55 protein-coding genes and 1 pseudogene (2 of these 56 cut by a window edge) are annotated in these 56,197 nt (G+C 64.7%); 22 read left to right on the top strand and 34 right to left on the bottom strand.

Annotated elements, in window-relative coordinates; translation table 11 throughout:
* Positions 1 to 71, top strand: the final stretch of a protein-coding gene (locus OKA11_RS10785; protein WP_142633936.1) for an Hsp20 family protein. The gene continues 397 nt to the left of window position 1, outside the view; 71 of the gene's 468 nt are visible here — the last part of the coding sequence; its start codon lies beyond the left edge, outside the window; it ends in the stop codon at positions 69 to 71.
* 157 nt (positions 72 to 228) lie between these two features.
* Complete coding sequence (locus tag OKA11_RS10780) at positions 229 to 1,164, top strand: AEC family transporter (protein ID WP_267220178.1); 936 nt, start codon at positions 229 to 231, stop codon at positions 1,162 to 1,164.
* Positions 1,165 to 1,244: 80 nt separating this feature from the next.
* On the opposite strand, the gene OKA11_RS10775 is transcribed toward OKA11_RS10780, so the two are convergent.
* From OKA11_RS10775 to tpiA, 3 genes are all read right to left on the bottom strand, one after another.
* Entirely contained in the window at positions 1,245 to 2,873 is a 1,629-nt protein-coding gene (locus tag OKA11_RS10775; RefSeq protein WP_267220177.1) for a CTP synthase, read from the bottom strand.
* Between the two features lie 142 nt (positions 2,874 to 3,015).
* Positions 3,016 to 3,423, bottom strand: a complete 408-nt coding sequence (secG, locus tag OKA11_RS10770; protein WP_267220257.1) for a preprotein translocase subunit SecG — start codon at positions 3,421 to 3,423, stop codon at positions 3,016 to 3,018.
* A gap of 152 nt (positions 3,424 to 3,575) precedes the next feature.
* Positions 3,576 to 4,334 carry a triose-phosphate isomerase gene (gene tpiA / locus OKA11_RS10765; protein WP_142633943.1) on the bottom strand — a complete coding sequence of 253 codons (759 nt, stop codon included), beginning with the start codon at positions 4,332 to 4,334 and terminating at the stop codon, positions 3,576 to 3,578.
* A 383-nt stretch (positions 4,335 to 4,717) separates the two neighbouring features.
* Between tpiA and OKA11_RS10760 the strand changes: the two genes are divergently transcribed.
* From OKA11_RS10760 to trpC, 6 genes are read left to right on the top strand one after another with little or no spacing between them, the layout of a single operon-like run.
* A complete protein-coding gene (locus OKA11_RS10760; RefSeq protein WP_267220176.1) occupies positions 4,718 to 6,691 on the top strand; it encodes a peptidylprolyl isomerase in 1,974 nt (657 codons plus the stop codon).
* A gap of 37 nt (positions 6,692 to 6,728) precedes the next feature.
* Positions 6,729 to 8,240, top strand: a complete 1,512-nt coding sequence (locus OKA11_RS10755) for an anthranilate synthase component I family protein (protein ID WP_267220175.1) — start codon at positions 6,729 to 6,731, stop codon at positions 8,238 to 8,240.
* Between the two features lie 13 nt (positions 8,241 to 8,253).
* Positions 8,254 to 9,054 carry a phosphodiester glycosidase family protein gene (locus OKA11_RS10750; RefSeq protein WP_267220174.1) on the top strand — a complete coding sequence of 267 codons (801 nt, stop codon included), beginning with the start codon at positions 8,254 to 8,256 and terminating at the stop codon, positions 9,052 to 9,054.
* Complete coding sequence (locus OKA11_RS10745; RefSeq protein ID WP_267220173.1) at positions 9,051 to 9,662, top strand: anthranilate synthase component II; 612 nt, start codon at positions 9,051 to 9,053, stop codon at positions 9,660 to 9,662. The genes OKA11_RS10750 and OKA11_RS10745 overlap by 4 nt, the downstream gene beginning before the upstream one ends.
* Positions 9,663 to 9,667: 5 nt before the next feature.
* Positions 9,668 to 10,660 carry an anthranilate phosphoribosyltransferase gene (gene trpD / locus OKA11_RS10740; protein ID WP_379489284.1) on the top strand — a complete coding sequence of 331 codons (993 nt, stop codon included), beginning with the start codon at positions 9,668 to 9,670 and terminating at the stop codon, positions 10,658 to 10,660.
* A gap of 19 nt (positions 10,661 to 10,679) precedes the next feature.
* Positions 10,680 to 11,471 (top strand): indole-3-glycerol phosphate synthase TrpC, encoded by a 792-nt coding sequence (gene trpC, locus OKA11_RS10735; RefSeq protein ID WP_267220171.1) that lies wholly within the window; start codon positions 10,680 to 10,682, stop codon positions 11,469 to 11,471.
* A 3-nt stretch (positions 11,472 to 11,474) separates the two neighbouring features.
* Here the strand turns inward: trpC and OKA11_RS10730 are convergent, their stop codons facing one another.
* Positions 11,475 to 11,795 carry a GyrI-like domain-containing protein gene (locus tag OKA11_RS10730; protein ID WP_267220170.1) on the bottom strand — a complete coding sequence of 107 codons (321 nt, stop codon included), beginning with the start codon at positions 11,793 to 11,795 and terminating at the stop codon, positions 11,475 to 11,477.
* Between the two features lie 600 nt (positions 11,796 to 12,395).
* Between OKA11_RS10730 and moaC the strand changes: the two genes are divergently transcribed.
* The 3 genes from moaC (at position 12,396) to lexA (ending at position 14,896) form a co-directional block, all read left to right on the top strand.
* The gene (moaC, locus tag OKA11_RS10725; protein ID WP_267220169.1) at positions 12,396 to 12,878 is read left to right on the top strand and encodes a cyclic pyranopterin monophosphate synthase MoaC; all 483 of its coding nucleotides are present in this window, start codon (positions 12,396 to 12,398) and stop codon (positions 12,876 to 12,878) included.
* Positions 12,878 to 14,098, top strand: coding sequence for a molybdopterin molybdotransferase MoeA (locus OKA11_RS10720; protein ID WP_267220168.1), 1,221 nt, complete (start codon positions 12,878 to 12,880; stop codon positions 14,096 to 14,098). The genes moaC and OKA11_RS10720 overlap by 1 nt, the downstream gene beginning before the upstream one ends.
* Before the next feature lie 114 nt (positions 14,099 to 14,212).
* On the top strand, positions 14,213 to 14,896 hold the full coding sequence (gene lexA, locus OKA11_RS10715; protein ID WP_267220167.1) for a transcriptional repressor LexA: 684 nt from the start codon (positions 14,213 to 14,215) through the stop codon (positions 14,894 to 14,896).
* A 169-nt stretch (positions 14,897 to 15,065) separates the two neighbouring features.
* Here lexA and OKA11_RS10710 read toward each other — a convergent pair whose 3' ends face one another.
* The gene (locus tag OKA11_RS10710) at positions 15,066 to 17,273 is read right to left on the bottom strand and encodes a ComEC/Rec2 family competence protein (RefSeq protein WP_267220166.1); all 2,208 of its coding nucleotides are present in this window, start codon (positions 17,271 to 17,273) and stop codon (positions 15,066 to 15,068) included.
* A gap of 29 nt (positions 17,274 to 17,302) precedes the next feature.
* Between OKA11_RS10710 and gltX the strand changes: the two genes are divergently transcribed.
* The 3 genes from gltX (at position 17,303) to OKA11_RS10695 (ending at position 20,430) form a co-directional block, all read left to right on the top strand.
* Complete coding sequence (gene gltX / locus OKA11_RS10705) at positions 17,303 to 18,757, top strand: glutamate--tRNA ligase (RefSeq protein ID WP_267220165.1); 1,455 nt, start codon at positions 17,303 to 17,305, stop codon at positions 18,755 to 18,757.
* A gap of 13 nt (positions 18,758 to 18,770) precedes the next feature.
* Positions 18,771 to 20,054: a citrate synthase gene (locus OKA11_RS10700; protein ID WP_267220164.1), complete on the top strand. Its 1,284-nt coding sequence runs from the start codon at positions 18,771 to 18,773 to the stop codon at positions 20,052 to 20,054.
* Positions 20,055 to 20,208: 154 nt separating this feature from the next.
* Complete coding sequence (locus OKA11_RS10695) at positions 20,209 to 20,430, top strand: hypothetical protein (protein ID WP_267220163.1); 222 nt, start codon at positions 20,209 to 20,211, stop codon at positions 20,428 to 20,430.
* Positions 20,431 to 20,530: 100 nt separating this feature from the next.
* Here OKA11_RS10695 and OKA11_RS10690 read toward each other — a convergent pair whose 3' ends face one another.
* The 3 genes from OKA11_RS10690 to OKA11_RS10680 form a co-directional block, all read right to left on the bottom strand.
* On the bottom strand, positions 20,531 to 21,907 hold the full coding sequence (locus OKA11_RS10690) for a sensor histidine kinase (RefSeq protein ID WP_267220162.1): 1,377 nt from the start codon (positions 21,905 to 21,907) through the stop codon (positions 20,531 to 20,533).
* A complete protein-coding gene (locus OKA11_RS10685; RefSeq protein ID WP_267220161.1) occupies positions 21,907 to 22,809 on the bottom strand; it encodes a hypothetical protein in 903 nt (300 codons plus the stop codon). The genes OKA11_RS10690 and OKA11_RS10685 overlap by 1 nt, the downstream gene beginning before the upstream one ends.
* A gap of 86 nt (positions 22,810 to 22,895) precedes the next feature.
* Positions 22,896 to 23,849, bottom strand: coding sequence for a hypothetical protein (locus OKA11_RS10680; protein ID WP_267220160.1), 954 nt, complete (start codon positions 23,847 to 23,849; stop codon positions 22,896 to 22,898).
* A 63-nt stretch (positions 23,850 to 23,912) separates the two neighbouring features.
* On the opposite strand from OKA11_RS10680, the gene OKA11_RS10675 reads away from it, so the two are divergent.
* Complete coding sequence (locus OKA11_RS10675) at positions 23,913 to 24,146, top strand: hypothetical protein (protein ID WP_267220159.1); 234 nt, start codon at positions 23,913 to 23,915, stop codon at positions 24,144 to 24,146.
* Between the two features lie 34 nt (positions 24,147 to 24,180).
* On the opposite strand, the gene OKA11_RS10670 is transcribed toward OKA11_RS10675, so the two are convergent.
* On the bottom strand, positions 24,181 to 24,483 hold the full coding sequence (locus OKA11_RS10670) for an Hpt domain-containing protein (protein ID WP_267220158.1): 303 nt from the start codon (positions 24,481 to 24,483) through the stop codon (positions 24,181 to 24,183).
* Between the two features lie 126 nt (positions 24,484 to 24,609).
* On the opposite strand from OKA11_RS10670, the gene OKA11_RS10665 reads away from it, so the two are divergent.
* Complete coding sequence (locus OKA11_RS10665) at positions 24,610 to 27,201, top strand: ATPase (protein ID WP_267220157.1); 2,592 nt, start codon at positions 24,610 to 24,612, stop codon at positions 27,199 to 27,201.
* 47 nt (positions 27,202 to 27,248) lie between these two features.
* On the opposite strand, the gene OKA11_RS10660 is transcribed toward OKA11_RS10665, so the two are convergent.
* The 20 genes and pseudogenes from OKA11_RS10660 to OKA11_RS10565 form a co-directional block, all read right to left on the bottom strand.
* Positions 27,249 to 27,539 carry a DUF1467 family protein gene (locus OKA11_RS10660; RefSeq protein WP_207078436.1) on the bottom strand — a complete coding sequence of 97 codons (291 nt, stop codon included), beginning with the start codon at positions 27,537 to 27,539 and terminating at the stop codon, positions 27,249 to 27,251.
* Positions 27,540 to 27,548: 9 nt separating this feature from the next.
* A complete protein-coding gene (locus OKA11_RS10655; protein ID WP_267220156.1) occupies positions 27,549 to 29,174 on the bottom strand; it encodes a ribonuclease J in 1,626 nt (541 codons plus the stop codon).
* Entirely contained in the window at positions 29,171 to 29,950 is a 780-nt protein-coding gene (locus OKA11_RS10650) for a type III pantothenate kinase (protein WP_267220155.1), read from the bottom strand. Before OKA11_RS10650 ends, OKA11_RS10655 begins: the two co-directional genes overlap by 4 nt.
* A gap of 10 nt (positions 29,951 to 29,960) precedes the next feature.
* Positions 29,961 to 30,674: a biotin--[acetyl-CoA-carboxylase] ligase gene (locus OKA11_RS10645; RefSeq protein ID WP_267220154.1), complete on the bottom strand. Its 714-nt coding sequence runs from the start codon at positions 30,672 to 30,674 to the stop codon at positions 29,961 to 29,963.
* A complete protein-coding gene (gene nuoN / locus OKA11_RS10640) occupies positions 30,671 to 32,134 on the bottom strand; it encodes an NADH-quinone oxidoreductase subunit NuoN (protein WP_267220153.1) in 1,464 nt (487 codons plus the stop codon). Before nuoN ends, OKA11_RS10645 begins: the two co-directional genes overlap by 4 nt.
* On the bottom strand, positions 32,134 to 33,669 hold the full coding sequence (locus OKA11_RS10635; protein WP_267220152.1) for an NADH-quinone oxidoreductase subunit M: 1,536 nt from the start codon (positions 33,667 to 33,669) through the stop codon (positions 32,134 to 32,136). The genes nuoN and OKA11_RS10635 overlap by 1 nt, the downstream gene beginning before the upstream one ends.
* Positions 33,670 to 33,673: 4 nt before the next feature.
* Complete coding sequence (gene nuoL / locus OKA11_RS10630) at positions 33,674 to 35,770, bottom strand: NADH-quinone oxidoreductase subunit L (RefSeq protein WP_267220151.1); 2,097 nt, start codon at positions 35,768 to 35,770, stop codon at positions 33,674 to 33,676.
* A gap of 4 nt (positions 35,771 to 35,774) precedes the next feature.
* A complete protein-coding gene (gene nuoK / locus OKA11_RS10625) occupies positions 35,775 to 36,080 on the bottom strand; it encodes an NADH-quinone oxidoreductase subunit NuoK (protein WP_142633990.1) in 306 nt (101 codons plus the stop codon).
* Entirely contained in the window at positions 36,077 to 36,694 is a 618-nt protein-coding gene (locus tag OKA11_RS10620) for an NADH-quinone oxidoreductase subunit J (RefSeq protein ID WP_267220150.1), read from the bottom strand. The genes nuoK and OKA11_RS10620 overlap by 4 nt, the downstream gene beginning before the upstream one ends.
* A 12-nt stretch (positions 36,695 to 36,706) precedes the next feature.
* Positions 36,707 to 37,192 (bottom strand): NADH-quinone oxidoreductase subunit NuoI, encoded by a 486-nt coding sequence (gene nuoI, locus OKA11_RS10615; RefSeq protein WP_142633994.1) that lies wholly within the window; start codon positions 37,190 to 37,192, stop codon positions 36,707 to 36,709.
* Positions 37,189 to 38,235, bottom strand: a complete 1,047-nt coding sequence (gene nuoH / locus OKA11_RS10610) for an NADH-quinone oxidoreductase subunit NuoH (RefSeq protein ID WP_142633996.1) — start codon at positions 38,233 to 38,235, stop codon at positions 37,189 to 37,191. Before nuoH ends, nuoI begins: the two co-directional genes overlap by 4 nt.
* Positions 38,232 to 40,250 carry an NADH-quinone oxidoreductase subunit NuoG gene (gene nuoG / locus OKA11_RS10605; RefSeq protein WP_267220149.1) on the bottom strand — a complete coding sequence of 673 codons (2,019 nt, stop codon included), beginning with the start codon at positions 40,248 to 40,250 and terminating at the stop codon, positions 38,232 to 38,234. The genes nuoH and nuoG overlap by 4 nt, the downstream gene beginning before the upstream one ends.
* Positions 40,250 to 41,551, bottom strand: coding sequence for an NADH-quinone oxidoreductase subunit NuoF (nuoF, locus tag OKA11_RS10600; RefSeq protein ID WP_142634000.1), 1,302 nt, complete (start codon positions 41,549 to 41,551; stop codon positions 40,250 to 40,252). Before nuoF ends, nuoG begins: the two co-directional genes overlap by 1 nt.
* Positions 41,551 to 42,219, bottom strand: coding sequence for a complex I 24 kDa subunit family protein (locus OKA11_RS10595; protein ID WP_142634002.1), 669 nt, complete (start codon positions 42,217 to 42,219; stop codon positions 41,551 to 41,553). Before OKA11_RS10595 ends, nuoF begins: the two co-directional genes overlap by 1 nt.
* Positions 42,212 to 42,412 carry a hypothetical protein gene (locus OKA11_RS10590; RefSeq protein WP_142634004.1) on the bottom strand — a complete coding sequence of 67 codons (201 nt, stop codon included), beginning with the start codon at positions 42,410 to 42,412 and terminating at the stop codon, positions 42,212 to 42,214. The genes OKA11_RS10595 and OKA11_RS10590 overlap by 8 nt, the downstream gene beginning before the upstream one ends.
* Entirely contained in the window at positions 42,409 to 42,714 is a 306-nt protein-coding gene (locus tag OKA11_RS10585; RefSeq protein ID WP_267220256.1) for a nuclear transport factor 2 family protein, read from the bottom strand. The genes OKA11_RS10590 and OKA11_RS10585 overlap by 4 nt, the downstream gene beginning before the upstream one ends.
* A gap of 23 nt (positions 42,715 to 42,737) precedes the next feature.
* On the bottom strand, positions 42,738 to 43,943 hold the full coding sequence (locus OKA11_RS10580) for an NADH-quinone oxidoreductase subunit D (RefSeq protein WP_267220255.1): 1,206 nt from the start codon (positions 43,941 to 43,943) through the stop codon (positions 42,738 to 42,740).
* Positions 43,944 to 43,963: 20 nt separating this feature from the next.
* Positions 43,964 to 44,575: pseudogene (locus OKA11_RS10575) on the bottom strand (NADH-quinone oxidoreductase subunit C); the annotation flags it as partial.
* Between the two features lie 8 nt (positions 44,576 to 44,583).
* Positions 44,584 to 45,153, bottom strand: coding sequence for a NuoB/complex I 20 kDa subunit family protein (locus tag OKA11_RS10570; RefSeq protein WP_267220147.1), 570 nt, complete (start codon positions 45,151 to 45,153; stop codon positions 44,584 to 44,586).
* Entirely contained in the window at positions 45,150 to 45,524 is a 375-nt protein-coding gene (locus tag OKA11_RS10565) for an NADH-quinone oxidoreductase subunit A (RefSeq protein ID WP_142634012.1), read from the bottom strand. The genes OKA11_RS10570 and OKA11_RS10565 overlap by 4 nt, the downstream gene beginning before the upstream one ends.
* Before the next feature lie 435 nt (positions 45,525 to 45,959).
* Between OKA11_RS10565 and OKA11_RS10560 the strand changes: the two genes are divergently transcribed.
* Positions 45,960 to 47,153 carry a thiolase family protein gene (locus OKA11_RS10560; protein ID WP_267220146.1) on the top strand — a complete coding sequence of 398 codons (1,194 nt, stop codon included), beginning with the start codon at positions 45,960 to 45,962 and terminating at the stop codon, positions 47,151 to 47,153.
* A gap of 85 nt (positions 47,154 to 47,238) precedes the next feature.
* Here the strand turns inward: OKA11_RS10560 and OKA11_RS10555 are convergent, their stop codons facing one another.
* Positions 47,239 to 47,748 (bottom strand): SH3 domain-containing protein, encoded by a 510-nt coding sequence (locus OKA11_RS10555; RefSeq protein ID WP_267220145.1) that lies wholly within the window; start codon positions 47,746 to 47,748, stop codon positions 47,239 to 47,241.
* A gap of 81 nt (positions 47,749 to 47,829) precedes the next feature.
* On the opposite strand from OKA11_RS10555, the gene OKA11_RS10550 reads away from it, so the two are divergent.
* From OKA11_RS10550 to OKA11_RS10540, 3 genes are all read left to right on the top strand, one after another.
* Positions 47,830 to 48,849 carry a 2-hydroxyacid dehydrogenase gene (locus OKA11_RS10550; protein WP_267220144.1) on the top strand — a complete coding sequence of 340 codons (1,020 nt, stop codon included), beginning with the start codon at positions 47,830 to 47,832 and terminating at the stop codon, positions 48,847 to 48,849.
* Between the two features lie 184 nt (positions 48,850 to 49,033).
* Positions 49,034 to 50,341, top strand: coding sequence for an ammonium transporter (locus OKA11_RS10545; RefSeq protein ID WP_267220143.1), 1,308 nt, complete (start codon positions 49,034 to 49,036; stop codon positions 50,339 to 50,341).
* On the top strand, positions 50,338 to 50,871 hold the full coding sequence (locus OKA11_RS10540; protein ID WP_267220142.1) for a DUF805 domain-containing protein: 534 nt from the start codon (positions 50,338 to 50,340) through the stop codon (positions 50,869 to 50,871). The genes OKA11_RS10545 and OKA11_RS10540 overlap by 4 nt, the downstream gene beginning before the upstream one ends.
* A 6-nt stretch (positions 50,872 to 50,877) precedes the next feature.
* On the opposite strand, the gene OKA11_RS10535 is transcribed toward OKA11_RS10540, so the two are convergent.
* Positions 50,878 to 52,053 (bottom strand): FAS1-like dehydratase domain-containing protein, encoded by a 1,176-nt coding sequence (locus tag OKA11_RS10535; RefSeq protein ID WP_267220141.1) that lies wholly within the window; start codon positions 52,051 to 52,053, stop codon positions 50,878 to 50,880.
* Between the two features lie 224 nt (positions 52,054 to 52,277).
* Between OKA11_RS10535 and OKA11_RS10530 the strand changes: the two genes are divergently transcribed.
* The gene (locus OKA11_RS10530; protein ID WP_267220140.1) at positions 52,278 to 53,228 is read left to right on the top strand and encodes an NAD(P)H-dependent flavin oxidoreductase; all 951 of its coding nucleotides are present in this window, start codon (positions 52,278 to 52,280) and stop codon (positions 53,226 to 53,228) included.
* Here the strand turns inward: OKA11_RS10530 and OKA11_RS10525 are convergent.
* From OKA11_RS10525 to OKA11_RS10515, 3 genes are all read right to left on the bottom strand, one after another.
* The gene (locus OKA11_RS10525; RefSeq protein ID WP_267220139.1) at positions 53,183 to 53,860 is read right to left on the bottom strand and encodes an AHH domain-containing protein; all 678 of its coding nucleotides are present in this window, start codon (positions 53,858 to 53,860) and stop codon (positions 53,183 to 53,185) included. The two genes, OKA11_RS10530 and OKA11_RS10525, sit on opposite strands and share 46 nt — an antisense overlap.
* Complete coding sequence (locus OKA11_RS10520; protein WP_267220138.1) at positions 53,808 to 54,572, bottom strand: hypothetical protein; 765 nt, start codon at positions 54,570 to 54,572, stop codon at positions 53,808 to 53,810. The genes OKA11_RS10525 and OKA11_RS10520 overlap by 53 nt, the downstream gene beginning before the upstream one ends.
* Positions 54,573 to 54,707: 135 nt before the next feature.
* Positions 54,708 to 55,181, bottom strand: a complete 474-nt coding sequence (locus OKA11_RS10515) for a flavodoxin family protein (protein WP_267220137.1) — start codon at positions 55,179 to 55,181, stop codon at positions 54,708 to 54,710.
* Positions 55,182 to 55,352: 171 nt separating this feature from the next.
* On the opposite strand from OKA11_RS10515, the gene recJ reads away from it, so the two are divergent.
* Positions 55,353 to 56,197: the 5' portion of a single-stranded-DNA-specific exonuclease RecJ gene (gene recJ, locus OKA11_RS10510; protein WP_267220136.1), read on the top strand. It continues 955 nt past the right edge of the window; the window shows 845 of its 1,800 coding nt (coding positions 1-845); it begins with the start codon at positions 55,353 to 55,355; its stop codon lies beyond the right edge, outside the window.

The following is a 56,197-nucleotide window of genomic DNA, read 5'->3' as shown; positions in this document are numbered from 1 at the left end:
AGAAGATTGCGATCGGCGGCAATACGCTGACCGTCGTCGAAGGCGGTCCGGGCGAAACCGCCGCAGCCTGACGGCCCGCAAACGCGTGAAATTGACGGGGCGGTCCGGATTCCGGGCCGCCCTTTTTGCATTCGGACTTGCAGGGCCAGCAACCGCGACATGCTGGAAATGGGGGCTTTCTCCCGATAAGCCCTGGACTTTGAGGCAAGTCCGGGCCGCCATTCCGCAATGCTTTCCATTCTCTCGATTGTCCTGCCGATCTTCGCTCTGACCCTCGTGGGATGGCTTGCCCGGCGGGTGGGGATCTTCAGCCCGCAGTCGACGACCGAACTCAATCGCTTCGTCGTCTACCTTGCCCTGCCCGCGCTGCTGTTCGACATCGTCGCCAAGGCAAACCTCGCGCAGCTCTGGCAGCCCGGCTTTGTCGCCGTCTTCGCGGTCAGCACGTTCCTGTTCTTTGTGCTGACGGTAGCGGTCAGCCGGATCATGGGGCGGCCGATCGGCAATGCCGCGATCCTCGGGCTCAATGCCAGCTATTCGAACACTGCATTCCTTGGCTTTCCGCTGCTACTCGCCGCCCTCGGGCCGGCCTCGCAGCCCCTGACCCTGATCGCCACGATCAACACCGTTTGCGTGCTCTTCGCGCTGGCCATCGTCCTGATCGAGTTCGGCAACCAAAAGGGCGGCAACCCTGCCGTGATCGCGCTGCGGGTGGGGCAGGCGCTGTTTCGCAATCCGCTGGTGCTGGCGCCGCTGGCAGGCGCGGCGGTCATGGCCAGCGGCATCGGTGTGGCGGCCCCGCTCGACGCCTTCCTCAAGCTGCTGGGCTCGGCCGCCAGCCCCTGCGCGCTGGTGTGCCTGGGCATGTTCCTCGCCGAACCTCGCGACAAGGGCGAAGCCTCGACGGGCGAGACCGTGATGCTCGTCGTCCTCAAGCTCTTTGTCTATCCCGCGCTTACCCTGGCGCTGGCGCTCTGGGTCATCCCCCTGCCCGCAGCCCTGCGCCACGGCGCCGTGCTGCTGGCGGCATTGCCCACCGGCACCGGGCCGTTCATGCTCGCCGAGTTCCACCGCCGCGAGGGCGCCCTCACCGCCAAAGTCATTCTTGCCTCCACCGTGTTGTCGGTGGGCACGGTCACGGTGCTGCTCTCCCTGCTGGGCTGAAACGGAAAAGGGCCGGTTTCCTCCGTGGAAACCGGCCCTTTTCGATTTTCGTATCGCCTGATGGATCAGGCGCCGCCGGATCAGACGAGACGCGCCTGACGCAGTGCCGCCGAGACGAATCCCTTGAACAGCGGGTGCGGTTCGAACGGACGCGACTTGAGTTCGGGGTGGAACTGCACGCCGACAAAGAACGGATGATCCGGACGCTCGACGATCTCGGGCAGCAGGCCGTCGGGCGACATCCCGGAGAAGATCAGGCCATTGGATTCCAGCGCGTCGCGGTACTTGGCGTTGACCTCGTAGCGGTGACGGTGGCGTTCCGAGATTTCGGTCGCGTCATAGATCGCCGAGACATGGCTGTTGGGCGAGAGCTTGGCGGTATAGGCACCAAGACGCATCGTGCCGCCCAGGTCGCCGCCTTCGGCGCGGGTCTGCAGGCCGTCCTCGGTCATCCACTCCGTGATGATGCCGACCACCGGCTCATCGGTCGGGCCGAATTCGGTGGAACTGGCCTTTTCGATGCCGGCCGCGCGGGCGCCCTCGATGCAGGCCATCTGCATGCCGAGGCAGATGCCGAAGAACGGCACGCTGCGCTCGCGCGCAAAGCGCACGGCCGCGATCTTGCCTTCCGAACCGCGCTCACCAAAGCCGCCGGGCACCAGGATGCCGTGCATGGGCTCGAGTGCGGCGGCGATCTCGGAATCTTCCTTCTCGAAGATCTCGGCATCGATCCACTGCACGTTGACCTTCACACGGCTGGCCATGCCGCCGTGGACCAGCGCCTCGTTCAGCGACTTGTAGGCATCGGGCAGGCCGACATACTTGCCGACGACGCCGATCGTCACTTCGCCTTCGGGGTGTTCGAACCGGTCGGTGATGTCATCCCAGCGGGTAAGGTCGGGCGCGTCCGAGCTCATGCCGAAGTGGTGCAGCACTTCCGCGTCGAGGCCTTCGGCGTGGTACTGCTGGGGCACCGCGTAGATGTTCGGCGCGTCGAGCGCGGGGATGACCGCCTGCGGACGCACGTTGCAGAACAGCGCGATCTTGCGGCGTTCGCTCTCGGGCAGCTCGCGGTCGCAGCGGCACAGCAGGATGTCGGGCTGAATGCCGAGGCCGGTCAGTTCGCGCACCGAGTGCTGCGTCGGCTTGGTCTTCAACTCGCCGGCTGCGGCGATGTAGGGAACCAGCGTGACGTGGACGAAGCAGGTCTGCTCACGGCCGAGTTCGTTGCGCATCTGGCGCAGCGCTTCGACGAAGGGCAGGCCCTCGATGTCGCCGACGGTGCCGCCGATCTCGCACAGCACGAAGTCGAGATCCTCGGTCTCCGCCATGGCGAAGTCCTTGATCGCGTCGGTCACGTGCGGGATCACCTGCACGGTCGCGCCGAGGTAGTCGCCGCGGCGTTCCTTGGCGATGATGTCCTGATAGATCCGGCCCGACGTGATGTTGTCGCCCTGGTGCGCCGAGACGCCGGTGAAGCGCTCGTAGTGACCAAGGTCGAGGTCGGTCTCGGCGCCGTCATCGGTGACGAAGACCTCGCCGTGCTGATACGGGCTCATCGTGCCCGGATCGACGTTCAGATAAGGGTCGAACTTGCGAATGCGGACGCGGTAACCGCGTGCCTGAAGCAGAGCCGCGAGGCTCGCCGCCATGAGACCTTTGCCGAGCGAGGAGACCACGCCGCCGGTGATAAAAATATGCCGCGCCATGGGAGTCGGCCCTTAAATTGCATGGGGGCACAAGGGCAAGAGCCCTGTGCCTCAATCCACAGAACAAAACAGATCAAATGCCGCCTGACAACGCCAGACGGCATTCGCGCTACAGTGATACGCCGGAAGTTACCGGGTCAGATCAATGACCGGCAGCACCCGAAAGCGGATCGTTTGCCGGAGTCGACTGACCCGCGGCCGGGCTCGCAGGAGCCCCAGCGGCCGGATTGGCCGCACCGGCGAGCGGATCGTTCTGCGCGGGCGCCTGCTGCGCCGGCGCAGCGGGAACCGCAGCGCGCTGAAGGGAAGTGTCGACGTCGTCGCCGGTCTTGCCGACGGCCAGCGCCGCGAGAACGATCGAGAGGATCACGAAGACGGCTGCAAGGCCGCCGGTGGCGCGGGTCAGGAAATTCGCCGCGCCGCGTGCCGAAAGCATGCCCGAGGGGCTGCCGCCTACGCCAAGGCCGCCGCCTTCCGACTTCTGCACCAGAATCACGACCACCAGAAGGAGGGCGACGATCGCCTGGACTACGGTCAGGAAAGTGAACAGCATCGTGTAAATCTCGATCTTTCGAAGGGGACGGTGACCCGTCCGCGATTCAAGCCGCGCAGATAGGCGCTCGAACGCCCCGGCGCAAGCCGTCTGCCGGAGATGGCGGGCAAGACGCCCACCCGCCTCCGGAAAGCCTCAGGAATTCAGCGTCAATCGGCGTCCAGCAGGGCTGCAGCGCCGATGATCGCGGTGAAGCTCTCGGCGCTCAGGCTGGCGCCACCGACCAGCGCCCCGCCCACGTCGGGCACGGAGAGCAGCTCGGCTGCATTCTCGGCCTTGACCGAACCGCCGTAGAGGATGCGCACGTCCGCCCCGCCTTCGCCGTAAAGCGCAACCAGCTTGGCGCGGATCGCCGCGTGCATTTCCGCCACGTCCTCGATCGAAGGCACGCGGCCGGTACCGATCGCCCAGACCGGCTCATAGGCGATCGACAGCTTTTCCGGCGCCCCGTCAACCCGCGGGCACGAACCGTCAAGCTGACCGGTGACGACAGCAAGCGCCTCGCCGGCATCGCGCTGGGCTTCGGTCTCGCCGACACAGAGAATCACTGCCAGTCCCGCACCAAGCGCGGCCTGCGCCTTGGCGTTGACCTGGGCGTCGCTCTCGCCGTGGAGCGTACGACGCTCCGAGTGGCCGAGAATGGTGAAATCGGCGCCGGCATCCTTCAGCATGGGCGCGGAAATGTCGCCGGTGTAGGCGCCGCTCTCTTCGGCGCGGCAATCCTGCCCGCCGACACCGATCAGTTCGACAGCATCGCGCATCCGGAAGATCAGCGTGGCTGGCGGCGCCAGGCCGACCTGCACCTTGGGAAAGCGTGCGGCTGCCCGATCGACCGCGCGCGCCTCGCTGAGCATCGCGCGCGTGCCGTTCATTTTCCAGTTACCGACGATGTAAGGCAGACCAGCCATTTACCAAAAACCCTGAATCATTGTCTGCGTCCGGCCACCCATCAACCGCTTCTTAATGAGGTCAGAGCGGGAATCGTCCGGATGCTTGCCGGGCCGCTGCTAGGCACGGCAGGTCCAATTGTCAAAATTCGTGCGGTCCCGGATCTGGCAAAACCGCCCGCGCGTGGCGCAACTGCGTCACTTTGACACAGGCAAGGCCGCCTCCGACAACGTGAACCCAAATTGCTCCACGCCGGTTGCCGGACAAGGCACCTGCCGGCAATGCCCGGCAAGACCATGTCAGCCATTGCAGGATCGCACCGCGCCCCCTAAAGCCTGCGCCCGCATCGGCTTTGCCTTTGCGCTGCTTCGCATATTCGTCTCCACGCTGAACGGCACGGTCCATGCTCTCATTCTTCCGTAACTTCCTGAAGTCCAAGATCGGGGCCGGCATCGCCCTGGCAGTGCTCGTGCTGATCACGCTTGCCTTTGCGGGCGGCGATATCAACGGCATGCGCGAGACGGCAGGCCTGTCCAGCACGACCTCCGTCGCCACCGTCGGCGGCAAGAGCGTGGAGGCCAACGACCTCGCCACCGCCGCCAATTCGCAGCTGGAACAGATCAAGCAGCAAAACCCGACCGCGACGATGAAGATGCTGGTCGCCGAGGGCGGGCTCACCCGCATCCTCGACGAGATGATTTCGCGCACCGCGATCGGCGTGTTCGGCCAGGACAACGGCGTTGTCGCCAGCAAGCGTCTGGTCGACAGCGAGATCGCCCGCATCCCGGCTTTCCAGGGTGTCGACGGCAAGTTCAGCCAGGACGCGTTCCGCCAGGCGCTGGCCCAGAAGGGCATTCCCGAGGCCGCGCTGCGCGACGACTTCACCCAGGGCCTGATCGCCCAGCAGCTGATGATCCCGGCACAGTTCGCAGCCACCATGCCGAGCTCGCTGGCCGCGCGCTATGCCGCGCTGCTGGAAGAGAACCGCAAGGGCCAGGTCGCCACGCTGCCCGCGCTCGCCTTCGCGCCGACGCAGCCCGCCACCCCGGCCGAGCTCGAGAGCTTCTACAAGACCCATATCAACCAGTTCGTCCGCCCCGAGCGCCGCACGATCCGCTACGCCACCTTCGGCGAGGAAGCGCTGAAGAACGTCGCCGCGCCGACCGACGCCGACGTCGCCAAGCGCTACGAGGCCGACAAGGCCGCGCTCTATGCCGCACGCGACGATCGCAAGCTCACCCAGCTGATCGTGCCGACCGAAGCCGCCGCCAAGGCCGTTGCCGCCGAAGTGGCCGCCGGCAAGTCGCTCGAACTGGCCGCGACCGAACGGCGCCTCTCGGCCGCCAAGCTCGAATCGTTCACGCGAGAACAGCTGGCATCGCAGTTCTCGCCCGCCATCGCCGACGCCGTCTTCGCGGCCCCGATCGGCAAGCTGGCGGTGCCGCAGAAGAGCGCGCTGGGCTGGCACGTGATCCGCGTGGATTCCGAGCAGAAGACGCCCGAAAAGCCCCTCGCCGCCGTGCGCGCCGAGATCGTCACCAAGCTGGCCGAAGAAAAGCGCCGCGCCGCCTTCACCGACCTGCTCGCCCGTATCGACGACCAGTTCCAGAGCGGCGCCAGCCTCGTGGAAGTGGCCAAGGCCGTCGGCGCCACCGTCGCGACGACGCAGCCGATCATCGCCAATGGCTCGGTCTACGGCAAGGCGGGCGAGACCGCCCCGGCCCAGCTGCAGCCGATCCTGTCGACCGCGTTCGGCATGGATCAGGAAAAGCCGCAGCTTGCCCAGCTCACCCCGGGCACCGCGACGGCCCCCGGCCAGAGCTATGTCATCTATGACGTGACCCAGATCACCGCCTCGGCGCCTGCCCCCTTCAAGGAAATCGGCGCCGACCTCGCCGAAGCCTGGAAGCAGGACAAGGGCGCTGCCGCAGCCAAGGCCGCCGCGCTGAAGATCCAGGCTGCGGTCAAGGCCGGCAAGTCGCTGAACGAGGCGATCGCCGCGCTCGGCAAGAGCCTGCCGCCGGTCCAGGATGTCGCCATGTCGCGCCAGATGCTGACCGCCGCGATGCGCCAGGGCCGCCAGGTGCCGCCGCCGGTCTCGCTGCTGTTCCACATGGCCAAGAACACCGTGAAGGTGCAGGCGGTCGGCGGCAACCGTGGCTGGTTCATCGTCGCGCTCAAGGACGTGGTGCCCGGCAAGACCGACAACCCGCTGGTCGTCCAGGGCACCCAGCGCGAACTGTCGAGCCAGCTCGGCAGCGCCTATACCGAGGCTCTCGCCCATGCGATCCGCAAGCAGGTCGGCGCCACCACGCACCCCGCCGCGATCAAGACGGTCAGCGACCGTCTTGGCGGCACCGGCGCCGCTGCCAACTGACCCTCGATTACCCTGAAATAGAAGGACACCCACCGATATGAAGCGCGAATCGGATCGCGAAGAGGCACTGGCACGGCTGCGCGAGGGTAAGCCCGCGCTGCTGTGGCGCAGCCTCGTCGCCGATACCGAAACGCCCGTTGCCGCCGCTCTCAAGCTCTTCACCGAAGGGCGCGGCGACTTCCTGCTGGAATCGGTGGAAGGCGGCGCCGTGCGCGGCCGCTACAGCCTGCTGGGACTCGACCCGGACCTCGTGTTCCGAGCCGAGGGGCATGCCTGCGCGATCAACCGCAAGTGGCAGCACGACCGAGAGGCCTTCGTGCCGCTGCCGGGCGATGCCCTGGTCAAACTGCGCAGTCTGGTCGAGGCATGCCGCTTCGATGTGCCGGCGGAACTCCCCAAGGCCCTCGCCTGCCTCGTCGGCTATTTCGGCTACGAGACGATCGGCCTTGTCGAGAAGCTGCCGCGCGCACCGCAAAGCGCGCTCGAACTGCCCGACATGCTGTTCGTCCGCCCCTCGCTGATCCTCGTGTTCGACCGGCTAAGCGACGAACTGTTCTGCGTTGCCCCGCTCTGGCCGGAAAACGGCACGCCCGAGAGCCTGGTCGAAGCCGCCGCCGAGCGGATCGACGAAGCCCTGCGCAAGCTCGCCGCACCGGTCCCCGCCTCGCCCGCCATCGCCGACCTGCCGGAGCCGGTGCGTACGCCGGTCATGGCCGCGGACGACTACAAGGCGATGGTCACCCGCGCGAAGGACTACATCGAGGCGGGCGACATCTTCCAGATCGTGCTGGCCCAGCGCTTCACCTGCGAATTCCCGCTGCCGCCGGTCGCGCTCTATCGCTCACTACGCCGCGTGAACCCCTCGCCGTTCCTGTATTTCCTGGACCTGCCCGGCTTCGCGCTGATCGGTTCGAGCCCGGAAATCCTGGTCCGCGTGCGCGAGGGTGAAGTTACCATCCGCCCGATCGCGGGCACGCGCCCGCGCGGCAAGACGGTGGCGGAGGACAAGGCCAATGAGATCAGCCTGCTGGCCGATCCCAAGGAGCGCGCCGAACACCTCATGCTGCTCGACCTCGGCCGCAACGACGTCGGCCGCGTCTCGGCCGCCGGCAGCGTGGAAGTGACCGACAGCTACACGATCGAGCGTTACAGCCACGTCATGCACATCGTCTCGAACGTGATCGGCCGGCTCGACACGAACAAGCACGACGCCATCGACGCGGTCTTCGCGGGCTTCCCGGCGGGCACCGTCTCGGGAGCCCCCAAGGTCCGCGCCTGCGAGATCATCGCCAGCCTCGAACCCGAAACCCGCGGTGCCTATGCGGGCGGCGTCGGCTATTTCGGCCCCGACGGTTCGGTCGATTCGTGCATCGTCCTGCGTACCGGCGTGCTCAAGGACGGCGTGCTCCACGTCCAGGCCGGTGCCGGGATCGTTGCCGACAGCGACCCCGACTACGAGCACCGCGAATGCGAAGCCAAGTCCGGCGCCCTGTTCGCCGCCGCGCGCGAAGCGATTCGCGTTGCCGGAGAACCGGGCTTCGGCCAGTGACGGGCCAGGGCCAGTGAAGCGCGCAGCCCTGGCGGCTGCGTTCACTCTCGCCGCCTGTTCGTCGGGCGCCCAGCAGGATCAGCGGAAAGCGGAAGCCCCGCCGCCGCCGCCGTGCCAGGGCGCTGCGTTCGAAGGCGCGAGTTTCACGCACTGCACCGCCACGCCCGGTCGCCACACGATCCACCTCGTGCTGGGTCCGAAGAACGGCGCTCCCTATCGCAGCCTCTCGCAGCTTGCGGTGAACCGTCCCTCAGGCAGCCACGCCGTTGCCTTCGCAATGAACGGCGGGATGTTCGACGCGGACGGCAAGCCCATCGGTTATGCCGTGATCGAGGGCCAGCGCGTGCATGCGATCAACACCAACGAGGGCTGGGGGAACTTCCACCTCCTGCCCAACGGAGTATTCTTCGGCGATGCAGCGGGCCACTGGCAGATCCGCACGAGCGAGGACTTTGCCGCCCATGTCGACAACCGGCCCGACTTCGGCACCCAGTCGGGCCCGATGCTGGTGATCGATGGCAAACTGCACCCGAAGATCGACGCGGACGGCCAGTCGCTCAAGCTGCGCAACGGCGTCGGCGTCGACCGCCAGGGCCGCGCCCATTTCATCATTTCGGACGAGCCGGTCTCGTTCGGCAAGCTGGCGCGGCTCTTCCGCGACAAGCTCGATTGCCCCAACGCGCTGTTTCTCGACGGCAGCGTGTCATCGCTATGGGACCCCGAACATGGGCGCGTGGACGGCGGACCGCCGCTCGGCCCCTTGATCGTCGTCGAGAAAAGCGCGAAGGGCTCAAACGGAAAGGACAGGCCATGATCCTCGTCATCGACAATTATGACAGCTTCACCTGGAACCTGGTCCATTACGTGATGGAACTGGGCACGGAAGTCGAAGTGGTGCGCAACGATGCGCTCTCGGCCGGACAGGCGATTTCCAGCGGCGCACAGGGTTTCCTGATCTCGCCCGGCCCCTGCACCCCCAACGAGGCGGGCATCAGCCTCGACCTCGTGGGCGCGGCGGCCGATGCCGGAAAACCGCTGCTCGGCGTGTGCCTCGGCCATCAGTCGATCGGCCAGTATTTCGGCGGCAAGGTGGTGCGCGGCGGCCTGATGCACGGCAAGACCAGCCCCGTCACCCATGACGGCAGCGGCCTCTTCGCGGGCCTGCCTTCCCCCTTCACGGCCACGCGCTATCACTCGCTGATCGTCGAGGACATTCCCGAGACGCTGGTGGTCAATGCCCGCTCGGATGACGGCCATGTCATGGGCTTCCGCCATGCCAGCCTGCCGATCCACGGCGTGCAGTTCCACCCGGAAAGCATCGCCACCCAGCACGGGCATGCGATGCTGGCGAACTTCCTGCGGATCTGCGGCGTCGAACCGAAGCTCCCGGCACGCCTCGACACCGGCCTAACGGCGGCATGACCACGATGATCCTGCCCGATCCCCTCCACCCCATCGAGGAAGCCGAGGCCGAGCAGGCTTTCGGCGCCATCCTCGACGGCCGCGTGGGCGACGATGCCATCGTGCACTTCCTGCTGGCCCTCACCGAACGCGGTGAGACTGCCAGCGAGATCACCGGCGCCGCACGGGCAATGCGGGCTCGCATGGTCCCGATCCAGGCTCCCGCCAACGCCATCGACGTCTGCGGAACCGGCGGCGACGGCCATCACACGCTCAACGTTTCCACCGCCGTATCGCTGGTGGTCGCGGCCTGCGGCGTGCCGGTCGCCAAGCACGGCAACCGCGCCGCCAGTTCCAAGGCCGGCGCAGCCGATACGCTGGAGGCCCTCGGCCTCAATCTCGACCGTGCGGCCGAGACGGCGGAAGAGACACTGGCCGACCTTGGCATCTGCTTCCTGTTTGCCGCGCGCCATCACCCCTCGATGGGCCGCATCATGCCGATCCGCAAAGCGATCGGCCGCCGCACCATCTTCAACCTGATGGGACCGCTGGCGAACCCCGCCAACGTGCGGCGCCAGCTCGTCGGCATCGCCCGTCCGGCTTATGTGCCGATCTACGCCGAAGCGCTGATGCACCTCGGCAGCGAGCACTCACTGGTCATCTCCGGCGACGAGGGGCTCGATGAACTGAGCCTTGCCGGCGGCAACGAAGTGGCCGAAATCCGGCACGGCGAACTGTCCATGCGCCGGGTCTCGCCCGGCGATGTCGGCCTCCCGATCTCGCCGGTCGGCGCGATCCGTGGCGGCGATGCCGCCTACAACGCGGACGCCCTGCGGCGCCTGCTACTGGGCGAGCACGGTCCTTACCGCGACGCCGTGCTGCTCAACGCCGCCGGCGCGCTGATCGTGGCAGGCGAGGTCGAGACCTGGCGCGACGGCGTCGAGGAAGCGGCCGAAGCCATCGACAAGGGCCTCGCCAACGCCCTGCTCAACTGCTGGATTTCCGCGCTCAAGGCCTGAGCCGCGCGAGAGGGATACGATGTCCGACAAGCTTACCGAGATCTGCGACACCAAGCGCGAGGAAGTTACCGCGCGCAAGGCCGTGGCCACCATGGCCGACCTCGACGCGCATGCCGCCTACCAGACCGCGCCGCGCGGGTTCGAGGCAGCCTTGCGGGCCAAGGCCGAAACCGGCTTTGCACTGATCGCCGAAATCAAGAAAGCCTCGCCGTCCAAAGGACTGATCCGGCCTGATTTCCGTCCGGCCGAACATGCCCTGGCCTATGAGCGCGGCGGCGCCGCCTGCCTTTCGGTGCTAACCGACGCGCCGTATTTCCAGGGTCATGAGGACTTCCTGATGGACGCCCGCGCCGCTTGTTCGCTGCCGGTCATCCGCAAGGACTTCATGGTCGATCCCTGGCAGGTGGCCGAGGCCCGTTCGATCGGTGCCGACGCGATCCTGATCATCGTCGCCGCGCTCGACGACGTGCTGATGGCCGAGATCGAGGCCGCAGCCCACGAACGCGGCATGGACTGCCTGGTCGAAGTTCACAACGAATCTGAAATGGAGCGCGCAAGCCGCCTGAAATCAAGGTTGATCGGCGTGAACAATCGCGATCTCAAGCGCTTCGTCACCGACATCGGCACCACCGAGCGGCTTGCCCCGCTGGCCCCCGAAGGCACGCTGCTGGTCGCCGAAAGCGGCATTAACAGCCACGCTGACCTCGAAAGACTCTCAGGTTGCGGCGCGCGGACCTTCCTCGTCGGCGAAAGCCTGATGCGGGAAACCGATGTCGAAGCGGCAACCCGCATCTTGCTGACCGGCGCCTGATCCTCAGGCGAGCGACACGATCAATTCGGTGAGCGCCTCTGCCGCGGACACTTGCGGATAGAGGCGCACCCGTTCGCACAAGAGCGGGAAATCGCGAAGGGTTTCGCCGCTGGCCGGCAACCAGTCCCGGTCGAGCAGCGTCGCCGGTTCCTCCAGATCCATCGCCGCGCCGGTAACGGCCAGGACCGCGCACCGACCGCCGGGGATCTCCTCCCCCCAAACCCGGTCGTCACCCACAAACCATGACGGCTCGGAGGCACAGAGCCATCCGCGGAGACCGCCTTCGACTTCGGTGTGAGGATCCGTCCTCAATACATTGAACATACGTATTTTATCCGGCAAAAACCTACATGTCCTGCGCCAGTCGATAGACCGGCGGATGCTCCATCACCGCCACGCAAACGGCGGCAAACTCACGGATCTCGACTCTTGGCGTCATGACGTCATTCATGGCCTTGCTCCTTGCTGCCAGAAGTGACGCACTCACCGCCTCCCACGCCGACCAAGTCCCACGCCGATCAAAATGCCAATGGCGTCTGCCCAAGCCGAGCGCGGAAGCCCCGCCCAAGCTGAGATCGTTTCGAGGTCGGCCGCGGCGCCCGGCTCGGCCTCCGTCCGCCCCACCCCGCGCGCAATCCGCTCGAGGTAGCGGCGTCTGTAATGCTCCGATCTCTTCGAGGTTGGCGTGATGGTCACCACATTGCCTGCAATAGACCCGACCATCCTGACCGATCTTACGAAAATTGCCCCGGAGCACCTGTCCTACCACGCCGAATTCTGCCATCGCGGTGTCATGACCGATCGCCCGTTCTTCGTTGAAAACGCGCAAATCCGCCCGTTCGGCAGCAGGCGCGCTTTGACTTCAGAACCGTGTCAACTGTGTCAACCGACCTGTCACCCTGTAGCCCGGACGAGCCGCCCGAAATGACCAAGAACCTCACCCACATCGATTCGGACGGAACCGCCCGCATGGTGGACGTCGGCGCCAAGGCCGAAACCCAGCGCCTCGCGGTCGCCTCGGGCCGCATCACCATGACAACCTCAGCGCTGGAGGCGATCCGCGCCGGCGATGCCCCAAAGGGTGACGTACTGGGCACCGCCCGCATCGCCGGGATCATGGCAGGCAAGAAGACGTCCGACCTGATCCCGATGTGTCAACCGCTGATGCTCGATGCCGTCAATGTCGATTTCACCTTCGAGGACAACGCCATCCGGGCCACCGCGACCGCTTCGCTCACCGGCAAAACCGGAGTAGAAATGGAAGCAATTACAGCTACATCCGTCGCCCTCCTGACAATCTATGACATGGCCAAGGCACTCGACAAGGGTATGGTCATCGGCGAGATTCGCCTGATCGAGAAGCGCGGCGGAAAGTCCGGCCACTGGATCGCGGAGGACCTTGCCTGATGACCGGAGGTCGAATGCTGACGCTCGAGCAGGCACAGGAAAGGCTGCTGAAGCTGGTCACCCCGCTGTCGATCGAGCGGGTCGACATGGAAGGCGCCCTCGGGCGCTATCTCGCCGAGCCGCTCTTCGCGCGGCGCACCCAACCTGCCGCCGATGTCTCGGCCATGGACGGTTATGCCGTAGCCTCCAGCGATCTGGCTGGCCCGTGGCACGTCATCGGCGAAAGCGCAGCCGGCCATCCTTATGCCGAGACGGTCGTCCCGGGGCAGGCCGTGCGTATTTCCACCGGCGCACTCCTTCCTGCAGGCGCCGATGCCGTGATCGTGCAGGAAGACCTTGCCCGCGTGGATCATCATGTCACGCTGACCGGCGACGCCCCCTCTCCTGCCGGCAAGCACATCCGCTGCCGGGGCATGGACTTTCCGGAGGGCCGCGAAATCCTTCCGGCAGGCATCCGGATTGGCCCCGCGCAAGCGGCCCTGGCAATTGCCGCCGGTCACAAGCACCTCCCCGTATGCCGCATGCCGCGCATCGCGGTGATCGACAGCGGCGACGAGCTCGCGCCCGATCCGGAAACCTGCGAAGCACATCAGGTGCCCGCCAGCAACGGCGTGATGCTCGCAGCTCTCGCACGGACCCTTCCGGTGGAAATCACGCGAATCGGACCGGTCGCCGACCATCTCGACGCCTTGCTTGCCGCCTTCGAAACCGCCAAAGACGTCGACCTTGTCATCACCAGCGGCGGAGCATCCGTCGGCGATCATGACCTGATCCGTCCCGCCCTCGAAGCGTGGGGCGCCCGGATCGACTTCTGGCGTGTGGCCATCAAGCCGGGCAAGCCGCTGCTGGTTGCCGTCAAGACCGCAGGTGCGCGGCAACAGATCGTGCTCGGCCTGCCCGGCAATCCCGTGTCCAGTCTGGTCACCGCCTATCATTTCCTGCTGCCGGTATTACGCGCGATGCTGGGTGCGCGCAGTCCGCTCCCGCTGTCATTCGATGCATGCCTTGCCGCTCCGCTTCCCGCCAGTTCAGATCGCCGGGAATTCCTGCGGGGTCTCTGGGACGGCGCGACGGTGACCTCTCATGTGCTCCAGGATAGTGGCGCACTGGCCGCGCTGGCGGCCAGCAATGTGCTCATCGACCGACCGGCGGGCATGCCTGCAGCAAAAGCCGGAGATCCGGTACGGGTCTACTTGCTCCAGAATGGCGGTATCGCTTGACGATGCACATTTCGTTGCTTAGTTGTTCTCGCATTGTTCGCGAACAGAACTCGAAGTGTTCTACGCGAGAGGAACAAGGCCGCGTCGCGCGGCCCATCAGGCGAGGCAGGCCACATGTTGACGCGCAAGCAGCACGAATTGCTCCGGTTCATCCAGCTCAGGCTTGAGGACAGCGGCGTCTCGCCCAGCTTCGAAGAAATGAAGGACGCGCTGGACCTCAAGTCCAAGTCTGGGGTGCACCGCCTGATTTCCGCGCTCGAGGAACGCGGCTTCATCCGGCGCCTGCCGAACCGCGCGCGCGCGCTGGAAGTGCTTCGCCAGCCCGAAGACATCACCAGCAAGCCGATTGCCCCGGCAAAGGCACCCGAAGCGCCGCAATCCGCGCCTGCCGCGGCAAGCCACGCTCCGGCAAACGACGTGATCGAGATTCCGCTCCACGGGCGCATCGCCGCAGGCGTTCCGATCGAGGCACTGGAAGGCCAGTCCACATTGCCCGTGCCGGCCGCCCTGCTTGGGGCAGGAGAACACTACGCTCTTGAAGTATCCGGCGATTCGATGATTGAAGCGGGCATTCTCGATGGCGATCTCGCCTTGGTGAAGCGAACCGACATCGCCCGCGACGGCGAGATCGTGGTGGCGCTCGTGCGCGGCGAGGAAGCGACGCTCAAGTACTTGCGCCGCGAGGGCGGCAAGGTTCGCCTCGATCCGGCGAATGCCGCGTACGAACCACAGATCTACGGTGCCGATGAAGTTCAGGTGCAAGGCAAGCTGACCGGCATTCTTCGCCAGTATCATTGACGGCACGCGGCCGCCTGCCCGAAACCCGGGATTCGGCCGCCCCAGCCATTGCGCTTGCTGCGCGAAGAGGCATTATTCTTCCCTTCGCCAACCACGCACAGAACAGGCGCAAATCGCCAGACATAGGCAGCACAAAAGCGGTATCGCAGCGACACGACCCCGCTTTTCTTCAGCCTCCTTGCGCCGAACGCCACCAACCGTGCCGCCCCTGTTCCTGAGCAACGCTCTGAAAAGTCGCATTCCCAAGTTCAACCGTTACACCGCCGGTCCGCGCGAGCGCCTGTCGATCGAATTTCAGCCATCTCGGGCTGCACGCTGGTGGCAGGTAACGATCAGCGATGACGATGTCGCTGGCAGCACAGGCCCGAGCGAGTGAAGCCAGAGGCACATGCGCACGGTTGCGCGACAGCAGGATCCGCCAGATCCGACCGGTTTTCTCGACCGTCACCATGCAAAAATCAGCATTGCAGCGCGCGCCCGACCAATCCTGCAAGGCCATCGTTCCCGACTGGAGCCCCGCAGTCTCGACGAGACTGTCTCTTGCATAGTCCCCCACACCGTCGCGCAGCACGGCCAACTTCGTGCCATTGTCGACCACCAGAGCGACATGGCGCCCATCGCCGGAAACCAGGAGGTCCGGCGGCTGCACCATCAGCAGCCCGCCGATTCCCAGGACAGCGGGAACAACACCCCAGAAACGGACCCGGTGGCTCCACAGCGCGAACCACAGCCCGCCGATGACAAAAAGGAGGAAATGGCCGCCGCCCATCCTGGGCATGGCGCTGACTGCGCCCGGAAAATGCGCAACGTTCCTGGCAAGCGCAAGGAGCATCGAAATTGCCTCCCCGGACAGCCACCAGACCGGCTCACCGACACCCGCAAGGTCGAGCAGCAGACTGAATGCAACCAGCGGCATGATGACAAATGTCGTAAGCGGTATGGCCACCAGATTGGCGAGTGCGCCGTACACCCCGGCACGGTGGAAGTGGTAGAGCCCGATCGGCATCAGCACACATTCGATCGCCGCACCTGTCACCAGCATCAGCGTCAGTGCGCGCACCAGCTTCATCGGCCAACCATCGTCGCGCGGGCTCAGCCAACGCTTGATCGGTCCCGCATTACCAACAACGATCAGGACAAGAACTGCCGCAAAACTCATCTGGAAGCTCGGCCCGACAATGCTTTCGGGCCAGAACAGCATCACCGCGAACGCTGTTGCCGCAAGCAGACGGACTGACATGGCCTCTCGCCCCAACGCCAACGCGATCAATACCAGCAAGGCTCCTGCACAGGAACGGACCGTCGGCACCTGAGATCCCGTAAGCGCCGTGTACCCGATTCCGGCGAGCGCCCCGACGGCCGCGGCCGTTACAGGCAACCGCACCCGCAGTGCAACGGCGGGGAAAAGCGCCAGGAGCCGCAGGATGACGACATATACCGCGCCGATCACGGCGCTGACATGCAATCCACTGATCGAAAGCAGATGGGCCAGCCCGGAATCGCGCATCGCCTGGGCGTCGCTTTCGCCGATGCTGCCCATATCGCCAGTCACAAGGGCAACCGCGATTCCTGCTTCTGTGGGGGCAAGCCGTGACCGAACATGGCCGGCAAGTTCGGAACGCCACCGTGCCAACCGATTTTCACTCTCACTCGTGCCTGGTGCAAGCACCACGATCGGCGCCGTGACACTTCCCGTCGCGGACAGGCCGGAGAACCACGCCGCCCGGGCGAAATCGTAGCCTCCCGGAAACATCGGCGGTGCAGGCGCGACCAGCCTCCCATGGAATCGGATCAATGCGCCCGGCGCAATCAAGAGCCCTTGTGAGTTGCGTACGAAGCGTGTCGAAACGTTGACCCTGACCTTGATCGCACGCCCGGTGCCCGGTTCCCGCATTGCCAGCAACAGCCTGTCACGCGAGAATGCCGGTTGCTCCTCCACCGACAGCACCCGCCCCACCAGACTGCCCGAAATCGGACGTGAAATCGCGGCTGTGCCGATCAGCGCGGACTTCCCCCAGATCACCAGAAAACCCGCCAAAATCAGCGCCGTCAGCGACCAGGCCGCCCGGCGCAGCAACGGATAGCGGAACCGTCCCTCCCGCCATGCCAGGCACCCTGCTCCAATGGCGACACAAATGGCGCCAAATGCGATCCAGTACGCCGGTGCCGGCAAGACAAACCAGCACAGGATTCCGGTTCCGAAAGCTGCAACTAACCATGGCCCTCTATCGAAACCGCAGTTCGAAAGAAAACACTCGACTTCGTCCAATCTGCTCGACATGTGGCTCTGGCTGATCCATGGGCGATGCTGCAATGCAGCGCCTCCGGCATAGGCCGGAAGCTCGGGATCATCGGTCGGGGCGGCTTGGCTGGCCATGACCGACATTAGGACGGAAGGTAATAACAATGGCAAGCGGCAGTGCATCGAGCGGACAGACGGAAAAGAAAGCCGTCGTCACTCGTTTTGCCCCCTCGCCCACGGGTTTCCTGCATATCGGCGGCGCCCGTACCGCGCTTTTCAACTGGCTTTACGCCCGCCACCACGGTGGCAAGTATCTGCTCCGCATCGAGGACACCGACCGCGCCCGTTCGACGGAGCCGGCAATCGAGGCCATTTTCGACGGACTGACCTGGCTTGGTCTCGAAGGCGATGAGCCCGCCGTGTTCCAGTTCGCCCGCTCGGACCGTCATGCCGAAGTCGCGGCCGAACTCATGGCGCGCGGCCACGCCTATCGTTGCTACCTGACGCCCGAAGAGCTGGCTGAGCGTCGCCAGAAGGCGCAGGAAGAACGCCGCCCGTTCCGAATCGACAGCGAATGGCGCGATGCCGATCCGTCGACCTGGCCGGCCGACAAGTCCTACGTCGTACGCATCAAGGCACCGCGCGAAGGCGAGACGACGATCGCCGATCTCGTACAGGGCGAAGTCACCGTCAAGAACGAGGAAATCGACGACTTCGTCATCCTGCGCTCTGACGGCACGCCCACCTACATGCTCGCGGTCGTGGTCGACGATAACGACATGGGTGTCACGCACGTGCTGCGCGGCGACGATCATCTCAACAATGCCTTCCGCCAGCTCGTCATCATTCACGGAATGGGCTGGGACGTGCCGGTCTATGGTCACGTGCCACTGATCCATGGTTCGGACGGCGCCAAGCTTTCCAAGCGCCACGGCGCGCTGGGCGTCGATGCCTACCGCGACGAGATGGGCGTGCTGCCCGAAGCGCTGTTCAATTACCTGCTGCGCCTCGGCTGGGGTCACGGCGATGAGGAATTCATCAGCCGCGAACAGGCCGTGGAATGGTTCGACATGGCGGACGTGGGCAAATCGCCCTCGCGCTTCGACTTTGCCAAGCTGCAGAATCTCAACGGCCACTATCTGCGCGAAGCGGACGACACCCGCCTTGCCGATCTGGTCGCACCGCGCCTCGCCAAGGCCGGTTACGAAAATCCCGACATGGCGCTGCTCGCGCAGGCCATGCCTGTCCTGAAGGTCCGGGCAAAGGACCTCAATGAACTTGCAGAAGGCGCGGCCTTCCTGTTCGCCGTGCGCCCCCTCTCATTCAGCGAGAAGGCGCAGGCGCTCCTGACCGACGAGGCGCGCTCGCGCCTTGCCGGCATCCACGAGCGTCTTTCCGGGGTTTCCGACTGGAACCTCGAGGCATTGGAAGCCTGCCTGAAGGCAATGGCCGAGGAGCTGGGATTAGGCCTCGGCAAACTCGCGCAGCCGCTGCGCGCTGCCCTGACGGGTCAGACGACCTCTCCGGGCATTTTCGACGTACTGGTACTGCTCGGCCGGGACGAAAGCCTTGCTCGCATTGGCGAGCAGGCAGACGCCACGACCGGGTCGCACATATAAGGAGTAATAACTGGTGGGTGATCAGGTCAAACTGAATGCTGGTGGCACGGAATTCGATTATCCCGTGCTCAAGGGCAGTGTCGGTCCGGACGTAATCGATATCCGGAAGCTCTACGCCCAGACGGGCAAGTTCACGTACGACCCCGGCTTCACGTCGACGGCCAGCTGCGAGAGCGCGCTCACCTATATCGACGGTGACGAGGGCGTCCTTCTGCACCGCGGCTATCCGATCGGCCAGCTGGCCGAGAATTCGTCGTTCATGGAAACCAGCTACCTGCTGCTCAACGGCGAACTGCCGAACGCAGACGAACTGGCGACTTTCGAAAACACCATCACCCGCCACACCATGCTCCACGAGCAGCTGGCGAACTTCTACCGCGGTTTCCGCCGTGACGCCCACCCGATGGCGATCATGTGCGGCGTGGTCGGCGCCCTTTCGGCGTTCTACCACGACTCCACCGACATCTCGGATCCCGAGCACCGCAAGATCAGCTCGCACCGTCTCATCGCCAAAATGCCGACGATCGCCGCTGCCGCTTACAAGTACTCGGTCGGCCAGCCCTTCGTCTATCCCGACAACAAGCTGAGCTACACCGGCAACTTCCTGCGCATGACCTTCGGTGTGCCGGCGGAAGAATATGAAGTGATCCCCGCCGTCGAAAAGGCGATGGACCGCATCTTCATCCTCCACGCCGACCACGAGCAGAACGCCTCGACCTCGACCGTGCGCCTCGCCGGTTCGTCGGGCGCCAATCCCTTCGCGTGCATCGCGGCCGGCATTGCCTGCCTCTGGGGCCCTGCCCACGGCGGCGCGAACGAAGCCGCGCTCAACATGCTCAAGGAAATCGGCACCCCGGACCGCATCCAGCACTACATCGACCGCGCCAAGGACAAGAACGATCCGTTCCGCCTGATGGGCTTCGGTCACCGCGTCTACAAGAACTACGACCCGCGCGCCACGGTCATGCAGAAGACCGTCCGCGAAGTGTTCGACGCGCTCAAGGTCACCGATCCGCTCTTCGAAACCGCCCTGCGCCTCGAAGAGATCGCCCTCAGCGATCCGTACTTCGCAGAAAAGAAGCTGTTCCCGAACGTCGACTTCTACTCGGGCATCATCCTCTCGGCCATCGGCTTCCCGACCACGATGTTCACCGCGCTCTTCGCCCTTGCCCGCACCGTGGGTTGGGTCGCGCAGTGGAACGAAATGATCTCGGATCCAGGCCAGAAGATCGGCCGTCCGCGCCAGCTCTACACCGGCCCGACGCAGCGCGACTACGTGCCGATCGCCCAGCGCTGATCGCACGATACCGCGAGCAATCCCGGTACCCGATCAAGGCCCTCGCGCAAGCGGGGGCCTTTTTCGTTGCGCATCAACCACTCCGATTTGCAGTGGCCACAAATTTGCCGCAACATTGTCGCAAAGCACCGTCGAACCACTGCGAGTCGCGACTATGCTGTTTCTCAAGATCCTTGCTTACGCTTTCGGCGCGCTGGCCGTGGCATGCGGTTTGCTATGGGTATGCCAGGGTACCGGGCTGCTGCTCTGGCCGGCCAACAGCTTCATGCTCGACGATCGCGGATGGGCCATTCGCGGCGCCGTCATGGTCAGCGTGGGCCTGATCCTGGTCTGGCTGGCGTATCGCGCCGACGGGCGCAGCAAGAACGGACTATGACAGCCCATCCTTTTCGGGTTCGTTCAGGAACTTCAACTGGCCCGGCGGGCACCTGTCGCACGTAGCCCTGCCGCACGTAGCGGCGCCGACGAGCAAGTCCTCAGCCGGCCGGACGGTCCAGCGGCAACTCCAGGGTAAAGCGGGCCCCCTGCCCTGGCGCACTCTCGACCGAGAGATCACCGCCCATCGCCCGTGCCAGTCGCTGTGAAATATACAGGCCCAGCCCTGATCCGCCGTCGCCGTTACGGCCAAGCCGTTCAAACTTCTCAAAGACGCGGCTCTGGTCTTCAGCCGCCAGCCCCGGCCCCTGATCCGCTACCGTTACCCGGGCGCGCCCGCCTTCGGATGCCAGGCGGATCCAGATCTGCGAACACTCGGGCGAGTAGCGGATGGCGTTGCCGATCAGGTTCAGGAGGATCTGCAAGACCCGCCGGAACTCGGCAATCGTGGGCAGCTCTTCCGCGGGGTGCGGCGCCTCGACGCAAATGCCCTTTTCCTGCGCCCGCACGTTGAGGATCCCGGCAGCCTGCCGCGCGACCTCGGACAAGTCGATCCGGTCCGGCGCCGTCGAGAAACTATCCGCCTCGACGGCTTCAAGATCGGCAAGGTCTTCGAGCAGCCCAAGCAGCAACTTGCCGGCCCCGGCAATCTCGCCTGCATATTCCGCATAAGCGTCGGGCAAGGGCCCGGCGAGGCGCGTGCGGATCGTCTCCGCATTCGCGATGATTCGCGCGATCGGCTGACGCAGGACCGGCGCCAGATCCTGCCCGACCAGACTGCGGCGGGCAAAATGCTCCGCCACCGGGACGGTGCCGACCGTTTCGGATGCAGGAACATCGGAAACCAGCAGCAATTCGAAACCGCCCGGCTCGAACCCTGGTTGCAACTGCGGCACCAGGCTCACTCGCCAGGGACGCTCCGACCCGGCGACGACGACACGCGTACCGTCCAGCAGGCGCCAGTGCAGCGGCTGCTTGTGGGTGACACTTTCAGGAGGCAGAAACTCCGTCCATGGACGCCCCAGTCCTGCCGCCATCGACTGCGCGGCAGCAGACAGTTCGGCGCTTTCACAATCGACTGCCAGAACACGCTGGGCACTGTCGAGCCTTGCCGTCAATTCGGCCAGATGCCGGTCGATCGCCGTGCGCCGCAGGTCTGCTGCCGAAGCGTCTTCGGCAACCAGCGGGATCGCCTGCCAGTGACGAACAAGGATCTCGCACTGGCCGTTTTCCTGGGGCTCGACCTCGACCCAGGCGGTCACCGCCTCGACACCGTCCTGCGCGGCGATCGCACGGGCTAGGCGGAAACCGTAGCTCCGAGCCTTGCGCACCAGTTCGAGCAATTCGGGTATGGCGATGACGCCGGGAATATCCCCGCCGCAACGCTGCTGCAGCCCGGACAGCGGCTCGTCCACGCGCTTCAGGACATCCTGCGCGTCGCATTCGGCTCGTGCCAAGATGCTTCCCGGTGCCAACATCAGCCGCCGTAACGCCCCGTCGCCAGGATGGCGCCGGCCAGATCGGAGCCGATCTGTGCTAATCCGTCGGGCACGACGATGCCGGGCTGAAGTGTCAGCATCTGCCGCGAGACTTCATCCGCGGTCAGGCCTGCCGCCCGCAAGGCCAGCACGAAACGGGCGATCTGCGGCTCATGCGTGGAAAGCGCGAGCACGTCGCGCGGCTGCCCCGAGGCCAACGAAAGCGCTGTCAGAAACAGCCCGAGGCCAGCCCTGTCGAGCGCCAGGGCCACACCGGCATCCCGGCCAAGGCCCATGATCAGCCTTGCTGCAAGGCCAAGGCGGCTGCTTCCCTCGTCATAACGCGTGCGGATGGCGGCCTCCGCAGCGTTAGCGCGCTGCGCACTTCCCGCCAGCACCGAGCGCAAGGCAAGGCGGGCACCATGCAGGAGTTCGCCGGGAAGTTCGGTAAACGGCAAGCCCATGCGCCGCTGCGCCTGGCTCCACCGCGCCTGCGCGGCCAGCCATGTCATCGCCAATGCCTGGGCAGCCTCATCATCGCCCGAGACAAGGGACTGGACCAGCGGCGACACCACCGGATCCAGCGCGGCGCGTGCCTGCAGCCGATCAGTCAGCAGCCATTCGATGGCCAGGGCGTGAACGTGCAGAAGCAGCTCCCGCCTGTCCATCAAGGCCCGCACCAGCAGTTCATGCTCTGTCCCGCCAGGATCCCGGACGCCCGCGCTCGGCGACGCCTCATTCGCGGCCGTCAGCAGATTGCGTGCGAGATCGGCAAACATGCCGCGCACCCGCGCCAGCACCTCATCGCTGAACAAGGGGGCGTCGTGCGCCGACAGCAAGTGACGCAGGACCGGCTGCACATTGCCCGCCAAGGCATCCCCGCGTGCGAGCTCGGCTCGCATCACGGCCTCGGCGTCTTCGACGCCGGCGGGATGGACAGCATTGTCTAACATCCGTCCCGTCTACCTTGCCCCTGGTTAAGCTCCGGTTATCCTTGCCGACGCAGCGGTAGCGCCATTCCGGCAATGACCAGGGCAACCGCCATGATTTCAACAACCGGTTCAACCTGCCCGAAAGCAGCGGCAAACGCCAGTACCAGTGCGATCAGCACGCGATCTCCCGCAAGCCGCACCGGACCACCCGCCACCACGCGAGGAACCAGGGTCATCAGCAGGATCAGCATCACCGGCGGAAACAGCCACGACAACAGCGTTTCCCCGAACAGCCGCGGTACGCTTGCCAGCATGAGTCCGCCCAGGGCCAGATCGACAAGCCACCCCAGGGCATCGGCACGCGGAATGGCCGGTGGCAATTGTCCGAGGGACTGGCGTTCCGCCGCCCGCAGCAGCCGGCTGCTTTCCACCAGTACTCCCGCCAGCGCTACCAGCAGGAACCCGAAGAGACTGGCCCCGAACCACGCCAGCCCGCCGGATATCGACAATGCGACCAGAACGGCCGCACTCAGCACATTGCTCGCGTTGCCGGCATGAAGCAGCGAGGAACCGAAGGTCAACACCCCGTGACGTGCAATGGCCGCGCCCGTTCCCCCGCCCTGCACTTGCGAGAAACGCGCCCTCAGCCATTCGATCTCGACACCATGCGCTTCGGTATCGTCGTGAACCATGCGCCAATTCGCCGCGGTCCTGGCGGGCGCGGGAATTTCGCGCATCGCCACGCCCGATTGCAGGGCAATCCGCATCAAGCCCGAAGGCACATCGCAGTCGGAGGGCAATTCGTGCAGATTTTCCACCAGCCTGCCCGGTATCTGCATGACGCCGGCACCCGCGCGGTTGAGGTCGATCCGTTCAAACCCTTCGGTCAGCGCCCCTTCCACAGGCTGCACCAGAACCGCAGGCGTCGTACCGTCGAAACAGGGAACCACGCTGGCCGGATCGACAAAAAGCCCCTCGTTGACGACAACAAGCTCGTCCTGTGCGGTCACCAGACCCGAAAGCGGGCGTGAACCGGTGGATATGTAGAACTGGAGCCCAGCGTTCTCCGCCGCATGCTGAAGCGCGATCAGTTCGGGCGAGGTACCGCGTGCAACGCAGATCACCCGCTGGCAATCGAGCGCAAGCGCCAGGCCAAGCTGGTGCTGCGCAAGCGTCGCGCCGCCGACACGCAGGAACGCGCGCGGACGCGGCTGCCCGGCAAGTGCAGGCTCCGTGATGGCGAGCAAGGCAATACGCAGCTTGAAAAACCTCCAGCAACCCGACAACGTTCAAGCGCCATCATGTAAGCACAGGGGACGTGGGTGCCAAGCGCGCCGGCGATCAGCCGGCGGAAAACTCTTCCAGATAGGTCCGCAACTGCCGGATCACGACCGGCTCGCCCGGAGCCGCATCCAGAGCCTGTTCGGCAAGCTCCAGCAGGGTATTGGAATGGAAACTGGCGGCCAGCCCCTTCAGCCGCATCGCCGCGACATGCCAGTTGCCGTCGCACCGCGCCCGGGCGAGCAGATCGATCTGCCGCGCCACGCTCTCGGCATAGGAAGCGCGCAATTCCGCGAAAAGTTCGGAATCTCCGCCTGCTGCCGCCGCGATTGTCGCTTCCAGAGCTCCGGGTTCATAAGCCATTTCCCCAGCATAATGAGCAAGGGGTTAATACGGGGTTTATTGCCGCATCGCACATGCTATCCTGCGCCCATGGCTGGGGAAAACAGGATCATCGCGTTCGACGCGAACCACGGCGAAGACGGTCGCATGGAAAACGAAACCACCGAGGGCGCAGATACGCCGCCCTCGGATCCCGCTCCGGCCTCCTCCCCCACCAGGGAAGACCGGCATTCGGCGCGGGAAAGCAGGGCCATCGTCCCCTACCGGCAGCGCAAGGACTGGCTCGCCCCGGTGCTCGCCGGGCTCGCTTCCGCGACATGGACCGGCGTCTACATCTGGTCCCAGTGGCCCGCCTTCGGTTTCCTGCCGTTCTCCGCCTTGCCATCCGCTCTTACCACTTGGGCGGTGCCGCTCCTTCTGATCGGCCTCGTCTGGCTGCTGGTCATGCGCCACAGCGCCCGCGAAAGCCGCCGTTTCGCCGATGTCGCGGCAACGCTCTCGCGCGAATCCGCCGACCTCGAACGGCGCCTTACGGCGGTGAACCGCGAGCTCAGCCTGGCCCGCGAATTCGTGGCAGCACAGTCCCGCGACCTCGAAGCCCTGGGGCGCATCGCCGCCGACCGGCTCTCCAAGAATGCCGGTCAACTGCAGGACCTGATCCGCGATAACGGGAGCCGCATCGAAACGATCAGCGACGTCAGCGTCTCGGCGCTCGACAACATGGAGAAGCTGCGCAGCCAGTTGCCGGTCATCGCCAGCTCCGCCAAGGACGTCACCAACAACATCGGCAACGCGGGCCGCGCCGCCCATGTCCAGCTTGAGGACATGATCAACGGCTTCAACCGCCTCAACGAGTTCGGTTCCGCCAGCGAACGGCAGGTCTGGCGCCTGCGTGAGGCGATCGCCACCGCCATCGACGAATTCACCACGCAATCGGAACGCATGGGCACTCTCGCGGACGAGCGCTTCAGCACCCTGGCCGAGCGCGGCCTTGCCTTCCGCACGGAACTCGAGCGCCACGAAGTCGAAGCACTTGCCGGCATCCGCACGCGCGCCGATGCGCTTGAGGCCGAGATTTCCGACACCCGCGCCCAGCTTGACCGCCACGAGGAAGAAAGCCTGACCTCGCTCCGCGCGCGCCTCGTCGCCCTGCGCGAGGAAAGCGATGTCGTATCGCGCGCGCTGCGTGACGGCGAAGGCCGTGCCGCCGAAGCCTGGCGCAAGGCGCTCGAAGAACTCGAGGACGAACAACGCGAAGTCGCACGCGGCATCGGCCAGACCCAGGAAGCCACCATCGGCGCCTTGCGCAGCGCCCTCGAAGCCGTGTCGAGAGACAGCGAGAAGCTCGACGCATCGCTGGCGGCGCGCAGCGAGCGGCTCAACGCAGAATCCGCGCAGCGCCTCGACCGACAGGCCGAGCAGGAACGCGCTGCCATCAGCCGCCTTGAAGCCATGCTGGGCGAACTGGACAGCGAGATCTCGCAACGGCTCGAGCGCCACCGCCTGCAATCGGCCACCGTCTCGGAGCGGGCCAACGCGATCACCGCAGAACTGGACCGCTACACCGAGCGCCTCGCCGGCGTGGCGACGAGCAGCGAAGCCATCGAAGGTCGCCTGGCGGCAAGTCTTTCCGCTCTGACCGACCGCCTGACGGCCGCACGCGCCACGCTGAGCGCAACCGATGGCGACGTCGACAAGCTCACCGAATCCAGCGTTCGCCTGCTCGAACTGATCCAGGGCAGTGCCCGCTATGCCCACAACGACCTCCCCGAAGCCCTGGCAGTGTCGGAGGATCGCCTGAACCGCCTGCAAATGGGGGTCGCCTCGGTGCTCGAGGGCCTGCAGGCATCCACGGCCAACGGCAGCGCCCTGGCGCAAGACATCGAGGCCGCCGGCAAGCACCTGACCGCACTCGCAGCGGAACTGTCCCTGGCTCAGAACGACCTTGGCCGCAGCGGCAAGGCCCACGGCGTCCTGCTCGACGAATTGCGGCAGGCTATCGCTGCGCTGGAAATCGCCACCGGCGAGGCCGCAGGCAAGGCCGATGGCGAACTGCGCCGTTCGATCACAGCCTTGGAAACGGCAATCACCGATGCCATCGGCACGATCGAAACCGACAGTGCAGAAAGGATCGCCAGGGTCGCGAACGATCTTGGTGAGCAAAGCGCTCTCGCCATCGACAAGGCGATGCGTCAACGCGTCGCGGAAGTGACCGGGCAACTCGATCAGGCCGTCGCCCACGCCTCCGGCGCCACGCGCGAGGCAACGATCCAGCTGCGCGATCAGCTTGCCAAGGTCGACGAACTGGTCGGCAACTTGGAAAACCGGGTAACGCACGCACGCGAGCGGGCGGCGGAACAAGTCGATAACGACTTTGCGCGCCGGGTGGCACTCATCACCGAATCGCTCAATTCCAATTCTATCGACATCGCCGCATCGCTCTCTTCCGACGTCGCCGACACCGCCTGGGCCGCGTACTTGCGCGGTGACCGCGGCATCTTCACCCGCCGCGCCGTCACCCTGCTCGATGCCGGCGAAGTCAAATCGATCCAGCAACTGTTCGAGCGCGACGAAGCCTTCCGCGAACATGTCAGCCGCTACATCCACGATTTCGAAGCGATCCTGCGCCAAGTGCTATCCACCCGCGACGGCAATGCGCTCGGCGTCACCCTGCTCTCTTCCGACATGGGCAAGCTCTACGTGGCGCTAGCACAGGGCATCGAACGCCTGCGCAGCTGACACTTTCACGAAAAAGGGCCCCGTTTCCGGGGCCCTTTTTTCTTCAGTCAGTATCCCAGATCCTCGACCGGTGGCCGTCCCAACAGATTGAGCTGGTCCACCGTGATCCACTGCTCGGCATAATTGGCGTAATAGAGCCCGAAGAGGACCACCGCCAGCACCGTCGCGCGCTTGGCGATGCGTTTCGGACGGAAATTGACCGGGGCACTGGTAGCATGGCCTTTCGCAACCCGGTAACCGTCCACTTCGTCAGGCGTACGAAGGCCGAATGGCATGACGAGGAACGCACTGAGGACCCAGAACAGGCCGTAGATCGCCACCATCGAAGTCCATTGCATGGCCATCGCTCAATCCTCCAGCAGCAGAACCTGCACTTGCGGCTTCTTGCCCGACCAACGGGTCGCCGCCCGCCGCGCAGCGAGCCGCGCGGCTTCCACACGCACCTCGCGGTCCGATTTCCTGGCGCGCGACAGCGCCTCCGTCACATCCCGCTGTGCTTCCTCGACAAACTTGGGATAGTCCTCGTCCAGAGGAAGCCCGATGGCGGCCACTTGCACATGGCCCTTACGATCCGCAGCGACGGAAACCACGCCGTTGAAGGACATCCGGCGGCGCATCACCATGGCATCGCCATCAGCCGGCGCGATGATGTCACCATCGAGCACCAGACGGCCGGAGCGCACTTCCCCGAACTTGCCGGGATGGCTGGGCGCCAGGCGAACGAGGTCGCCATTCTTCTGGAAGATCGCCTTAGGAATTCCGCTGGCAAGGCCGAGACGAGCCTGCTCGCGCATATGGCGGACCTCGCCGTGAACGGGCACGAGGATGTCCGGCCGCAGCCAACCATAAAGCGCTTCGAGTTCCGGCCGTCCCGGGTGTCCGGAGACATGGATCATGCTCTGGCGATCGGTGACGATGACGATGCCCGCATCCGACAGGCGGTTCTGGATCCGGCCGATGGGAATCTCGTTGCCCGGGATCTGGCGGCTGGAGAACAGCACGACATCGCCCGCTTCCAGCTTGATCGGGTGGTTGCCCTCGGAGATCCGGGCCAAGGCCGCGCGCGGTTCGCCCTGCCCGCCCGTCGCCACGATCAGCACCTCGCCGCGCGGAAGATCCATTGCGGTGTCGAGATCGACCAGTTCAGGCAACTTTGCGAGATAGCCGCTGGCCTTGGCCGTTTCGATGATGCGGTCGAGCGAGCGCCCGGCCACGCATAGCTTGCGGTTGGTCTTGCGGGCGACTTCACCCAGCGTCTGCAGCCGCGCAACGTTGGACGCAAAGGTCGTGACCAGCACACGTCTGCCGCGATGCTTCTTCACTTCCTCCAGCAGGCCGCGATAGACTTCCCCTTCAGAGCCAGAAGCCTTGGAATTGAACACGTTGGTCGAATCGCAGACGAGCGCCAGCACGCCCTCGTCACCGATGGCCTTGAGTTCCTGCGAGGTCGCCGGCGTGCCGACTTGCGGCTCGTCGTCGAGCTTCCAGTCACCGGTGTGGAAGATCTTGCCGTAAGGCGTGTCGATGAGCAGCGCGTTGCCTTCGGCAATCGAATGCGCCAGCGGAACATAGCGGATGCCGAAGGGCCCCAGTTCGAACCGTTCGAGGTCCTCGACCACGATCAGTTCGACCTCGCCCAGAATGCCCGCTTCTTCAAGCTTCGCCGCGACAAGGCGCGCGGTGAAGGGCGTCGCGTAGATCGGCACGCCCAGTTCCTCGGCGAAATAGGGCACTGCGCCGATATGGTCTTCATGGGCGTGGGTCAGCACGATACCGAGCAGGTTCTCCCGCTCATCCTCGATGAATTCGAGGTCGGCAAACACCAGATCGACACCCGGGTACTCGTTCATGCCGAAGGTCATACCCAGATCGACCATCAGCCACTTGCCCTGGCAGCCGTAGAGATTGACGTTCATGCCAATCTCGCCAGACCCACCCAGCGCACAAAACAGCAGTTCGTTACCCGGAATCACTTCTTCGCAGCCCTTTCGGCGAGAATAACAAGGCCTTCCAACGTCAGATCGGCGTCGACGGCATCAAAAATATCGGTCGCCTCGTCGAACAGCACGGCAAGGCCGCCCGTGGCGATGACTTTGGCGGGGCGGCCGATTTCGGCCCGCATGCGCGCGATCAGGCCCTCCATCATCGCCACGTAGCCCCAGAACACACCGATCAGCATCTGGTCTTCGGTATTGCGGCCGATCACCGACTTGCCTTCCGGCACGGCGATCGCGATGCGCGGCAGTTTCGCGGTATTGCCGACCAGCGCATCGAGCGAAAGGTTGATGCCCGGCGCGATGATACCGCCCTTGTAGGCACCGTGATAGTCCACCACGTCGAATGTCGTCGCCGTACCGAAATCGACCACGATCAGGTCGCCGCCATGGCGCTCATGCGCGGCGATGGCGTTGACGGCGCGGTCTGCGCCCAGCGAACTGGGCTGATCGACATCGATATCGATCCCGTACTCCGCCTTGCCCCGCCCTGCGATCAGCGGTTCGACATCGAAGTAATGGCGGCAGAGAATTTCAAGATTGTGCAGTGCGCGCGGAACCACGGTCGAGATGATGATCGTCTCGACACCCTTGGGATCGACCCCGCGGATCGACAAGAGCTGCATCAGCCAGACCGCATATTCGTCGCCCGTCCGGCGCGGATCGGTCGCAATTCGCCAGCGGCCACGCAGCGTGCGCCCTTCGAACAGCGCGAAAACGACATTGGTATTGCCGGCATCGATCGCGAGCAGCATGGAAATTCCTTCAGACCAGCGAGACGTCGCCCGCATGGATGACACGTAGGCTGGCATCCGCGAGACGCAAGCGCAGAGCACCGTCCGGGTCAAGCCCCGCAAAGGTGCCGGTCACCTCCCCGTCCCCGTCCAGCATGACTTTCAGCGCCGTTCCCTGCGGATAGGCGCCCTGCTGCCAGGCATTCAGCGTCGCGGATAGCCCTTCCATACGCCACTGCACAAGACGTTCGGCAAACGCATCTGCCAGGATTTCCAGCACGCCGTGAGCGTCTGCAATGCGCCCTTTGGCAGAATGAATGGAAGTTGTCGCACGGTCGGCCAGTTCGGGCGCCGAAACGACATTGATGCCGATCCCGACGATGACATCATCGCCACGGCGTTCGAGCAGAATGCCGCTGATCTTGGCGCCTTCGACAAGAACGTCGTTGGGCCATTTGAGCTGGATCGCAGTTCCGCCGGGCAGGAGCGAGACGATAAGATCGCGAACGGCCACCGCCGCAACAAAGGCCAGCGTATGAACGGGCGGATCACCGGCGCGACGCGCGACTACCGTACTGGCGTAAAGATTGCCCTCGGGGGAGGACCAGGCCTTGCCCCGGCGGCCGCGCCCGGCGCTCTGTCGCACCGCGCGCAGCCAGAAGCCCTCGTCAATGCTCTCGCCGGCGCCGAGGCGCCGGACGAGATCTGCATTGGTCGAAGCCGTCTCTTCAACGACCTCGATCAAAGGGCGGTGAAGAGGGCCGCAGCGGCCGTGTCGGCCAGATGACCCAGCCACTTGGTGAGGAAGAAGCCGAGCGGCGAGATGACGACGCACGAGCCGATCAGGATCAGCTTGTGCCAGATGTCGCTCTCACCCTTCACGACGTCAGCCGGTTCGTCGAAGTACATGACCTTGACGACCTTGAGGTAGTAGAACGCACCGATCACCGAGGCTGCGAAGCCCAGCGCCGCGAGCGCGATCATACCGCCGTCAACGGCTGCCTTGAAGACCAGGAACTTGCCCCAGAAGCCGAACATCGGCGGGATACCGGCAAGGCTGAACATGATCATGGCAAGGCCGAGCGCAAGACCCGGACGGGTGCGCGACAGACCGGCCATCTTGCTCAGGTCCTCGACCTGGTTGCCGTGCTCGTCGGTGAGCATCAGGATCATCGCGAAGCCGCCGACCGACATCGCGACGTAGATCGCGAGGTAGAACAGCATGGCCGAGATACCCTGAGGCGTGGCGACGGCAAGGCCGACCAGCATGAAGCCGACGTTGTTGATCGACGAATAGGCCATCAGTCGCTTGATGTTCGACTGGCGGATGGCACCAAGAGCACCGACAACGATCGAGGCCAGTGCCGCGAAGACGATGATCTGCTGCCAGGCGTGGGCCTGGTCGCCGAAAGCCTCGATGGCGACGCGCATCGTCAGCGCCATGGCCGCGACCTTGGGGGCCGTGGCGAACAGCGTGGTCACCGGGGTCGGTGCGCCTTCGTAGACGTCGGGCGTCCACATGTGGAACGGCACGGCGCTGATCTTGAAGGCAAGACCCGCGAAGACAAAGACGAGACCGAACAGCGCGCCGTTCGAAAGACCATGCGCCATCGAAGCGCTGATACCGTCGAACGAAGTGGTGCCGGCGAAACCGTACGTCAGGCTCATGCCGTAAAGCAGGATGCCCGAGGCCAGCGCGCCCAGCACGAAGTACTTGAGGCCCGCTTCGGCCGAACGGCCGTCGGTACGCAGGAAGGCTGCCAGCACATAGGCGGCAAGCGAGTTCATTTCGAGACCGATGTAGAGCGTGATGAGGTTCGTTGCCGAAACCATCATGCCCATGCCGATCGCCGCCAGCAGGACAAGCACCGGATATTCGGCGCGCATCGCGTTGAAGCGATCGAAGAACTTCGGCGCGACCACCAGCGAAACGGCGGCCGAAATGTAGATCAGAACCTTGGCGTAGGACGCGAAAGCGTCAGCCTTGAACTGACCGTAGAAGGCGAAAGTCTCGGTGCCCATGGCGCCGCCGCACAAGGCGGGAGCGACCAGGACACCGGCGGCGACAAGCGCCGCCACGGCGAGTACGGAGATCAGCTTGGCTGCCTTGTCACCGCCCCAGGCGGCGACAAGGAGCAAGATCAGGCTTGCAATGCTAAGCGTTTCTTCCGGCGCGATCAGGCGCAGCGACTGTGACCAGTCCATCAGTGTGCCCCCTCATGCGCAGCTGCTTCTTCGTGCGCAGGCTTTTGCTTGCCCATTGCCAACTTGGCGTCTCCTTCCGGCTTTGCGCGAGCGAGCCGGGCGTCGAGCGCGGCGATGTCCGCGCGCATCGGAGCAATGAAGCTCTCAGGATAAACGCCCATCCACAGAACCGCGAGGCCAAGCGCACCGACCATGATCAGTTCGCGTGCATCGAGGTCCACCATGGCGGCGGCATCGGCATTCTTCTGGTCGCCAAAGACGACACGGCGATAGAGGTAGAGCATGTAGGCAGCGCCCAGGATGATGCCGGTGGTGCAGATCAGCGCCGTCCAGCTCGATGCCTGGTAGATACCGCCAAGGCTCAGGAATTCGCCGACGAAACCGCTGGTGCCCGGAAGGCCGATCGAGGCCATCGTGAAGAGCAGGAAGAACAGCGCGTAACGCGGCATGTTGATGGCGAGGCCGCCATAACGGGCGATCTCACGGGTGTGCAGGCGGTCGTAGATGATGCCAACGCAGAGGAACAGCGCGCCCGAAACGAGACCGTGGCTGAGCATGACCAGCATCGAGCCTTCAAGGCCCTGCGGATTGAAGGCGAAGAGACCGATGGTCACGATCGCCATGTGCGCGACCGACGAATAGGCGATCAGCTTCTTCATGTCGTCCTGCACCAGCGCGATAAGCGAGGTGATGACGACCGCGGCCATCGACAGGCCCCATACCAGCGGCGCGAACTGCGCCGAGGCTTCGGGGAACATCGGCAGCGAGAAGCGGATGAAGCCATAGCCACCCATCTTCAGCAGCACGCCCGCCAGGATGACCGAGCCTGCGGTCGGCGCCTGAACGTGGGCCGCCGGAAGCCAGGTGTGGACCGGCCACATCGGCATCTTCACCGCGAAGCTGGCGAAGAAGGCGAGCCAGAGCCAGGTCTGGACCTTCGGATCGAAGTCGTAGTTCATCAGTTCGGGGACCGAGGTCGTGCCGGCGGTGTGGACCATCCACAGCATCGCCACGAGCATCAGCACCGAGCCGAGCAGCGTATAGAGGAAGAACTTGTACGAAGCGTAGATACGGTCCGCACCGCCCCAGATACCGATGATCAGGTACATCGGGATCAGGCCTGCTTCGAAGAACATGTAGAACAGGAAGATGTCCTGAGCCACGAACACGCCGATCATCAGCGTTTCAACGAGCAGGAAGGCGGCCATGTATTCGCCGACGCGCTTCTCGATCGAATTCCAGCTCGCGCCGATGCAGATCGGCATGAGGAAGACGGAAAGCATGATCAGAAGCAAGGCAATGCCGTCGATGCCGAGGGCATAGGAGAAGCCCGAGAACAGCTCGTGCCGCTCCTGGAACTGCCACTGCGCGCCGCCGACGTCGAAGTTCATCCAGAGGACGATGCCAAGTGCAAGGTCCACGAGCGTGGCGACAAGCGCCACGACACGGGCCGATTTGGCATCAAGGTAGAGGCAAGCCAGTGCCGCCGCGAGCGGCACTAACAGCATCAGACTGAGGATCGGAAAACCACTCATCATCTTATCCCGCGATCACCCAGCTGATGGCGGCTACGACGCCGATCAGCATGACAAGAGCGTAGCTGTACAGATAGCCCGACTGGACCTTCTGCGCGTAAGTCGAACCCTTCGCGACCACCCAGGCCGCGCCGTCGGGACCGAACTTGTCGATCACGCCGATATCCAGGGCCTTCCAGAACACGTTGCCGAACCAGAAAGCGGGACGGACAAAGATCGTGTTGTAGAGCTCGTCGAACATCCACTTGCGGTACACGAAGGTGTAGACCGGCCCGAGCTGTGCGGCGACTGCCTTGGGGAACGAAAGGTTCTTCACGTAGCCGTACCATGCGGTCAGCAGGCCCAGCGCCATCACCGTGAACGGTGCCCACTTCACCCAGGTCGGCACGCCGTGCATCGCGTGGATCAGGTGTTCGTGGAAGACCAGTGCGCCCTTCCAGAACTCACCCTCACCTTCGGAGACGAAGGCGTGCTGGAACACGTAGCCGGCAAAGATCGCACCCATCGAGAGAATGATCAGCGGCAGCAGCATCACCAGCGGACTTTCGTGCGGATGGTAGCCACCCGTACCGTCACCGTGCTGCGAGTAGTCCGGACCGCGCGAACCGAGTTCGGGTGCGGCATGGGCGTGTACATCGTCAGCGTGGTCGTCGTGCGCATGGTCATCATGGGCATGATCGTCGTGACCGTGTGCGTCATGGACGGCGTGCTGAATGTGCTCCGACTGGATCCAGCGCGGCTTGCCGAAGAAGGTCAGGAAGACCAGGCGCCACGAATAGAAGCTCGTCATGAGCGCGGCAGCGATACCCATCCAGAAGGCGAAACCGCCAACCTGCGAGCCCGAACCGAAGGCTGCTTCGAGGATTGCGTCCTTCGAGTGGAAGCCTGCGAAACCGGCGAAACCAGCAACACCGACGCCGGTGATGGCCAGCGTACCCGCCGTCATCGCCCAGAAGGTGATCGGGATGTGCTTACGCAGACCGCCGTAGAAGCGCATGTCCTGCTCATGGTGCATCGAGTGGATGACCGAGCCGGCACCGAGGAACAGCAGCGCCTTGAAGAAGGCGTGCGTGAACAGGTGGAACATGGCGGCGCCATAGGCACCGACGCCGGCGGCGAAGAACATGTAGCCGAGCTGCGAGCAGGTCGAATACGCGATCACGCGCTTGATGTCCCACTGGGTGCAACCCACGGTAGCAGCGAAGAAGCAGGTGCAGGCACCGACGAAGGCGACGATGTGCATCGCGGTTTCGCTGGTCTCGAACATCGGCGAGAGACGGCAGACCATGAAGACGCCGGCGGTGACCATGGTGGCCGCGTGGATCAGCGCCGACACCGGGGTCGGGCCTTCCATCGCGTCCGGAAGCCAGGTGTGCAGGCCGAGCTGCGCCGACTTGCCCATCGCGCCGATGAACAGCAGGATGCAGATCACGGTCATGGTGTCGAAACGGGCACCAAGGAAACCGATGGTCGAACCGGCCATGCCGGGCGCAGCGTGCAGGATCTCGGGGATCGAGACCGTGCCGAACACCAGATACGTACCGAAGATGCCGAGCATGAAGCCGAGGTCACCGACGCGGTTGACCACGAAGGCCTTGATCGCGGCAGCGCCGGCCGAAGGCTTGCGGAACCAGAAGCCGATCAGAAGGTACGAGGCAAGACCCACGCCTTCCCAACCGAAGAACATCTGCACCAGGTTGTCCGCCGTCACCAGCATGAGCATGGCAAAAGTGAACAGCGACAAGTACGCGAAGAAGCGCGGCTGATCCGGCTCCTCGCTCATGTAGCCCCAGGAATAGAGGTGCACGAGCGCGGAGACCGAGGTGATGACCACCAGCATGACGGCGGTCAGCGTGTCGACACGCAGCGCCCAGTCGAAGGTCATGGCGCCCGACTGGACCCACTTGAGGACCGGAACGACGCTGGCTTCGGCGTGACCGCCGAGGAACTGAAGGAAGATCGGCCACGACAGGGCACACGACACGAAGAGTGCGCCCGTCGTGATGGACTTCGCGGCGACGTTGCCGAGCTGCTTGTTGCCCAGCCCGGCGATGATCGCTGCCAGTAATGGCAGGAAGACGATGATCAGGATATGCTGCAAGGCCTTATCCCTTCATCCGGTTGACGTCGTCGACGGCGATGGTGCCGCGGCCACGGAAGTAGATCACGAGGATTGCAAGCCCCACTGCGGCCTCGCCGGCAGCGACCGTAAGCACGAACATCGCGAAGATCTGACCCGTGAGGTCGTGCAGGGCGGCGCTGAACGCGACGAGGTTAAGGTTGACCGCAAGCAGGATCAGTTCGATCGCCATGAGCAGAACGATGACGTTCTTGCGGTTGAGGAAGATGCCGAGGACGCCGAGCACGAAGAGGATCGAGCTCACGACCACGTAATGTTCGACGCCGATCACAGCTGGACCCCCTTGCCCACTTCGGGCTTGACGTTGACGGTCGCTTCGTCGGGACGACGGGCGATCTGCTTGCTGATCTTCTGGCCGCGCGTATCGCCACGCTGACGATGGGTCAGCACGATGGCGCCGATCATCGCGACGAGCAGGATCAGACCGGCAGCTTCGAACAGGAACAGGTAGCGACTGTACATCAGCGCACCGATGGCTTCGATGTTCGTGGTGCCGGCAGGTGCGGCGTTGGTGCCGTCAGCCGTGCCCAGTACGAGCCCGCCGGACTTGTAAGCGCCGATACCGAGCACCATCTCGGCGAGCAGCACGACCGCGACCAGCAGGCCGAGCGGGAAGTTCTTGACGAACCCGGCCCGCAGTTCGGCGAAGTCGATGTCGAGCATCATGACGACGAAGAGGAACAGGACCGCAACGGCACCGACATAGACGATAACGAGCAGCATGGCGATGAACTCGGCGCCGGTGAGCACCATGAGCCCGGCAGCGTTGAAGAACGCCAGGATCAGGAACAGCACCGCGTGAACCGGGTTGCGCGAGAGGATCGTCGCAGCGGCCGACGCGATGGTCAGCGCAGCGAACAGATAGAAGGCGATGGTCTGGATCATGTCCGCGGGCCCCTATCGATACGGCGCATCGGCTTCAAGGTTCGCGGCGATCGCACGCTCCCACTTGTCCCCGTTCGCCAGTAGCTTGGCCTTGTCATAGAGCAGTTCCTCGCGCGTTTCGGTCGCGTATTCGAAGTTCGGCCCCTCGACGATGGCGTCCACCGGGCAGGCTTCCTGGCAGAAGCCGCAGTAGATGCACTTCGTCATGTCGATGTCGTAGCGCGTGGTGCGGCGCGAACCGTCCTCACGCGGCGCGGCTTCGATCGTGATCGCCTGCGCCGGGCAGATCGCTTCGCAAAGCTTGCAGGCGATGCAGCGTTCCTCGCCGTTGGGATAACGGCGCAGGGCGTGCTCACCACGGAAGCGCGGCGAAAGCGGGTTCTTCTCGAAGGGGTAGTTGATCGTCGCCTTGGGCTTGAAGAAATACTTCAAGGTCAGCCAGTGCGCCTTCACGAACTCCCAGAGCGTGAAGCTCTTTATGAGTTGTCCGACGGTCATTGGAAGTGTCCGGTAGCCATGAGGTAGCCGCTGACGAGAACAACGAACAGCAGCGATACGGGCAGGAAGACCTTCCAGCCCAGGCGCATCAACTGGTCATAGCGGTACCGGGGAACGGTGGCCTTGATCCAGCTGAACACGAAGAAGAAGCCGAAAACCTTGATCAGGAACCAGATGAAGCCCGGAACGAGGTACAGCACGGGGATGTCGAGCGGCGGCAGCCAGCCACCCCAGAACAGCGTCGCGTTGAGCGCGCACATCAGGAGCACGTTGGCATATTCGCCCAGCCAGTAGGCGGCGAAAGCCATCGACGAGTATTCGGTCTGATAGCCGGCGACAAGTTCCGATTCCGCTTCGGCGAGATCGAAAGGAGCACGCTGCGTTTCCGCAAGGCTCGAAATCAGGAACATCACCCACATCGGGAACAGCAGCGGGTTCGCGGCGAAACCGTTGATGATCCCCAGCACGTGGCCCTTCTGTGCCCAGACGATGTCGTTCATGTTGAACGTACCCGCCCAGAGCACGACGGTGATCAGGATGAAGCCGATCGAGACTTCATACGAGATCATCTGCGCCGAAGCACGCATCGCGGAGAAGAACGGGTACTTCGAGTTCGAAGCCCAGCCCGCCATGATCGTGCCGTAGACACCCAGCGAGCTGATCGCGAGGATGTAGAGCAGACCGATGTTGATGTTGGAAACGAAGGCGCCCGAATTGAACGGGATCACCGCCCAAGACAGCAGCGCCAGCGTGAAGGTCACCACCGGGGCGATCAGGAACAGGCCCTTGTTCGCCGCCGAAGGAATGATGGTTTCCTGAAGGAAGACCTTCAGGCCGTCCGCGAAGGACTGGAGCAGACCGAACGGACCGACCACGTTGGGACCACGGCGAAGCGCCATGGCGGCCCAGATCTTGCGGTCGACATAGATGATCATGGCCACGGCCAGCATCAGCGGCAGCGCGATGAGCAGAATGCCGCAGACGGTGGCGACAAACCACGCCCACTCGTAGCTCATCCCGAGAGTTTGGAAGAAAGCGGTCATTCCGCGGCCTCCGCCAGCTCTTCCCCATGGAGGATTTCGGCCGAGCAGCGCTGCATGACGGCGCTTGCACGGGCGATCGGGTTGGTCATGTAGAAGTCCTTGATCGGATAGGCGATCTGACCGGCAGCGGAACCACCGCCGAGGGGCAGAACGCTGCCGTAGTCGGCCAGACCTTCGCTGCCAAGTGCAGGAACTTCCGCGATCATTGCGTTTCGCAGTTGATCGAAGGTGTCGAAACCAACGCTCACGCCGAAGGCATCGGCCAGAGCGCGCAGGATCGTCCAGTCCTCACGGGCATCGCCGGGTGCGAATACGGCCTTGTCGGCCCACTGCACGCGGCCTTCGGTGTTGACGTAAGTGCCCGCCTTTTCGGTGTAGGCCGAAGCCGGCAGGATCACGTCGGCCGCATGGGCGCCCTTGTCGCCGTGGTGACCGATGTAGACGATCATCGAACCCGCAAACTGGGTGAAGTCCACTTCGTCGGCGCCGAGCGCAAGCAGGACCTTGGGCTTGGCGGCAACGAGGTCGGCAATGCCGCCCTTCTGCGCATAGCCGAGCATCAGGCCGCCCATGCGGGCCGCCGCCATGTGGAGGACATTGAAGCCGTTCCACTTGGTGCCGTCTTCAAGATCGCGCACGAGGTTGAACTGGGCTGCGAGCGCAAGGCCCGCTTCCAGACCGCCACGGCCGAGCGCCGCACCGCCGAGGATCACCGCCGGACGCTTGGCGTTCGACAGCGCATCGGCGACGTTCTGCGGAAGATTGCCGAGGACCGACAGGTCTTCGCCGAGGAACTGGCCGCCGAAGGTGGTTTCCCACTCGGGACCGACCAGGAACACCTTGGCGCCGCGCTTGACCGCCTTGCGCAGGCGAACGTTGAGCAGCGGGGCTTCCCAGCGCACGTTGCTGCCGGCGATCAGGATCGCGTCAGCCGTCTCGATGCCCGAGAACGTGGTGTTGAAGTTGACGGCGGCCAGGCTGTCCGTCGCATAATCCATCCCGGTCTGGCGACCTTCGATGAGCGTCGAACCGAGCGCGCCGACCAGCTTCTTGGCGGCGAACATCGTTTCGCAATCGACCATGTCGCCAGCGACGGCGGCAATCGAGTTGCCCGGGTTCAGCGTGGCGATGGCGGCGAAGGCCTCGTTCCAGCTGACCGCGACGAGCTTGCCGTCACGGCGCAGGAATGGCTTGTCGAGACGGCGCTTGGTAAGCCCGTCGACCATGTAGCGCGCCTTGTCGCTGATCCATTCCTCGTTCACGTCATCGTTGTTACGAGGAAGCACGCGCAGCACTTCGCGGCCGCGCGCATCGATGCGGATGTTGGCGCCCGTGGCGTCCGACACGTCGATGCCCAGCGTCTTCTTGAGTTCCCAGGGACGGGCCTCGAAGGCGTAGGGACGCGAGGTGAGCGCGCCGACCGGGCACAGGTCGATCACGTTGGCCGACATCTCGTGCTTGGCAGCATGTTCGAGATAGGTCGTGATCTGCATGTTCTCGCCGCGATAGAGCGCGCCGATTTCGTCCACGCCGGCGATCTCTTCCGAGAAACGCACGCAGCGGGTGCAGTGGATGCAGCGCGTCATCGTCGTCTTGATGAGCGGGCCCATGTACTTTTCAGTGACCGCGCGCTTGTTCTCGTCGTAGCGCGAAGCGCCGCGACCGTAAGCGACCGACTGGTCCTGAAGGTCGCACTCGCCGCCCTGATCGCAGATCGGGCAGTCGAGCGGGTGGTTGATGAGGAGGAACTCCATCACCCCTTCCCGCGCCTTCTTGACCATTTCGGAATCCGTGCGGATTTCCTGGCCTTCGGCGGCCGGAAGCGCGCACGAAGCCTGGGGCTTCGGCGGTCCGGGCTTCACTTCGACCAGGCACATGCGGCAGTTGCCGGCGATGCTCAGGCGTTCGTGGTAGCAAAAGCGCGGGATTTCCTTGCCGGCAAGCTCACAGGCCTGCAGCACGGTTGCGCCGGTGGGGACGTCGATCTCGACGCCGTCGACTTTGACCTTGGGCATTACTCGGCAGCCTCGCGGACGTTTTCGGCGATCCGGCGCTCAAGCTCCGGACGGAAATGACGGATCAGGCCCTGGATCGGCCACGCCGCAGCGTCGCCCAGAGCGCAGATGGTGTGGCCTTCGACCTGCTTGGTCACCTGCTGCAGCATGTCGATTTCCTCGACTTGCGCATCGCCGGTGCGCAGGCGCTCCATCACGCGCCACATCCAGCCCGTGCCTTCGCGGCAGGGGGTGCACTGACCGCAGGACTCGTGCTTGTAGAAGTACGAGATGCGGCTGATGGCGCGGACGATGTCGGTGGACTTGTCCATGACGATGACGGCAGCGGTACCGAGGCCCGAACCGACAGCGCGCAGGCCGTCAAAGTCCATCGGCGCGTCCCAGATCTCGGCAGCCGGCACCAGCGGAACCGACGAACCGCCGGGGATCACCGCCAGCAGGTTGTCCTTGCCGCCGCGAATACCGCCGCAGTGACGCTCGATCAGCTCGCTGAACGGGATCGACATCTCTTCCTCGACGACGCAGGGACGGTTCACGTGCCCGCTGATCTGGAAGAGCTTGGTGCCCTTGTTGTTCTCACGGCCGAAGCTGGAGAACCAAGCTGCGCCGCGGCGCAGGATGGTCGGCGCAACCGCGATCGATTCCACGTTGTTGACCGTGGTCGGGCAGCCGTAGAGGCCCGCGCCGGCCGGGAACGGCGGCTTCAGGCGGGGCTGGCCCTTCTTGCCTTCGAGGCTTTCGATCATCGCGGTTTCTTCGCCGCAGATGTAGGCGCCGGCGCCGCGGTGGACGAAGACGTCGAAATCGTAACCCGAACCGCAGGCGTTCTTGCCAAGCAGACCGGCTGCGTAGGCTTCTTCACGCGCCGCGAACAGCGTCTCTGCCTCGCGGATGTATTCGCCGCGAATGTAGATGTAGGCCGCGCGCGCACCCATTGCGAAGCCCGCGACCAGCGCGCCTTCGAACAGCAGGTGCGGATCGTGGCGCATGATCTCGCGATCCTTGCACGAACCCGGTTCGGATTCGTCCGCGTTGATCACGAGGAAGCTGGGCTTCGGGTTGCCGTTCTGGTCGAGCGGCGGCTGCTTGGGCATGAAGGACCACTTCATGCCGGTCGGGAAGCCCGCACCGCCGCGGCCACGCAGACCCGAGGCCTTCATCTCGTCGATGATGGCTTCACGGCCGCGCTCGATCAGCGCCTTGGTGTTGTCCCAGGCGCCGCGCGCCTGCGCTTCCTTCAGATTCCACGGCTGATAGCCGTAGAGGTTGGTGAAGATGCGATCCTTATCGAGGAGAGCCATTACCACTCACTCCGATAGTCATGGTTTTCGGTGATCATGGCCGCCAGGCTGGTCGGCTCGCCCACCGGTTCAACGGTGTGACGGGCGGGATCCTGGGTGCCGGCCTTGGGCGTTTCACCACGTGCCAGCGCGTCGAGCACCGCATTGAGGCGCTCCGACGTGAGGTCTTCGTAGTTGTCGTCGTTGATCTGGACCATCGGCGCCGAGGCGCAGTTGCCCATGCACTCGACCTCGGTGAACGACCACAAGCCGTCTTCCGAGATGTGGCCCTTCTTCATGCCGCGCGACTTGCAGGTCGCCAGCAGGTCGTCGGATCCGCGCAGCATGCACGGCGTGGTGCCGCAGACCTGCACGTGGAAGCGGCCGATCGGCGCGATGTTGTACATCGTGTAGAAGGTCGCGACCTCAACCACGCGAATGATCGGCATGTCGAGATAGGCGGCGATGTATTCCATCACCGGGATCGGCAGCCAGCCCTGCGTGTTCTCTTCCGCGCCAACCTGACGCTGGGCGAGATCGAGCAGCGGCATCACGGCCGAGCGCTGGCGCCCTTCCGGATAACGCGCGACAACTTCCTTCGCCTTCTCGGCGTTTTCGGAAGTCCAGGCGAAATTGCCCCAACGGGCCCGAAGTTCGGGCGTGTCGGGTTCGATATAGCGGTCAGCCATGCTTACCCCTGCGCTTCAGCCACTGGTCCTGGCCGAAAAGAAACAATTCGAAACCGCCGATCGCGGTCACCAGCATCGGCAGAGCGCCGGTGGGCTGGAGATCGAGATAGACGGCGGCAAAATACCACACCGCAAGGGCCACACCGGTGACGGCGGCCCAGATGCGGATCAGTTCGAGCGTGTTGAATTTCATCGGATGAACTCAACCCGCGAGCACTTGTCGCCCTCGAAGCTGTACACCGACATGACTTCGAAAGGCTCCGCGCTCGCCGAACGGAACACACGCTCGTGCAGGACGACATATTCGCCCAGTTCGTAGGAAGAGAGGATTTCCGCACGGTTCTCGGGGAACTCGGCGAACATCTTCTTCAGCCCCTCGCGGGTGCCTTCCTTGCCTTCGCGAACGACTGCACCGCGATAGCCCGCCTCGCATGCGTCGTCGGTCATGAGGGCGACGTAAGCATCGGCGTCCTGCGCGTTGTAGTGCGCGATCATCAGCTCGGCAGTAGCGAGGCGGCTCAACGGTCGCACTCCCCGAACACCACGTCGATGGCGCCGAGAATGGCGGTCGCGTCGGGAAGCATGTGCCCCTTCGACATGAAGTCCATCGCCTGGAGGTGCGAGAAGGCGGTCGGGCGGATCTTGCAGCGGTACGGCTTGTTCGAGCCGTCCGACACCAGATAGACGCCGAATTCACCCTTGGGGCTTTCCGTGGCGACGTAGACTTCGCCGGCCGGCACGTGGAAGCCTTCGGTGTAGAGCTTGAAGTGATGGATCAGCGATTCCATCGACTGCTTCATCTCGCCGCGCTTGGGGGGAACCACCTTGCGGTCGGACGAAGCCACCGGGCCCTCGGGCATCTCTGCCAGGCACTGCTTCATGATCCTGGCCGACTGGCGCACTTCCTCAACGCGGACCATGAAGCGGTCGTAGCAATCCGAGTTGGTGCCGACGGGGATCTCGAAGTCCATGCGGTCATAGACGTCATAGGGCTGCGACTTGCGGATATCCCAGGGGATACCGGCGCCGCGGATCATCGGGCCCGAGAAGCCCCAGGCCAGCGCGTCTTCCTTGCTCACCAGCGCGATGTCGACATTGCGCTGCTTGAAGATGCGGTTGTCGACCACGAGGCTCATCGCGTCCTCGAACAGCTCCGGCAGGCGGGTGTCCAGCCAGTCGGCGATGTCGGTCAGCAGCTTGAGCGGCACGTCCTGATGGACACCGCCGGGGCGGAACCAGGCCGAGTGCATGCGGGCGCCCGATGCGCGCTCGAAGAAGTTGAGGCAGTCCTCGCGGATTTCGAACAGCCACAGGTTCGGGGTCATCGCGCCCACGTCCATGACGTGCGAGCCGATGTTGAGCATGTGGTTGCAGATGCGGGTCAGCTCGGCGAACAGCACGCGCAGGTACTGCGCGCGGATCGGCACCTCGAGGTTGAGCAGCTTTTCGACCGCAAGGACGTAGGAATGCTCCATGCCCAGCGGCGAACAGTAGTCCAGACGGTCGAAATACGGCAGCGCCTGGAGGTAGGTCTTGTGCTCGATCAGCTTCTCGGTGCCGCGGTGCAGCAGGCCGACGTGCGGGTCGATACGCTCGATGATCTCGCCATCGAGTTCCATGACCATGCGCAGAACGCCGTGGGCCGCAGGGTGCTGCGGACCGAAGTTGATCGTGTAGTTGGTGATGACTTCGTCGCCGGTAGTCGGCGACTGCTCAAGCAACATGCTCACGCCTTGTCTCCTTCGGCCTTTTCATCGCCCGGAAGGACGTACTCGGCGCCTTCCCAGGGGCTCATGAAGTCGAACTGACGCAGATCCTGCGCAAGCTTGACAGGCTCGTAGACCACGCGCTGTTCCTCTTCCGAGTAACGCAGTTCGACATGGCCGGTGAGCGGGAAGTCCTTGCGGAACGGGTGCCCTTCGAAGCCATAGTCGGTCAGGATGCGGCGCAGGTCCGGGTTGCCGGCGAAGATCACGCCGTACATGTCGAACACTTCGCGCTCCAGCCAGCCCGCATTGGGCCAAAGCGTGGTGACGGTCGGCACCGGGGTGTTCTCGGCGGCGTTCACCTTCACCATCAGGCGATGGTTCTTCGTCACCGAAAGCAGCATGTAGACGACTTCGAAACGCTCCGGGCGCGACGGGAAGTCGACACCAGCCATTTCCATCATCTGCTGGTATTCGTGATGGTCACGCAGCAGGCGAAGGGCGTTTTCGATCTGGTCGCGCACAACGGTGAGCACGACTTCGCCGTGCTCTTCCTTGGCCGCGACGACCATGTCGCCAAGTGCGGCCGAGAGCGTCTCGATCACACCTTCATTCGAAGCGAACTTCGGGGCGGAATGCAGAACGGTCATCGTCGTCCTTACCTATCGAGCGCGCCGACACGGCGGATCTTGCGCTGCAACTGCATCACGCCATAGAGCAGCGCCTCTGCGGTCGGCGGACAGCCCGGCACATAGATGTCGACCGGGACGATCCGGTCGCAACCGCGCACGACGCTGTAGCTGTAGTGATAGTAACCGCCGCCGTTGGCGCACGAGCCCATCGAGATGACGTACTTCGGGTCCGACATCTGGTCGTAGACCTTGCGGAGCGCCGGAGCCATCTTGTTGCACAGCGTGCCGGCCACGATCATCACGTCCGACTGGCGCGGAGAAGCGCGCGGCGCGGCACCGAAGCGCTCCATGTCGTAACGCGGCATGTTCACGTGGATCATCTCGACCGCGCAGCAGGCGAGGCCGAACGTCATCCACCACAGCGAGCCGGTACGGGCCCACTGGAACAGTTCCTCGGTCGAGGTGACGAGGAAGCCCTTGCCGGACACTTCCTGATTGAGGTCCTTGAAGAAGGACTGATCGGGCGGCGTGATCGCACCGCCCTGGCTTGCGGCCGGCGCCAGGGGCTGGCCGGCAGAGTTCACGAGAGTGCTCATTCCCAGTCCAGAGCTCCCTTCTTCCATGCATAGGCGAGGCCGATGGCCAGTTCACCGAGGAACACCATCATCGTCAGCCAGCCGGCCCAGCCGGTCAGCTTGAGCGACACGGCCCAGGGGAACAGGAATGCGGCTTCAAGGTCGAAGACGATGAAAAGGATCGCCACGAGATAGAAGCGCACGTCGAACTGGCTGCGCGGGTCTTCGAATGCGGGGAAGCCGCATTCATACTCGCTGTTCTTGTCGGCACTCGGGTTGTGGGTGCCGGTCAGGCGCGAGACGGCCAGCGGCAGGAGCACGATCACCGACGAGAGCGCGAGCGCGATCACGAGGAAGATCAGAATCGGCAGGTATTGTGACAGATCAGTCAATGGTTCTGGCCTCATACCGGATTACGGCAGCCGGACTCATGCCAATGGCAACGCCCGGTCGTTGCGGGCGTCCTTAGGACAGCCCTCCCCCTATCGCAAGGTGTCCGAGCGGAATAATCGGCCCAAGTTCGTTGCATTGCAACGCATTCGCAACAAGGCCCGCCCCAGACATCTATCGCCATGATCCGGCATCATCCGGAAACCCAAGGAGCACCGCGGGATAGCCCCCTGCCTCCCCCCGCAAGCCCTATCGCCTTACAGATGCAAGATTTCGCAGCCAGATTGCATAAAAAGGTGCCCGCCGCAGTGGCCCAACGCCGTGGGGATGGAGCATCCTCGCCTCGGTTAACGCCAGAGTCGCCAATTGCAATTGATGCAGCGCAACACTAGTTCACTTGCCAAGGATACCTGTTTCCCAGCGTGAAAGGCATAATAATGGCCCAAATCTCGGCTTCGGACCCAATTGTCATTCTCTCTTACGCACGTACCCCGATGGGCGGCCTGCAAGGCTCGCTCGCGGACGTATCGGCAACCGATCTTGGTGCAACTGCGGTAAAGGCCGCTGTAGAGCGCGCCGGGGTTGCCGGTGACGACATCGAACGCATCTACATGGGCTGCGTGCTGCCTGCCGGTCTCGGCCAGGCCCCTGCCCGCCAGGCCGCGCTCAAGGCCGGCCTTCCGAAGTCGGTCCAGGCCACTACCGTCAACAAGGTCTGCGGCTCGGGCATGCAGACGGTGATCATGGGTGCCGAGGCTCTCGCGTCCGGCTCGCTCGACGTGATCGTCGCCGGCGGCATGGAATCGATGACCAATGCGCCGTACCTGTCGAAGAAGCACCGCTCGGGCGCACGCGCCGGTCATGACACCCTTTACGATCACATGTTCCTCGACGGCCTCGAAGATGCCTACGAAGGCGGCTCGATGGGTTCGTTCGCCCAGGTCACCGCCGACGAGTACCAGTTGACCCGCGAAAACCAGGACGACTACTCGATCGAATCCCTGCGCCGCGCGCAGGAAGCCATCGCCAACGGTTCGTTCAAGGCCGAAGTCGTCCCCGTCACCGTCAAGACCCGCAAGGGCGACCTGGTGATCGACACCGACGAGCAGCCGCCCAAGGGCAACCCGGACAAGATCCGTACGCTGCGCGCCGCCTTCGCCAAGGACGGCACGATCACCGCCGCCACCTCCAGTTCGATCTCGGACGGCGCCGCCGCCGTGGTCATGACCCGCAAGAGCGTGGCCGAGGCCAAGGGCCTTGCCCCGGTCGCAACCGTCGTCGGTGTCGCCGCCCACGCGCATGAACCCGCCAAGTTCACCACCGCACCGGTCGGCGCCATCACCAAGCTGATGGACAAGGTGGGCTGGCAGCTTTCGGACGTCGACCTGTTCGAAGTCAACGAGGCCTTCGCCTGCGTCGCCATGTTTGCCATGCACGACCTCGGCATTTCGCATGACAAGGTGAACGTCCATGGCGGCGCCACTGCACTGGGTCACCCGATCGGCGCCTCGGGCACCCGCATCATCGTCACCCTCATCAACGCCCTGAAGGAAAAGGGCCTGAAGAAGGGTGTCGCCTCACTGTGCATCGGCGGCGGCGAAGCCACGGCGATCGCGGTCGAACTGGCCTGATCGCCAACGACCCGATCCCAAAAAGAAAACCTCGCCGGGAACGGCGAGGTTTCTTTTTTCAGGCCATGCGGTTCCGCCGGAATGCTCAGGGCGCGCCCGTGCCCCAGAGTTCATCCTGTTCGACAAAACCCTTGTGCCCGGCAACATCGAACGGACACCAGCCGTTCTTGCAATCCCCCAGCACGCCGACGACCCCGGACTCGATGCGCCAGAGCATCGGCGATGTACGACTGGGCTCGGCATGCATCTCCACCGGTGCCTTGGAGCGCACCATCGCCGCGCGCTGACGCGAAAGCAGCAGGTCGCGCATCCAGCCCTGCGTTCCGTCCGGATCCTCGACAAAACGCCATGGCCCTTCGCGGCGGATCACTTTCACCGGCAGATGCGGCCGCCGGTAGACCCAGTCGATCCGATACGATTCGCCCGGCCCCACCCGCAAGTTGGCAAGGTCGGCATCGATCGAGGCCCAGTACGGCACCTTGTCATCCTCCGCCCCGGCCGGTGCGGCCGCAAATGCGGCAAGCGCGCCCGCAAGAACTGCCGCAGCGAAGGCGCGCGCGCCCTTGTGGGCACGGAAAGGAGTTGGGATAGTCATAGCGCTTTCATACCTTGCTCCCGCGGCCCGCTTCAAGGCCGCTTGACCGGGAGCCTGTGGAAGGCATAGCCCGTCAGAGCGATGACTCTGGTGACCGAAACCGATCTTGCCCACCGCCACGGCGACCGCCCCCGCGTGATCCTGACGCGGCGCCTCCTGCCCGCGGTGGAAGCGCGCATGGCCGAACTGTTCGAACTCGTCGACAATCCGGGCGATGTCGCGATGACGCGCGAGCAACTCGCAGCCGCGATGAGCGACTGTGACGTGCTGGTTCCCACGGTAACCGATCGCATCGACGCCGAACTGATCGCCGCAGCCGGAACGCGACTCGGGCTGATCGCCAACTTCGGCGCCGGCACCGAACACATCGACATAGAAGCTGCGCGTGCGCGCGGGATCGTCGTCACCAACACCCCCAGCGTCTTCACCGACGACACCGCCGACCTGACGATGGCACTGATCCTGTTCGTGATGCGGCGGTTCGGTGTGAATGAGCAGGTGCTGCGGCGCGGCGAATGGTCAGGCTGGGGCCCTTCGTCGATGCTCGGCAGCGCGCTGTCCGGCAAACGGCTCGGCATCGTCGGCATGGGGCGGATCGGCCAGGCCGTCGCCCACCGCGCACGTGCTTTCGGGCTGGAGGTGACCTATCACAACCGACGCCGCCTGCCCACCGCACTCGAAACCATGTTCGGCGCCCGTTACGAAGCCGACCTCGACCGCCTGATCACCGAAAGCGACATCCTCACCCTGCACTGCCCGGCCCTGCCCGGCGGCGCGGCGCTGATGGACGCCCGCCGCCTCGCCGCGATGAAGCCCACCGCCTGCCTCATAAACACCGGGCGCGGACAACTGGTCGACGAACCGGCGCTGATCGACGCGCTCGCAAACGGCCACATCGCCGGCGCGGGCCTCGACGTGTTTGCCAACGAGCCGCAGATCAATCCGCAACTGCTCGCGCTGCCCAACCTCGTCGCCCTGCCCCATCTCGGCAGCGCCACCCACGAAGGGCGCGGCGCCGCGGGCGAAAAGATCATCGCCAACATCCGCTTCTGGGTCGATGGCCACCGCCCGCCGGACCAGGTCCTCCCGCAACTGTCCTGATCGGGCTTTCACCTAGGCCGTAAACCCATGAACGGCACCATCGCGGTTTACCTTAAGGTGCCGTTTATGAGTTTACGGCCTAACCTGCTTGCGCCCTGCATGCGCTTGTCTATGCACGACTTCCTGCACTAGACTGGTCCCTGGGGGCTGGTTCGTGGAACCGGTGCGTTTCGGGGGAATGTTGATGATCAAGCGCAGCACCTTGGCCCTTGCGGCCATGCTCGGCGCGCTGCCCGTGCCAGCCTGGGCTCAGGCCGGTTTGCCTGACCGCGCGGACAGCGGCGACACCGCCGCCCTGCTCGCAGCGGCGGCGCTGGTGCTCCTGGCGGGCCTGTCCGGGATCGCACTCCAGCATTGCGGCCGGCTGCGGCCGGGCAACCGGATGTCCGTCCTTCTGCAATCGCTCTCGATCACCGCCGTGGTGACACTTGTCTGGACCGTTGCCGGTTACACCATCGCCTTCGGGGACGTTTCCGGCGGCTGGATCGGCGCAGGCAATGCCTGGATGCTGATCCACCTTTCCGACCTTCGCCCCGGTACGGCGGTTCCCGAGAGTGCTTTCGTCCTGTTCCAGCTTGCCGTGGCGACCATCGCCCCGGTGCTGATGACCGGCGCCTGGGCCGAGCGGGCCCGCTTCGGCTGGGTCATGCTGTTCTCGGCGCTCTGGACCGCGATGGTCGCCGCCCCTCTCGCCCATTGGATCTGGGGAGGCGGCTGGCTGGCCCGATCGCTCGGCGCGCTGGACTGGGCCGGCGGGCTGGGGGTGTTCCTGCCGGCGGGCATATCGGCGCTGGTCCTGGCGCTCATGATGGGCCGCCGCCTTGACCCCAGCCCCGCCGACGCCACCGCCTTGCAGGCGAATGCCCTGTCGCTGACCGGCACCGGCCTCGTCTGGATCGGCGGAATTGCGCTCTGTGCGGGTTGGGCTTTCTCGGCGAGCGACGCCGCGGCCGCCGCTGCCATCAACGCCCACATTGCCATGGCGGCCAGCCTGGTGAGCTGGATCGGCCTCGCCCGCCTGTCGGCAAGCAAGGACGGCAATGCCGGGCTGGGCGAGCCGGGACCGGCGGTACTGGCAGGCCTTGCCGCCGTCGCCACCGGCGCGGGCTTTATCTCTCCGGGCGGTGCCATGCTGACCGGTGTCGTCGGAGCATTGGCGGCCTGGTACGGCAAGCGCCTGCTCGCCCGCCTCGCCATCGACGATACCAACGCGGTCTTCGCCACCGCCGGACTGGCCGCCATCGCCGGAAGCCTGCTCTGCGCGCTGTTCCAGAGCGTGGATTTCGGCGGGACCGGCTATGCCAGCGGCCAGACCATGATCGGACAGATCGCCGCGCAGGCCATCGCCGTCGGCGTCATCACGATATGGTCGGCAGTGGTCAGCGCGATCGCCGCGCTGATGGCATCGATCCTGTTCCCGATGCGCGTGTCGGAGCCCGCCGAGCGCGCCGGGCTTGACGCCAGCAGCCACGGAATTGCCCGTAGCGTATGAAAGACAAGATCCGATCCTGGCTGCACCTCGCCCTGCAAACGCTGCTGGGCACGTTCAGCCTGCAAGGCCGCTCGACGCGCAGTGAAGTCATTGGCTGGTTCGTGCTGGTAACGCTGCTCAACGCGGTTCTGCTGGCCCTCGCCTCGCTGCTGCTGTCAGGCGCGGCGCTGGCATGGACACAGATCGCAGTGCCCGCGGCGACCACGCTTCCGGCTTTTGCCCTGCTCGTGCGGCGCATGCACGACATAGGCCTACGCGGCTGGTGGAGCCTTCCACTGATCATCGTCGGCTTCAAGAATCTTGCCCTCGATGCGATTTCGCTAACCGCAGGCTGGGGCCTGCGCGGCAACATCGAGGCCGTCACCCGCTATCTCGACTGGGCGCTGCTGCCGGCCTTCGCCTTTGCCTACCTTCTGGTCCTGGTCGCACCGGGGACATCGGGCGGCAACCGGTTCGGCCCCAATCCGCGGCTCGCGAGCACGAACGCACCACCCCCGACCAGCCCTCCGTCCGCCGTCCCCGGCACCTGATCGCGCTCAGCCCGGCTTCCTGGGCAGCGCGATCTCCGCCAGGCCCGCGCACATCAGCGTGCCCTTCTGGTTCGTCATCTTGTGCTTAACCTGCACCAGATGACGGCCTTCCTCGTCCACCAGCTTGTCGACCACCTCGGCAGTCTGGATCGTGACGTCGCCCGAAAGCGCCGGCCCGCGATAATTGGCGGTGGAGTGGACCACCATGCCCCACTCACCAGCCCAACCGGACAAGTAGTCGGTGACCCAGGCGCCCATCGACGCGCCGTAGCCATAAGCGCGCGGCATGCCGATCTTGCGGGCGTACTTCGGGAACAGGTGCCCGCGCGAAGGCCCGAAATAGGCGCCATCGGTCAGTTCGGGATTGATACGCTCCATGTGCGGGTCGTTCTCGTGCCCCGCCATCTCCGGCGTGAAGCCGAGCGCGGCAAGATCCAGTTCGCGGCGATCCAGCGTTCCCCAGGTGGTGAACAGATAGGCGCGCCACTCGGTGGTGAAGCTGGCCACGGTATGCGGGCCGAACACACGCTCCGGCAAGTGGTCGCCGACATTGACGTCATCCCACCAGCGCTCCTTGTGCCCGAGGTCATGCAGCATCTGGATCCAGGTGAACTTGCGCTCTTCCAGCGCCTCCAGTTCATCGTCGGTCCATTCCGGCTCCTCGAACTCGGCGGTGTTCACGGTGTCTCCACCGGCATGGGCGAGGTAGCGGATCGCAGTGGAGCGCTGCTTGGCGATCAGTTCGCCGTGCTGGTTGCGATAGAAATTGTCGCCGCGCTGGAAGCAGGTCGGGCCGAAACCGGTGTTCTTGACGACGTAGTCGAAGGGAATACGCTCGTTGGTGACGGTGTCGCCGCCAAACACGCGCGGGCCATAGTGCCAGAACTCGTCGCCGCCGAACAGCAGGTGCGAATTGGGAATGCAGCCCACGCAGGACGGCGCGGTACCGTGGCCATCGTCCATGACGATCGGGAAGCTCTGCGGTGCCACCAGCTTGCCGTAACGGCTGGCAGCCGCATAGGCCGGGTCGAAGTGCAGCAGGTTGGGATAATGCATCGCCTGAACCCAGCGGCGAATGTCGTTGTTGCCCAGCACTTCCCGGATCGGCGCGGAATCGATGACCTTGCCGAGATACTGGTCGATATCCGAACAATCGAACGTGGCGGTTGCAGCCTCTGACATCGCGTAGTCCTCTCCTTGCCGGGCCATGGACAGGCCTCGTGCTTGATCCGGCGCCCTGCTCGACCCCTCATGATCGACAATGCTGTTCATTACAGAAGCCGGATGCCACGTCACGCCCGCACCGCTCCGTCTCGAACAGTAACGCCGTGGCGCTACGCCGCTCTCGACAGGCGCGCGTGCGCCAATTATGCCAGCGTTTAATCGATCAATTAAACGGAGTGGACATGCCTCTTCCTGCGCCTTTCGATAATTTGCGCCTTCCCGTCATCGCGGCGCCGATGTTCATCGTCTCGAACCCGGAACTGGTCATTGCCCAAGTCCGCTCGGGGATCGTCGGCAGCTTCCCTGCGCTGAACGCCCGTCCGGCCAGCCAGCTCGACGAATGGCTTTGCAAGATCGAAGAGGAAACGGAAGGTAGCGCGCCCCCCTTCGCCGTGAACCTGATCGTCCACAAGAGCAACAACCGCCTCCAGGACGACCTTGCCGTGCTCGAGAAGCACAAGGTGCCGCTGGTCATCACCTCGCTTGGCGCCATTCCCGAAGTAAACGCGGCCGTGCACGGCTGGGGCGGAGCGGTGTTCCATGACGTGATCGACAACCGCTTTGCCCGCAAGGCCGTCGAAAAGGGCGCGGACGGCCTGATCGCGGTCGCCGCCGGTGCCGGCGGTCATGCTGGCACGCAGTCCCCCTTCGCACTGGTCCAGGAAATCCGCAGCTGGTTCGACGGGCCGCTGGCGCTCTCCGGCGCGATTTCCTGCGGCCGCTCGATCCTCGCTGCCCAGGCGATGGGCGCCGACTTCGCCTATATCGGCAGCTCCTGGATCGCCACCAGCGAAGCCAATGCCGCCGAAGGCTACAAGCAGGCAATCGTCGACAGCCATGCCTCCGACATCGTCTATTCCAGCCTGTTCACCGGGGTTCACGGCAATTACCTGCGCTCATCGATCCTTGCATCGGGCCTCGATCCCGACAACCTGCCGGAAGGGGACAAGAGCGCGATGGATTTCGGTTCGGGCGGCAATACCGCAGCCAAGGCCTGGAAGGACATCTGGGGCGCCGGTCAGGGCGTAGGCGCGGTGGAGCGGATCGAATCCGTGGCCGACCGCGTCGCCGCGCTCGAAACTGAATATCAATCGGCCGTCACCAGCCTGCGCGGCCGCACGGGCATCGATTGAGGGAACGGCGGCAGGAAAGCTGCGCCCGGCGGCATGGCTGTCGCCGCCCCTGCCGAAACCGCGCCGTCCGTCCCCTGCCACAGCAATTCGGCCATCGCATCGAGTTCGGCAAAGTCGATGCCCTGTCCCAGCGGATCGCGGCGGTTGAGCAGGGGGCGACGGGCGCTCTGTGTCAGCAACAGGCGCCGCAAGGCCTTGCGCAGCAGATCCAGGCGCATCTGCGCGGCCATGGCCGCACCCCGTGGATCACGCCGGTCCGCCGTGCACCAATCCGCCTCGATCTGGCCGACCCGCTCGACCACCAACTGCGTATAGCCGTGGTGCGGACCGCGGTGGAGCGGCAGGCCCAGGCGCAGCGCCGCATCCTCGCGGCATGGCAGGAGCAGGCCATTATCGCGAAAATCCTCGAAACGACGCCGCTCCGGCCTGATGGCGGCGAACATGCGGGCGAACGACCTGCGCACGAGCACGGCGCGCGGCAGCAAGTGGTGGCGCTGAAGCCCCGGATCAAAGTCGGGCTGGCCCCTGCGGTTGACCGCTCGGAAAGACAGGAACTGCCGCAGAGGTAGATCGGCTCCCTCAACCCTGGCGCCAGATCCACACGAGGTTGCCGACTTGCGAAGGTTCGGCAAAGAGCCCGTTCCCGCCCTCGATCGGCCCGGACCGGGTCATCGCCCCGTGCCGCACGAGGAAATCGGCCACGCGGATGGCAAGCTTGATGGTCTCGGCCCGCGCCTCGCCCTGCGCCGCTTCCAGCTGGAATTCCTGCCCGGTGAACGCGGCAAGCCCCTGGCTGGCCACGCTGCCATCGGGCGCAGGCACCAATGCGGCAAGACCGAGCGCGGGGAATGCCCCGCCGCCCAGCCAGTTCATCACGATTCGCGCGAAATAGGCAGGAGCCATCGCCGTTCCCGCGCTGTGCCAGGCCACCGCCACCACCGGTGCCTGCAGCGCGAGCCCCGCCGCCAGCCCTGCCAGCGTACGCACGACCGGCAGCATCGCCCGTCCTGCCGCAATATGTCTCCCCGGCGCGATCTCCACCGCCTCCAGAGCCTGGAAGCGGGGTGCCGACTGCTCGAACCCATAGACATGCTGCGGTGCCGGCACCGGCGAACCTGCGCCCGGCTTCAGGCCGGACAGGTCGAACGTCAAGCCGCTCGACAGCAGTTCCAGCCAGCCCTCATCCTGCCGAGGGCGGTGACTGATCCGTGCGGTCGATCCACCGCCGTCGAACAACCGGGCCATGTCATCCGCCGAGGGACGACAGCCCGCTTCGAACAGCAACGAAACGCCGCCCTCCGAATGGCGCACCGGCCCTTCACAAGTCAGAACATCAAGGCTCACCGGCTGATCCGTTTCCACCGTCACAATTGGCATCAATTCGCCTCTGGCGTCGAGTCCGTTTTGCCCTTCGTACCAAGCATGAACGCACCCCCGAGGGTGGCGTTAAAATATTGAAATGCCGCGCTGCAAGCGGCGTCAGAAAATACCCAGCGCCAGCCCCTCGGCAAAGGCCATGCCGAGTTCGCAGCAGGCCCCCAGAGCCTCGCGCGATACGGTCTTTTCGGCGAGGATCTCGCGCGGCGTCTGCGCGTCCAGATGCACGGTCAGCGGCTGTGCGACACGGCGCAGACGCCATCCGGTGACGATGCGGTCGATCTGCGCCTGTGCCCCGCTGCCATCGCTTCCCGCAGCGATGGCGGTGGCATAAGGCCGCCCCTCGATCCGGCCGAGCAGCGGATAATAGCACCGGTCGAACATCTCCTTCATCATGCCCGACATGGTGCCGAGATTTTCCGGGCAGACAAAGACATAACCCTGCGCGCCCAGCAGGATCGCGGGCATCGCCTCCGCCGCCGGCAGCAGATAGGCCGCTTCTCCGGCCCCGTCGGAAATGGCAATGGACATGGCGCGCGCGGCGCCGGTTCGGCTGTGCCAGACCACTGCGATCATCGATCGCCTCCTCTTCCATCCAAGCACACGGGCTCCTCGCCTCGATCTTACGCCCATTATCGCGCCGCCCATAGGCATGATTGCGCCATTCCGCCCCCCATTTCGCGATCATCGCGCCAACCGCATCGTTGCGCACTGGCCGTTCGCCGCCTGGTGGTATAACCGACCGCCATGGCATCCCGACCCGCAGCCGTTTTCGGCATCGACCGCTCGCTCTCCGGCAAATCCTGGCGCTGGCGCGGCGGCAACATGGACCTTTCAGAACCCGACGGCATCTTCGGCGGCGGCGTGACCGACGATATCGTCACGCAGCTCCTGCTCTCGCGCGGAGTTCCGCGTGAAGACCTCGACCGGCACCGCAATCCCTCGCTGCGCGCGTTCCTGCCTGATCCGTCGGAATTCCGCGACATGGACGCCGCGGCAGAGCGACTGGCGCAGGCCGTGCTCACCAACGAGACGGTCACGATCTACGGCGACTACGACGTCGACGGCGCCACCAGCGCGGCCCTGCTGATCCTGCTGCTGCGCGAACTCGGCCACGAGGCCCGCTACTACATCCCCGATCGCCTGCTCGAAGGCTACGGCCCGAGCGGCGAGGCGCTGGTGCGAATCGCGGGAGAAGGATCAAGCCTGATCGTCACCGTCGATTGCGGCGCCATGGCCTACGAGGCGCTGGAAATGGCCGGCAACGCCGGCGTCGACGTGGTCGTGGTCGACCACCACAAGTGCGCCGCCGTGCTCCCGCGCGCAATGGCGCTGGTCAATCCCAACCGCCTCGACGAGAACGAGCTTGCCGCCTCTCACGGCCATCTGGCTGCCGTCGGCGTCGCCTTTCTGCTGGCGGTGGCGACGGTGCGTGTCCTGCGCCGCCGCGGCTTCTTCGCGAACCGGCGCGAGCCCGATCTCTTTGCCCTGCTCGATCTTGTCGCCCTGGGTACGGTGGCGGACGTCGCCGCGCTCCACGGCCTCAACCGAGCCCTCGTGGCGCAAGGCCTCCGGATCATGGCCCGGCGCGA

This window comes from Novosphingobium clariflavum, from assembly GCF_026420865.1.
In the GTDB taxonomy this organism is placed as follows: Bacteria; Pseudomonadota; Alphaproteobacteria; order Sphingomonadales; family Sphingomonadaceae; genus Novosphingobium; species Novosphingobium clariflavum.
This window is presented reverse-complemented; position numbering and strand designations above follow the sequence as displayed.

Bases quoted from the DNA above. Each gene is read 5' to 3' on its own strand.
- OKA11_RS10560 (WP_267220146.1), top strand. From the start codon at position 45,960: ATGGCCCAAATCTCGGCTTCGGACCCAATTGTCATTCTCTCTTACGCA.
- OKA11_RS10545 (WP_267220143.1), top strand. From the start codon at position 49,034: ATGATCAAGCGCAGCACCTTGGCCCTTGCGGCCATGCTCGGCGCGCTG.
- OKA11_RS10555 (WP_267220145.1), bottom strand. From the start codon at position 47,748: ATGACTATCCCAACTCCTTTCCGTGCCCACAAGGGCGCGCGCGCCTTC.
- nuoF (WP_142634000.1), bottom strand. From the start codon at position 41,551: ATGGCTCTCCTCGATAAGGATCGCATCTTCACCAACCTCTACGGCTAT.
- OKA11_RS10550 (WP_267220144.1), top strand. From the start codon at position 47,830: ATGACTCTGGTGACCGAAACCGATCTTGCCCACCGCCACGGCGACCGC.
- OKA11_RS10650 (WP_267220155.1), bottom strand. From the start codon at position 29,950: ATGCTGCTCGCGATCGATGCCGGCAATACCAATGTCGTTTTCGCGCTG.
- OKA11_RS10670 (WP_267220158.1), bottom strand. From the start codon at position 24,483: ATGGCTTATGAACCCGGAGCTCTGGAAGCGACAATCGCGGCGGCAGCA.
- moaC (WP_267220169.1), top strand. From the start codon at position 12,396: ATGACCAAGAACCTCACCCACATCGATTCGGACGGAACCGCCCGCATG.
- OKA11_RS10535 (WP_267220141.1), bottom strand. From the start codon at position 52,053: ATGTCAGAGGCTGCAACCGCCACGTTCGATTGTTCGGATATCGACCAG.
- OKA11_RS10755 (WP_267220175.1), top strand. From the start codon at position 6,729: ATGAAGCGCGAATCGGATCGCGAAGAGGCACTGGCACGGCTGCGCGAG.
- OKA11_RS10580 (WP_267220255.1), bottom strand. From the start codon at position 43,943: ATGTTGCTTGAGCAGTCGCCGACTACCGGCGACGAAGTCATCACCAAC.
- OKA11_RS10620 (WP_267220150.1), bottom strand. From the start codon at position 36,694: ATGATCCAGACCATCGCCTTCTATCTGTTCGCTGCGCTGACCATCGCG.
- OKA11_RS10635 (WP_267220152.1), bottom strand. From the start codon at position 33,669: ATGAGTGGTTTTCCGATCCTCAGTCTGATGCTGTTAGTGCCGCTCGCG.
- OKA11_RS10585 (WP_267220256.1), bottom strand. From the start codon at position 42,714: ATGATCGCGCACTACAACGCGCAGGACGCCGATGCTTACGTCGCCCTC.
- OKA11_RS10595 (WP_142634002.1), bottom strand. From the start codon at position 42,219: ATGGCTGACCGCTATATCGAACCCGACACGCCCGAACTTCGGGCCCGT.
- OKA11_RS10540 (WP_267220142.1), top strand. From the start codon at position 50,338: ATGAAAGACAAGATCCGATCCTGGCTGCACCTCGCCCTGCAAACGCTG.
- OKA11_RS10695 (WP_267220163.1), top strand. From the start codon at position 20,209: ATGCTGTTTCTCAAGATCCTTGCTTACGCTTTCGGCGCGCTGGCCGTG.
- gltX (WP_267220165.1), top strand. From the start codon at position 17,303: ATGGCAAGCGGCAGTGCATCGAGCGGACAGACGGAAAAGAAAGCCGTC.
- OKA11_RS10730 (WP_267220170.1), bottom strand. From the start codon at position 11,795: ATGTTCAATGTATTGAGGACGGATCCTCACACCGAAGTCGAAGGCGGT.
- OKA11_RS10570 (WP_267220147.1), bottom strand. From the start codon at position 45,153: ATGAGCACTCTCGTGAACTCTGCCGGCCAGCCCCTGGCGCCGGCCGCA.
- OKA11_RS10685 (WP_267220161.1), bottom strand. From the start codon at position 22,809: ATGCGAGCCGAGCTCGCACGCGGGGATGCCTTGGCGGGCAATGTGCAG.
- tpiA (WP_142633943.1), bottom strand. From the start codon at position 4,334: ATGGCTGGTCTGCCTTACATCGTCGGTAACTGGAAAATGAACGGCACG.
- nuoI (WP_142633994.1), bottom strand. From the start codon at position 37,192: ATGACCGTCGGACAACTCATAAAGAGCTTCACGCTCTGGGAGTTCGTG.
- nuoG (WP_267220149.1), bottom strand. From the start codon at position 40,250: ATGCCCAAGGTCAAAGTCGACGGCGTCGAGATCGACGTCCCCACCGGC.
- OKA11_RS10660 (WP_207078436.1), bottom strand. From the start codon at position 27,539: ATGCAATGGACTTCGATGGTGGCGATCTACGGCCTGTTCTGGGTCCTC.
- OKA11_RS10665 (WP_267220157.1), top strand. From the start codon at position 24,610: ATGGAAAACGAAACCACCGAGGGCGCAGATACGCCGCCCTCGGATCCC.
- trpC (WP_267220171.1), top strand. From the start codon at position 10,680: ATGTCCGACAAGCTTACCGAGATCTGCGACACCAAGCGCGAGGAAGTT.
- OKA11_RS10690 (WP_267220162.1), bottom strand. From the start codon at position 21,907: ATGTTGGCACCGGGAAGCATCTTGGCACGAGCCGAATGCGACGCGCAG.
- OKA11_RS10775 (WP_267220177.1), bottom strand. From the start codon at position 2,873: ATGGCGCGGCATATTTTTATCACCGGCGGCGTGGTCTCCTCGCTCGGC.
- nuoN (WP_267220153.1), bottom strand. From the start codon at position 32,134: ATGGACTGGTCACAGTCGCTGCGCCTGATCGCGCCGGAAGAAACGCTT.
- OKA11_RS10530 (WP_267220140.1), top strand. From the start codon at position 52,278: ATGCCTCTTCCTGCGCCTTTCGATAATTTGCGCCTTCCCGTCATCGCG.
- OKA11_RS10515 (WP_267220137.1), bottom strand. From the start codon at position 55,181: ATGATCGCAGTGGTCTGGCACAGCCGAACCGGCGCCGCGCGCGCCATG.
- OKA11_RS10760 (WP_267220176.1), top strand. From the start codon at position 4,718: ATGCTCTCATTCTTCCGTAACTTCCTGAAGTCCAAGATCGGGGCCGGC.
- OKA11_RS10675 (WP_267220159.1), top strand. From the start codon at position 23,913: ATGCTGAAGCGCGATCAGTTCGGGCGAGGTACCGCGTGCAACGCAGAT.
- OKA11_RS10710 (WP_267220166.1), bottom strand. From the start codon at position 17,273: ATGGCCAGCCAAGCCGCCCCGACCGATGATCCCGAGCTTCCGGCCTAT.
- trpD (WP_379489284.1), top strand. From the start codon at position 9,668: ATGATCCTGCCCGATCCCCTCCACCCCATCGAGGAAGCCGAGGCCGAG.
- OKA11_RS10590 (WP_142634004.1), bottom strand. From the start codon at position 42,412: ATGAAATTCAACACGCTCGAACTGATCCGCATCTGGGCCGCCGTCACC.
- lexA (WP_267220167.1), top strand. From the start codon at position 14,213: ATGTTGACGCGCAAGCAGCACGAATTGCTCCGGTTCATCCAGCTCAGG.
- OKA11_RS10720 (WP_267220168.1), top strand. From the start codon at position 12,878: ATGACCGGAGGTCGAATGCTGACGCTCGAGCAGGCACAGGAAAGGCTG.
- nuoH (WP_142633996.1), bottom strand. From the start codon at position 38,235: ATGACCGCTTTCTTCCAAACTCTCGGGATGAGCTACGAGTGGGCGTGG.
- OKA11_RS10780 (WP_267220178.1), top strand. From the start codon at position 229: ATGCTTTCCATTCTCTCGATTGTCCTGCCGATCTTCGCTCTGACCCTC.
- OKA11_RS10745 (WP_267220173.1), top strand. From the start codon at position 9,051: ATGATCCTCGTCATCGACAATTATGACAGCTTCACCTGGAACCTGGTC.